This is a genomic window from Aliiroseovarius lamellibrachiae, assembly GCF_018599245.1.
Taxonomy (GTDB): domain Bacteria; phylum Pseudomonadota; class Alphaproteobacteria; order Rhodobacterales; family Rhodobacteraceae; genus Aliiroseovarius; species Aliiroseovarius lamellibrachiae.
In genome coordinates this window covers 1-57671 of the sequence record NZ_JAHEVJ010000003.1, presented here as the reverse complement: position 1 = coordinate 57671, position 57671 = coordinate 1, and the positions used below count along the sequence as shown (strand labels likewise).

Below are 57671 nucleotides of genomic sequence, written 5' to 3'. Positions count from 1 at the left end.
CAGATTAGTCACCTTCGGCAAGCCCCAGATGATCAACATGGTCAGCCCCACAAGACCCAACATCATGTAAAGCTTCATGCCTGACAGCCACATTTCGGTGTTGTCCGGGTCTTTAAACTGGGTGAGCTGAGCCAGAAAAATCACAATCGCGAGTCCGTTGACAAACCCGAGCATCACCGGGTGCGGCACAAGGCGTATGAACTTGCCCCAATGCATGACGCCCGCAAACACCTGCAACAGCCCCATCAGAACCACCGTGGCAAATAGATATTCAACCCCGTGCTGCGCCACCAAAGCGACCATCACCACGGCCAACGCCCCCGTGGCCCCGGAAATCATCCCCGGACGACCACCAATCAGCGCGGTGATCAAGCCCACCATAAAGGCCGCATAAAGCCCCACAAGCGGATGCACACCGGCCACAAAGGCAAAGGCCACCGCCTCTGGCACCAGCGCCAAGGCCACGGTCAGGCCTGACAAGATTTCGATTTTCAGCCGCGCAGGCGTCAGCGCTTCATTCGGCGACAGCCGATAGTCAGGGCGTTCAATACGGGCGGCATAGCGTGCCAAAAGGGCTCGGGGCATAAATTCACCTTGCAGGAGGGGTTGTTCGCAAGCCCGGTTCCTAACGAGTCTCACATGAAAATGAAACACTTTTGAAGGAGGCACCGCGAATAAACCCCACGCGCAACGTGATTGCAGTGCCCCCGGGGCAGGCAAACCTTGGTCTTACGCCACATTTGCACCCAACCCGGCCCGCAACCGGCGATGATCGCCTCGTAATTCCACTTGCCAGCCACCGTCCCTACCCCCAAAGTCCGAACAAAACCGGACAGGAGAGTAGCATGGGTACCCGCACAATTCTCGGCGTAATCGGCGGATCAGGCGTCTATGACATCGACGGCTTGCAAGATGCGCATTGGCAAGCGGTGGACACCCCTTGGGGCAGCCCATCAGACGAGATCCTGACCGGGGTATTAAATGGTGTGAAAATGGCGTTTTTGCCACGTCATGGACGCGGTCATGTGCATTCCCCCTCGTCGGTTCCGTACCGCGCCAATATTGATGCGATGAAACGACTTGGCGTCACCGATGTGATTTCCGTTTCCGCCTGCGGCTCGTTTCGCGAAGACATGCCGCCCGGAGATTTTGTCGTTGTAGATCAGTTCATTGACCGGACCGTTGCGCGCGAGAAATCCTTTTTCGGCAGCGGGTGTGTCGCCCATGTGGCGCTGGCGCATCCCACCTGTCCACGTTTGGGCGACGCCTGTTACGAGGCGGCCAAAGACGCCGGGATCACCGTGCACAAGGGCGGAACCTATCTTGCGATGGAAGGCCCGCAGTTTTCCACATTGGCCGAAAGCCGGATGTACCGCGACAGCTGGGGCGCGGACGTGATTGGAATGACCAATATGCCCGAAGCCAAGCTCGCCCGCGAAGCAGAGCTTTGTTATGCCTCGGTCGCCATGGTCACCGATTTTGATTGCTGGCATCCCGACCATGACAACGTCGATGTGGCACAGGTGATTACGACGCTGACTGGCAACGCTGGCAAGGCGCGCGATTTGCTGGCGCGTCTGCCAGATGCGTTGGGCGCCAGCCGCGCGCCCTGCCCGCATGGCTGTGACCGCGCGCTGGACTTTGCCATTATGACCGCCCCCGACAAACGCGACGCCGCGCTGTTGGCCAAGCTAGACGCCGTGGCAGGGCGCGTTCTGTAATGCGACTTCAAGGCGTTGATATTGCGCGATTTGTTGCCTTTGTCGGCATGGTGCTGGTCAATTTCCGCATCGCGGCCGAGGTGTCAACCGGTGGCGGGTGGGGTGGTGCCGACATTGGGGCGGGCAACACGGATTGGCCCGCGCTGATCACTGGGCTGACCGAGGGGCGCGCCGCGGCCCTTTTTGTCATTCTCGCTGGTGTTGGCTTTGCGTTGGGCAATCCGGCGTGGCATCTGACCCTGCGCCGCGCGTTGTTTTTATTTGCGGTTGGCATGGCGGATATGCTGATATTCGACGCGGATATCCTGCATTTCTACGCCTTTTACTTTCTTGTTGGCGCGCTGTTTATCGGGGCCACCAACCGCACCCTTTTGCTTGGGGTCGCTGGGTTCGTCGTGATCGGCGCGCTTGCCCAAGCGGTGCTGGTTTATGATCAGGGCTGGAATTGGGACACTTTGGTCTATGCAGATTTCTGGACCGTCCCCGGCTTTCTGCGCCACACGTTTTACAACGGCTGGCACCCGGTCTTTCCCTGGGCCGCTTTTTTGGTGTTTGGCATCTGGCTTGGACGGCAAAGCCTTGGTCGTGTGCCCGTGCAAATCACGATGTTGATCGCAGGGGGCACCGTCGCCTTTGTCACCCAATGGTCCAGCACATTTTTGGTTGAGCTGCCTGAACTGGGCGAGCTTTTAGGCACCGCGCCCATTCCGCCGGGGGTGCTTTATATGATTTCCTCTGCCGCCACGGCCACTGCCGTTTTGGGGGGCATCCTGCTGATCACCCCGCTCTTGAACCTGCTGCGCCTTGATCAGGTTTTGGTCGCACCAGGGCGCATGACCCTGACCCTTTATGCCGCACATATTCTGATCGGCATGGGCCTGTTGGAAAGCATGGACCTTCTAAGCGGACAATTGAGCAGTTTCGAAATATTTGCGTATTCTGTGGGGTTTGTTGTCTGTGCCGCATTGTTTGCCTTGTTCTGGTTGCGTAAGTTCCGCCGAGGGCCGCTTGAGGCATTGATGCGCATCGTCACCGAAGGAAAGACATGAAAACCGTCAAAGATTATATCCGAACCATCGTCGATTTCCCGCACGAAGGGATCCTGTTTCGCGATGTCACCACGCTGTTTGCGGACCCACGCGGAATGCGCATGGCGATTGACCAAATGCTGCACCCCTATGCGGGACAACCCATTGATAAGGTTGTCGGACTTGAAGCACGCGGGTTCATCATTGGTGGCGCGATTGCCCACCAATTGGGCACCGGGTTTGTCCCCATTCGCAAGAAAGGCAAGCTGCCCGGTGCAACCTTGTCAGAGGCCTATACTTTGGAATATGGCGAGGCCGTTGTCGAGATGCACGCAGATGCCATTCACCCCGGCGAGCGCGTCTTGCTGGTGGATGATTTACTGGCCACGGGCGGCACTGCGGGGGCTGGGATCAAGCTCTTGGAACGGGTGGGTGCCGAGATTATTGGCTGTGCGTTTATTGTAGATTTGCCGGAACTTGGTGGGCGAAAGGCGCTCGAGGAACTGGGCATGGATGTGCATGTTCTGTGCGAGTTTGACGGGCTGTAAGTTCCCTTTCGAAAATCCATGTACGTGAACCGCTTGTTAACCAATGGTCGCTAAACAGATCCTGTCTGTTGGGAGCAACAGACGCTGCTTGTGCACATGTAACTCATAGTGCGACGCCCCGCTGCACCCACGGCGGGGCGTCATTTTTTGCCCCCCCCAACGCGTGACAATCACCTCATCCGTACGGACACATAACGGGTTTGGAAAAGCTTATATGTGGCCCGTGGCCCCCGCACATAAGGTGATCGTGAACCTAACGCTTGCGCAGCTACGGCGCACTGTGGCTCAGGCGAAGATCACCGCGCGCGAAATATCACCCCCGGATTCATGATCCCCTTTGGGTCAAGCGCAGATTTGATCGACCGCATCGCGGCCAAACGCACCGGATCGCCGTAGCGTTCAAGCTCGTCAGCCTTTAGCCGCCCCACGCCATGTTCCGCAGAAAATGATCCCCCAAATTGATGTACCAAATCATAGATCACTTTACGGATCGCCGCGACTTGCCCGTCAAATTCGCGCTTCACATGCCCCTTCGGTGGAAAGACATTGTAATGCAGATTGCCATCCCCCAAATGACCAAAACCGTTCACCCGAAACAGTCCCATTGACGCCAACGCCGCATCGGCCTGACATAGAAACGACGGAATCACCGACAAAGGCAATGAGATGTCATGAGAGGAAATTGCCCCTATGTGACGATTGGCCAGCGGTATGTCTTCACGCAGTTTCCACAAGGCATCGCGCTGCGCGCCACTTTGGGCAATCACCCCATCCACCACCAATTCAGCCTCAAGGGCCGCCGCAAATAGGTCCGTTAACGCGTCTTGCGCGCTCAAACCTGCGCCCAGCCCAAGCTCAATCAAGACTGACCAGGCTGGGCGAGCGTCGAACGGGTGTGGGCCGCCCAACCCCGCCTCTGCCAGAAATGCAAACCCGGTGCCAGAGATCAACTCAAAGGCCGAAACCCCCTCGCCGACCTGTTCTTGCGCCAATGATAATAAATCCAAGGCCGCCTGGGGATCCTGCACCACCAAAAGCGCGGTTCCCACAGATTTAGGCCGCGCAAACAAACGCAAGGATGCGGCCGTGATCACGCCCAATGTCCCCTCGGCCCCGCACAACAGGTTGACCAAATCATACCCCGTGTTGTCTTTGCGCAGTCGCTTTAACCCATGCCAAATCCGCCCATCCGGCAACACCGCCTCTAACCCCAGGCACAACCCGCGCGCATTGCCGTAGCGAAGCACATTCACACCGCCCGCGTTGGTCGACAGACATCCCCCAATGCGACAAGAACCGTCAGAGGCCAAAGACAGGGGGAACAGACGGTTCACGCCTTCAGCCGCAGCTTGCAAGTCGGCTACAATGACCCCGGCCTCGGCCACCACTACATTCTCATCCGGATAGATGGCGCGGACAGCGTTCATCCGTTCCAACGACAAGATAACCGGCCGCGCGCACGCCTCAGACGGCATCACCTGCCCGCCCACCAACCCGGTCCCGCCACCATATGGCACCACCGGCACACAAGCCGCGTGACAGGCCGCAACAATACTCGACACTTGGTCCACATTTCTTGGCGCCAACAGCAATCCATCGGTCGCCTGAAACAGCCCGCGTGGCTCTTCCAAATAGCGCGGCCCCAGATCCCGAAACACATCCTCCGGCAATTCAGACCGCAACCGCGTCTCAAAATTCCCGTCCACGTTTCGCATCACGCCCTCTTTTTTCTTGTCAAAAATATCCCCGCCGGAGGCAAACGAGCGGCGCAAGGCCCACCCAAAATCCGCTGTCAGCCAACCATCGTCCGCCCACGCCGATCTGATCTAAGATTGGCATAGAGCACATGGTTGCGCCAGCGCCCGTTGATTTGTAAATAAGACTGCGCAACGCCTTCGTATTTATAACCAACCTTTTCAAGCACCCCACGCGAAGGGGCGTTTTCAGGAAGGCACCCAGCTTCCAACCGGCTCAAATCCAGATCGTTAAACGCATAATGCACCAGCGCCTCAAGCCCCTCGCGCATATACCCCATCCGCGCGAACCGTTCCCCCACCCAATAGCCCGTGGTGCCCGCTTGCGCGGGACCGCGGCGGATATTATCCAGTGTTATGGCCCCGACCAGCGCCTGATCTTCGCGCCGGATGATAAAAAGCGGCAGCGCCGTGCCGCCAGCCACGGACCGATTGGCCCAGTACACCCGGTTGGTAAAGCTTTTACGCGTCAGATGATCCGCCGCCCAAGTGGGCTCCCACGGGCTGAGGAAATCCTGGCTGGCCAGACGCAATGCGGCCCAGGCGCGAAAATCGCCATGCTGCGGCGGGCGCAGCGTTAAACGCTCTGTTTCGATCCGCAGCTTTTTGCGCGACCGGGACGAGAACGGGCCAATCATCATGCCGCCTTTCGCATCTCAGACAGGCTGGCCAAGCTTGGGGCGGCTTCGGCGGGGCCGTAAACAGCCATCGCCATCGCGGCCTCGCCTGCTATTTTTGCGCCAGTCGCCCGCATTTCTGACAGGGTGACCGCGTCGATTTTCTCAACCGTTTCGGCCAGATCCGGCACCCGGTCCCAAATCCCCACAAGGCGCGCCATGCGTTCCACGCGGGCCGACGGGCTTTCAAGCCCCATCAAAAGGCCCGCTTTCATTTGCGTGCGCGCGCGTTCCATTTCACGCTCCGACATATCTTCGGCACTGCGCATCAGTTCGCGCACGGTCAGACCGGCCAGCTCAGATATATCCTCACCCGAGGTCCCCGCATAGATCGTCATCATCCCGGTGTCGTCGTAGGACCCAAGCTGCGAGAAGATCGAATAACACAGGCCGCGTTTTTCGCGCACCTCCTGGAACAGGCGCGAGGACATGCCGCCGCCCAGACCCGAGCTGAACAGCTGTGCCGCGTAAAACGCATCATCGCGATACCCCGGCGCCTCAAGCCCCAGCGTAAAATGTACCTGCTCCAATCCGGGGCGCAGCTCAATCCGTTCGCCATTGGCCCAAGTTGCGGGCACTTCTGGCTGCGCGCTTCCGCGGGTCAGACCGCCAAATGTGGCCTCAGCCATGCGCATAATCTCATCATGATCGACCGCACCAGCAGCCGACAGGATCAGGCGTTCGGGGCCGTAATGCTGTGCGACAAACCCGGCCAGATCTTCGCGACTAAAGGCGCGCACACGTTCCGTTGGGCCAAGAATAGTCCGACCCAAAGGTTGATCGGGGAAGGCCACCTCTTGCAGCCAATCAAACACCACATCGTCAGGTGTATCGAGCGCTTGGCCGATCTCTTGCAAGATCACGCCGCGTTCGGTCTCAATCTCATTCAGATCAAAGATGGGGTTCAGCACGATGTCGGAAATCACATCAAAGGCCAGCGCCACATCCTGTTTCAAAACGCGCGCGTAATAGGCGGTGACTTCGCGCGAGGTATAGGCGTTCAGATAGCCGCCCACATCCTCGATCGCCTCGGCAATCTCAAGCGCGGAACGCTTCTCGGTACCCTTAAAGGCCATATGTTCCAGAAAATGCGCGATGCCGTTCTGCGGCGCGGTTTCATGGCGCCCACCGGCCATGACCCATATACCCAAGCTGGCGCTTTCCAGCCCCGGCATCTGTTCTGTCGCCACGCGAAAGCCGTTGGGCAGACGCCCGATTTGCACTGTCATCTAAGTTATTGTCCAATCTTTTCGCGGATCACGGTTTTAAGCGCTTCAAGCTCGCCGCCGACACGGGTCACACGTTCATCACGTTCAAATAGGTCCGCCATGCGCGGGGGCAAGGGGGCATCTTGACCACAGGCCTCTTTTACGGCGGCGGGGAATTTGGCGGGATGCGCTGTGGCCAGTGTGATCATCGGCACCGCGCCCAAGTGATCGCGCGCCACTTTCACGCCGACGGCAGAATGTGGGCAGAGAACTTCGCCGAAATGGACAAAGCTTGTTTTGATCTCTGCCTTGGTTTCCTCTTCAGACGCGCGGCCGCTGTCGAACTGTTCGCGCAGGTATTCCATCGCGCCTTGGCTGATGGAAAATCCGCCATTTGCCAGATCATCCATCTGTGCAGAAACCGCTTTGCCATCGCGACCATAAGCGTCAAACAGCGCGCGTTCAAAGTTCGAGCTGACCTGAATGTCCATCGACGGTGAAATCGACGGGGTCACGCCCGCTTTGGTATAAGCGCCGGTTTCCATGGTGCGGTGCAGGATGTCGTTTTGGTTGGTGGCAATCACCAGTTTTTCAATCGGCAGGCCCATTTGCTTGGCAATGTAGCCCGCAAAGATATCACCAAAATTGCCGGTTGGCACGGTGAAGCTGACCTTGCGGTGTGGGGCACCAAGGGCCACGGCCGAGGTGAAGTAATACACGACCTGCGCCAGCACCCGTCCCCAGTTGATCGAATTCACACCGGCGAGCTTCACCTCATCGCGGAACTCAAAATCATTGAACATGTCCTTGAGGCGCGCTTGGCAATCGTCGAAATCACCGTCCACGGCCAGCGCATGTACATTGCTCTCGGTCGGTGTGGTCATCTGGCGACGCTGCACCTCTGACACACGGCCATGCGGGTACAGGATGCAGACATTCACATTGTCCAGCCCTCGGAACGCTTCAATCGCGGCAGAGCCTGTGTCGCCAGAGGTTGCACCCACGATGGTCACCCTCTCACCACGTTTGGCAAGTGCTACTTGAAATAACTGACCAATCAGTTGCATTGCGAAATCTTTGAACGCCAAGGTCGGCCCGTGGAACAATTCAAGCAGGAAATGACCGGGTTCAAGTTGCACCAAGGGCGCGCGCGCATCGTGGCCGAAACCTGCGTAAGCCTTTGCAATAATCTCGCGGAATTCCGCGTCCGAAAAGCTGCCTTCGACAAAGGGGCGCATCACACGAAAAGCGGCCTCTTCATACGACACACCCGCCAAATCCGCGATGTCTTCCGGGGTCATGGTCGGGATGGTTTCGGGCACATAAAGGCCACCGTCACGGGCAAGCCCGGTCAGCATAGCGTCTTCAAAGCTCAGAACCGGGGCCTGTCCACGGGTCGAAATATAGCGCATTTGGGTCATCCTTTATGCGAGCGGATTTAAGCGTTCCGGCGCTTCATACGCCAAAGTGCAAAGCCTGTCATCACCGACCATGTTATGGCGAGCAAAAACCACGTTCCGACATATTCCAAATGGCGGTTTGGGATGCTTTCGGTGGTCACGGGCATCGGGTGCAGGGCCGGGTCTGTTTGGGTGCGCAGGATCACAAACACCGGGTCCGTGCCCAGATGCATGGCCATCTTTTCCACGTCGCGGGCAAACCAGATGTTTTCCGCCAAATCATCCTCGGGCGTATAGGCATTGCGATCCTCGGGCCAATGCAGGTTGCCGGTAAGGGACAGGGGCGTGGCGGGCGCATGCTCCAGAGCTTGGCTCAGCGCGATAAAGCCACGGTCCACAAGGATCCGGCGCCCATCAGTCAACGTCACAGGGGAAATGATCCGGTAACCCGCACCGAAATCACGGTGCGAGGCGAGCACGCGAATATAAGCCGCGTCGATCTGACCTGTGAATTGAACGGGCAAAAACTTGTCTGTCTCAAGAGACGGCAGCATTGGAAGCGCGACAGGGTCTGCAGCAATCTTCGTTTCGATCACTGCAATCACCCCGGTCTTCTCTTTTAGACGCTGAAGCTGCCATGTGCCAAGACCGATGAAGATCGCCAAGACAATCACGCTCAGCGTTGCCGCAAAGATCAGTTTCCAGTTCATGCAGGTTACCTTTGGAAAATGGGGTGGAAATAAGCCGGTGAAATGGGAAAGGGCGCAGGGTTCCCCCCACGCCCCATTGATAGGACCAGTTTAGGTCAGGCTCAACCGCCCCAAACGTAGACAGCGGCAAAGAGGAACAGCCAAACGACGTCCACAAAGTGCCAGTACCAAGCGGCCGCTTCAAAGCCCACATGGCTTTCAGGGGTAAAGTGGCCGCGAATGGCACGCAGACAGCAAATCCCCAAGAAGATGGTGCCGACGATCACATGAAACCCGTGAAAACCTGTCGCCATAAAGAAGTTCGCGCCGTAGATATTGCCCGCAAAACCAAACTGCGCATGGCTGTACTCATAGGCTTGGAACACGGTGAAAATCGCGCCCAATACCACCGCGATGGCCAGACCGTTGATCAGGTCTTTGCGGTTGTTTTCATGTGCGATTGCATGGTGAGCCCAGGTGACGGCCGCCCCCGAGAGAAGCAGGATCAGCGTGTTGATCAGCGGCAGGTGCCACGGGTCAAAGGTCTCAATCCCAGCGGGGGGCCAAACGCCGTCGATCTTGGGCGAGCCTTCGGTCATTGGGTAAAGCGCATGTTTAAAGAACGACCAGAACCACGCCGCAAAGAACATCACTTCGGACATGATAAAGAGGATCACGCCATAGCGCAGACCGATTTTCACAACAGGCGTGTGATCGCCCGTTTGACCTTCGTGCACCACATCCGACCACCAGGCGAACATAACGTAAAGGACGCCCACAAGGCCAACAGCGAAGATCCAAGGCATGCCTTCGGCCATCCATTTAACGGCGCCATACAGCATGATGAAGCCGAAAACCGCCCCCAAAAAGGGGTTAATCGACGGGGGTAGAATGTGATAATCGTGGTTCTTAGCGTGTGCCATTTTACGTTAGGTCCCTGTATTCCAGCCTGATTTCAGGCTCTTAGTTAGCAGTTGTCGGGGAAGTCGCCAGTCTAGCAACCTCGTCCGGCAGGTCTGTTTCGTGAAAAGTATATGACAGCGTGATGGCTTTGACGAATTTCGCCTCACGGTCTTCGATCAGTTCCGGGTCAACATAGAAGGTCACCGGCATGGTGACGCGTTCGCCCGGTTGAAGCACCTGCTCTTCAAAACAGAAGCAGTCAATTTTGGTGAAATAGCCGCCCGCCGCATAGGGCGCGACGTTATAGCTTGCGGTGCCCGCGATCACACGGTCGGTCGGGTTGTACGCCTCGTAAAAGGCCAGCGCCGTTTCACCGATCTTGATGCGCATTTTATGCTGCATGGGTTTAAATTCCCACGGCATGCCGCTTTCCAGAGAGGCGTCAAAACGCACCAGCACCGTTTGGTCCAGCACCACATCGGACCCTTGGGCCGCAACACTTGTCGTACCGCCAAAGCCCGTGACCCGGCAGAACCAGTTGTAAAACGGCACAGACGCCCATGCGAGGGATCCCATGACGATCACCACGCTTACCGCCTGTAGCGCAGTTTTTTGAGGGGCACTTAAGCTCATTCAGCGGCCTCCGCAGCGGGGTGATAAATCGCGCTGACCTTGACCACGGTGATCCCATAGACAAGGGCGACAAAGCCAATCAGCACAAGGCCAAGGCCCAGATTGCGGCCAAAGCGGCGTTTGTGCAGTTCGTGATCCGGTTTGAAAGCCATTAGCCCCAACCTCCTAATCCGTAAGGTTTCAGGCCAGCTTCTATCAAAAGCGCGCCGTAGTGAAGAAACAGATAGGCGAGCGAAAGTTTGAACAGCCCGCGTTCCGCTTTGTGTTTATCCGCTTCCGATGCGTCATCATTGCGGCGGAAGACATCCCACGCGCCCTTGATGAACATCGCATTCAGCACCACAGCAACCACCATATAGGTCGGCCCACCGATGGACGTCATGCCCAGCGCGATGGCCACAAACGCCAGAACCAAGGAATAGCCAAGGATATGCGCGCGGGTGGCTTTGCGCCCGTGGGTCACGGTCAGCATTGGCACGCCAGCGTTGGCATAATCGCCCTTGGTGAACAGCGCCAAGGCCCAAAAATGCGGGGGCGTCCACGCAAAAGTCAGGGCAAACATCAAAACACTTTCAATCGACACGCCGCCGGTCGCCACCGCCCAGCCGATCATCGGGGGAAAGGCGCCCGCGGCCCCCCCAATCACGATATTCTGCGGCGTCCAGCGTTTCAGCCACATGGTGTAAATCACCACGTAGAAAAAGATCGTAAAGGCCAGCAGCGCACCCGCCATGATGTTGGCGGCCAGCGCCAGCATCAAACAGGAGAAAAACGACAGAATCACGCCCAGCGCAAGGGCTTCGCCTTCACTCACCTTGCCAGATGGGATCGGCCGCGATTGGGTGCGCTTCATCAAGCGGTCAATGTCTGCGTCCCACCACATGTTCAACGCGCCGGACGCACCGCCCCCCACAGCGATAAACAGGATTGAGGCAAAGGCGATCAGCGGATGCACACCAACAGGCGCCACCGCAAGCCCCACAAGGGCGGTGAACACAACAAGTGACATAACGCGCGGCTTAAGCAGGGCAAAATAATCGCCGAACTCCGCCTCGCGGGTGTCACAGGAAGTATCAAAACTGGCGTCGCTCATATGTCCTCACTCAGGCTGCCGGGGCCAATATGCGGGCCGGGGCTGGCGGATGGGGTACGAAAAAGGGGGCGTCGGAAAACCGTCGCCCCACCAGAGGGTTTAGTTGGCAGAAGCCACTTGAACAGCGGGGATCGTCGCGGGGTTGCCCGCAAATTCTTCGATCGCGCCTTTCAGCCAAGCGTCATATTGCTCTTGGGTTACCGCTTTCACGGTGATCGGCATATAGGCGTGGTCTTTTCCGCACAGTTCTGAACACTGGCCGAAATAGATGCCTTCTTTGCCTTCATCGACTTCGAACCACAGTTCGGCCAGACGACCGGGGACGGCGTCTTGCTTTACCGCAAAGGCAGGCACCGCCCAGCTGTGAATCACATCAGCACCAGTCACTTGCACAACAATCTTTTTGCCGGTTGGCACCACAACAGCGGTGTCGGTCGCCAACAGATAATCGCTTTCGTCATAACCGTTTTCGACAAGTGCGGATTTTTCGAGCAGGAAGCTGTCAAACCCAAACTCATGCTCGGGATATTCATAACCCCAGTACCACTGATATCCGGTCGCCTTGATCACAACGTCCCCTTCGGGGATCACCTGTTGCTTAAACAGAACCGGAAGCGAAAATGCCCCGATGAAGCAAAGGATCACAACGGGCACCAACGTCCACGCAACTTCGATCGGGGTGTGGTGGGAAAAGTTTGACGGCGTTGGGTTGGCGCGCTGGTTAAAGCGAATGATGCACCAAACAAGCAGTGCGGTCACAAACAGTGCAATCGCGGTGATGATGATCAGGATCATATGATCCAAGCCCTGTGTCGCCTCGGCGATTGAGGTGGCTGCGGGCTGAAACCCCATACTGCCATTAACGGGTTTTCCGATCACTTCCAAATTGCCCAGATTATCTTGTGCCATGGCACCACCTGCGGCCAAAATGGCAGTTGCAGTGGCAATTACGCTGCTGAAACGCTTCATATCGTTTTTCATCCCTGTCCGCGGAGGCTTCATCGGCAGTCACCCCGACATTCCCCCGGATCTTCTTCATCTCAACGGCAATTCCCGGCGGCGTTCCTCTTTTTATGGCCTGAAATCAAACCCAAGAGGTATCCCGTAGGATTCCGTTGTTTCTCTTTGGCTTGAAACCATATTACAACGAAAGGAACAAGGAAAACCTTCTCAGGTTAAGCAATGATCCATGTCAAATCGACGATTTCGAGGACCAAATGACCGACGCCACACAGTTTCGCCCCTTCGACAGCCATATCGACCTTGAAACCGCAACACGGATCCTGGCCGACGCCACCCGTGGCGCAGAGGATGGCGAGCTATTTCTCGAACGCCGCCGCTCAGAATCACTCGTGTTTGATGATGGGCGCATTCGAAATGCCAGCTATGATGCCTCAGAAGGCTTTGGTTTGCGGGCCGTCAAACAGGACACCGCGGGCTATGCGCATTCCACGGAAATTTCCGAAGCCGCTTTGCAACGTGCGGCAGCTACGGCAAAATTGGCGGTGGGCGATGGCGGTGGCACATGGGCGGATGCGCCCATACCAACCAATCGCAAGCTTTATTCCGATGCGGATCCGATGAACGATGCGGCGTTTTCGGTGAAAATTGACACATTGCGCGAAATTGATGCCTTCACCCGCGATCTGGATCCGCGCGTGGTGCAGGTTTCGGCCTCGATGGGGGCGTCGCTGCAAGAGGTGCATATCCTGCGTCCGGACGGCGGTTTGGTGTCTGACACCCGCCCGATGACGCGACTAAATGTCTCAGTCATCGTGGAAACCGACGGGCGGCGCGAAAGTGGCTCGTCTGGCGGGGGCGGTCGCATTGGGCTGACCGGTTTGATTGAGGCTGAGAACTGGCAAATGCATGCGCGCGAAGCCCTGCGTATCGCCCTTGTGAACCTTGAGGCGATCCCTGCCCCTGCGGGCTTGATGGATGTGGTTTTGGGCAATGGTTGGCCCGGCATTTTGCTGCATGAAGCGGTTGGGCATGGGCTTGAGGGGGATTTCAACCGCAAAGGCACCTCTGCGTTCTCTGGTCTGGTTGGTCAACAAGTGGCCGCCAAAGGCGTGACCGTGGTGGATGATGGCACCCTGCCTGACCGCCGTGGATCGCTGTCGGTGGATGACGAAGGCACCCCCACCGGACGCGCCGTGTTGATCGAAGACGGGGTGCTGGTGGGATACATGCAAGACCGGCAAAACGCGCGACTGATGGGGGTCGCCCCCACCGGAAACGGACGCCGCGAAAGCTATGCCCACGCCCCGATGCCGCGCATGACCAACACGATCATGGAAGGTGGCGACGCCACGCCCGAGGACGTTTTGGGCGAACTGCGCGACGGCATTCACGCGGTCGGCTTTGGTGGTGGCCAAGTGGATATCACCAATGGGAAATTCGTGTTCAGCTGCACCGAAGCCTACCTCGTGAAAGGCGGCAAAGTGGTTGCGCCGGTAAAAGGCGCCACGTTGATCGGCGACGGTCCACAAGCGATGAAACAGATCCGCGCCATTGGCAATGACATGCGCATGGATCCCGGTGTGGGCACCTGTGGCAAAGCCGGGCAATCTGTGCCGGTGGGCGTTGGCCAGCCCACGCTTTTGATCGGTGGTTTGACCGTGGGGGGATCAGCCGCATGACCGACACCACCCGCCCCACATTCCCTCCGCTTGTGATCTATGCCCTTTCTGCACTGATCACTTGTGTGTTGCTTTTTGTCATTGGCCTGGTGTTTTGGGCGGTCATTTATGGTGTGCAAACCCTGGGCGGAGGCGACGCAGATCTTGCGCAAATGGGCGGCGTGATGAGCGCCGTCGTCTTGCTTGCCGCCGCCCTCACCGTTGGCCAAGTCGCGATTGTCCCGTTGATGCCCCTTGCGATTGCCATTTTCGTGGCCACCGGGCGCAAAGTCGGGCAAAGCCGAATGTTGGCGGTTTTGCTGGGGTTTGGCTGTGCCGAGGTGTTTGGATTGTGGCTCACCCTGACGCGCGACACAGAAACAGTACACACGGTTTCAGGGCATCTCTTTTTGTTTGCCATCCCCGGCGCGCTTGCAGGGCTGGTGTTTTGGCGCACATTGGGACGCACGCGAAAGAAAATGGGGCCACAAGACTAACATCCGGATCCCGGCCAGATCTTAGGTATTTTCAAAAGAGTTCAAACTTTCTCAGATCCGTTAGGACGGCGTTAACCATTTCCCACGCATGGTGAACCGGCAAGAGACGGATACAAACATGGCCGAGGATTTTTTCCCTTCCAACCACCCCACCCCCTCACCCCAATGTGCGGAAGATGAGCATGCTTGGCTCCGCCTCTTGCGGTCACGCCGTGTTGGCCCAACCACCTTTTTCAAACTGATCCGCGAACATGGCACCGCGCAAGCGGCACTGGACGCCTTGCCGGATGTTGCGCAGACAGCCGGGATCAAAGACTATCACCCCTGCCCTCCGACCGTTGTTGACGAAGAACTGCGCCGCGCCCAAAAAATTGGCGCGCAGTTGATTTGTTGGGGAAGCCGCAATTATCCTGCGTCGCTGACTGAAATTCCCGACGCCCCCCCTTTGATGTGGGCAGTGGGGGATATTTCGCTTCTCTCGCGCCCAATGGTCGCCCTCGTCGGCGCGCGCAACGCGTCCTCGCTTGGGTTGCGTATGGCCGGGCGACTGGCAAAAGATTTGACCCGCGACGGCTATGTTGTGGTCTCTGGCCTTGCCCGTGGGATCGACACCGCAGCCCATGAGGCCGCCTTGGCGCATGGCCAGACCATCGCCATCATGCCCGGCGGCGTCGATCAGATTTACCCCTCTGAAAATACCCACCTGAGCAAAGAAATTGCTGAAAACGGGCTGCGTCTGTCGGAACAACCGATCGGACTGTCCCCGCAGGCCCGTCATTTCCCTCTCCGCAATCGAATCATATCAGGCTTGTCACAAGCCGTTGTCGTCGTTGAGGCCGCCGCCAAATCCGGCACCATGATCACAGCGCGTAACGCCCTTGATCAGGGGCGGGACGTCTTGGCGGTCCCCGGCCACCCGTTTGATGCCCGCTCGTCTGGATGCAACATGCTGATCCGTGATGGGGCCACGCTTGTACGCCACGCGGATGACGTATTCGAGGCGATCAACGGCGCATTTTCACACCCCTCCCCTGTCGAATCCTACCAAAGTAGCGCTGTGGAACCGAGTTCGGCGTCAAGGCCGGTTTCGGCGCCACAACCGGCGCGCAGCCTGAATGAAACATCCAAGCTGCACGATCAAATTTTGGCGCGTCTGGGCCCACGCCCCCTGGCAGAAGATCAACTGATCCAGGAGCTGGGCCATCCGGCGCATGAGCTTTCGGCAGAGATTGTGACGCTGGAGCTTGATGGACATATCATACGTGGGGCTGGCGGGTTGCTTTCACGCAACAGGTGAGGGAATTGGTAATATAAAATAACCAATTTTTGGGTAATTCTTGCTCAATCGTTACAAAACAGTTGCGCTGCGATGCAGCATTCCCTACCAATCACCCACGAAATCCAGACACCACTCATCGACTCCGGGGAGAGATGCCGATGCGCGAGTTCCAGAAAATTCTAATTGCCAACCGAGGTGAGATTGCCATCCGCGTGATGCGTGCCGCCAATGAAATGGGCAAAAAGACCGTCGCTATTTATGCCGAAGAGGACAAGTTGGGTCTTCATCGTTTTAAGGCGGATGAGGCCTATAAGATCGGCGAAGGCATGGGGCCGGTTGCGGCCTATCTGTCGATTGATGAAATCATCCGCGTGGCCCTTGAATGCGGGGCGGATGCGATCCATCCGGGTTATGGTCTGCTGTCGGAAAACCCCGATTTTGTAGATGCGTGCGAAGCCAATGGCATCACCTTTATCGGTCCCAAAGCCGCCACGATGCGCGCCCTTGGGGACAAAGCCTCTGCGCGGCAGGTGGCGATTGAGGCCGGTGTTCCGGTCATTCCAGCCACCGAGGTTCTGGGCGACGACATGGATGCGATCCGTGCCGAAGCCAGCGCAGTTGGCTATCCTTTGATGCTCAAGGCCTCATGGGGCGGCGGCGGACGTGGCATGCGCCCGATCCTGTCCGAAGACGAGCTGGAGGAGAAAATCCTCGAAGGTCGTCGCGAAGCGGAAGCGGCCTTTGGCAATGGCGAGGGGTATCTGGAAAAGATGATCACCCGCGCGCGCCACGTTGAGGTGCAAATCCTTGGCGACAAGCACGGCGAGATCTATCACCTGTTTGAGCGCGACTGTTCCGTGCAGCGCCGCAACCAAAAAGTGGTTGAACGCGCCCCCGCCCCTTATCTGTCAGAGGCGCAGCGCGCCGAAGTCTGTGATTTGGGCCGCAAGATCTGTGCCCATGTTGGATATGAATGCGCCGGCACCGTTGAATTCCTGATGGATATGAACACCGGCACCTTCCATTTCATCGAAGTAAACCCGCGGGTTCAGGTTGAACACACAGTGACCGAAGAGGTCACCGGCATCGATATCGTGCAAGCTCAGATCAAGATCGCCGAGGGCAAACCCTTGGCTGAGGCCACGGGCAAAGCCGACCAGTCTGAAATTCGACTGAACGGTCATGCGCTGCAGACCCGGATCACCACGGAAGATCCGCAAAACAACTTTATCCCGGATTATGGCCGCATCACGGCCTATCGCTCGGCCACGGGTATGGGCATTCGTCTGGATGGTGGCACGGCTTATGCGGGCGGCGTGATCACGCGGTATTACGACAGTCTGTTGGTGAAAATCACCGCCCACGCCCAGACGCCAACAGCGGCGATTGCGCGGATGGACCGGGCGCTGCGCGAATTCCGTATTCGCGGCGTGTCGACCAATATTGCCTTTGTGGAAAACCTGTTAAAGCACCCGATCTTCCTGTCGAATGAATACACCACCAAGTTCATCGACGAAACACCCGGCCTGTTTAACTTTAAAAAGCGCCGGGATCGCGGCACCAAGGTGCTGACATATATTGCGGATATCACCGTGAACGGCCATCCCGAGACCGAAGGTCGCGCGGCCCCACCGATGGATCTGAAAGCGCCCAAAGCCCCGGCACATGGGACGGATGTTCCTGCGGGCACGCGCAATTTGCTTGAGGACAAAGGCGCCAAGGCCGTGGCCGATTGGATGCTGGCGCAAAAGCAACTTTTGCTGACCGACACGACGATGCGTGATGGGCACCAATCGCTGCTCGCCACCCGGATGCGGTCGATTGATATGATCAAAGCGGCCCCCGCCTATGCGTCGAACCTATCGCAACTCTTCTCGGTTGAATGCTGGGGCGGTGCGACGTTTGACGTGGCGTACCGCTTCTTGCAGGAATGCCCGTGGCAGCGTCTGCGTGATCTGCGCGTCGCGATGCCAAACGTGCTGACCCAAATGCTTCTGCGTGCCTCAAACGGGGTTGGGTACACCAATTACCCGGACAATGTGGTGCAAGAGTTTGTGCGCCAAGCGGCGGAAACGGGCGTGGATGTGTTCCGCGTGTTTGACTCACTCAATTGGGTTGAAAACATGCGCGTGGCGATGGATGCGGTGAACGCGTCGGGTAAAATTGTTGAGGGGACCGTCTGTTACACCGGCGATATCCTAAACCCGGACCGCGCCAAATATGACCTGAAATATTATGTAAATATGGCCAAGGAACTTGAGGCCGCTGGCGCGCATATTCTGGGCCTGAAAGACATGGCGGGACTGTTGAAACCCGCCTCGGCCTCGGTGCTGATCAAAGCGCTGAAAGACGAGATTTCGATCCCGGTGCATTTCCACACCCATGACACATCCGGCATTGCGGGTGCGACCATTCTGGCGGCATCGAGCGCGGGTGTGGATGCGGTGGATGCGGCGATGGATGCGTTTTCGGGCGGCACATCGCAGCCCTGTTTGGGATCGATTGTCGAGGCGCTGCGCCACACCGATCGTGACACCGGCCTGTCGATCGAGGCGATCCGCGAGATCAACGATTATTGGGAACAAGTGCGTGGGCAATATGTCGCGTTTGAAAGCGGCCTCGCGTCGCCTGCGTCCGAAGTTTACTTGCACGAAATGCCCGGCGGTCAGTTCACCAACCTCAAGGCGCAAGCCCGGTCGTTGGGGCTCGAGGATCGTTGGTCCGAGGTGGCCCAGACTTATGCTGACGTGAACCAAATGTTCGGTGATATTGTCAAAGTGACCCCATCATCGAAAGTGGTCGGGGATATGGCGTTGATGATGGTCAGCCAGGGCCTGACGCGTGATGAGGTTGAAGCCCCCGATACCGATGTTGCCTTCCCTGATTCAGTGGTCGACATGATGCGCGGCAATCTGGGGCAACCGCCCGGCGGGTTCCCAGATGGGATTGTTGCCAAGGTTTTGAAAGGCGAAGCCCCCGACACGGCCCGCCCTGGCGAAGGCTTGGCGCCCGTGGATCTGGACGCTGCCCGATCAGAGCTGTCATCGGAACTCAACGGGTTTAAAGTCGATAACGAAGATCTGAACGGCTATCTCATGTATCCCAAGGTGTTCCTTGATTACATGGGTCGCCACCGTGCCTATGGTCCGGTGCGGACCCTGCCCACCAAAACCTTCTTTTACGGCATGGAGCCGGGCGAAGAAATTGCGGCGGAAATCGATCCGGGCAAAACCCTCGAAATTCGACTGCAAGCGGTCGGTGGAACGGATGAAAAAGGCGAGGTGAAGGTGTTCTTTGAACTGAACGGCCAGCCGCGCGTGATTCGCGTGCCGAACCGCTTGGTCAAAGCCACCACAGAAGCCCGGCCAAAAGCCGAAGAGGGCAACGCAAATCATGTGGGCGCCCCGATGCCCGGTGTGGTGGCCAGCCTTGCGGTTTCTGTGGGCCAAGAGGTGTTCGAGGGTGATCTTCTGTTGACCATCGAAGCGATGAAGATGGAAACCGGCATCCACGCCGAACGCGACGCTGTGATCAAGGCCGTTCATGTGGGGGCAGGCAGCCAGATCGACGCTAAGGATTTGTTGATCGAGCTGGAATAATCCTGCCGCAACATCCCCCTTTTCAAACACCCGGTCAGCCGCCATGCTGGCCGGGTGTTTTCGTTAAAGGATGAATTATGACCCTCACCGCGACCCCTATCTATGCCGGCCTTTTGGCGCTTTTGTTTTTGTATCTCAGCAGCAAGGTGATCCGCACCCGCCAGACCGAAAAAATCTCGGTCGGGGATGCGGACAACAAACTGATGATCAAGGCGATGCGCACCCAAGCAAACTGTATGGAATATGTGCCAATTGGGGTGGTGCTGCTTTTGCTGACCGAACTTCAGGGCGCGCCGATTTGGGCGGTGCATCTGTTGGGTCTCATGCTGCTGGTGGGCCGTGTGATGCATGCCGTTGGCTTTGGCCGCACACCGCAGATCATCCCCCTGCGCAAGACCGGGATGCTGCTGACGTTGGGCATGATCGCTTTGGCGGCGCTGGCGAATATCGCCCACGCCGTGATCTAAAGCGTTTCGAGGCGAAGCCAGTCCACAGCTTGATATTGAAACGCATCAGGCCATTTTCCCTAGCATTCTGCATTTTCTTGAAAAAAGACCGGCAATAGTGCATTTTCCTCTTGCAGGGGGCGGCGGGATTTCTTAATCACGCCTCACCAAGGAAGCGGGCGTAGCTCAGGGGTAGAGCATAACCTTGCCAAGGTTAGGGTCGGGCGTTCGAATCGCCTCGCCCGCTCCAACGGTCCCTCGTCAGGGTGTGACAAGATCGCAAGATCGGCCCCGTCACAAACGACAAACCCCAGTGGTCGCAAGATCACAAACACGGTGCGGGCGTAGCTCAGGGGTAGAGCATAACCTTGCCAAGGTTAGGGTCGGGCGTTCGAATCGCCTCGCCCGCTCCAATCAAAAAAGCCTCCGGTTTCCGGGGGCTTTTTTGTTTTTGGGCCTGAGCATTTTTGCAGCGTTCTCCAATCCACTTGCCCATAAAAAAACGGACGGGAAACCCCATCCGTTTTTCGCAAGCAGAGTGTTTGATCGTCAGCCAATCAGCCCAACGCGATCAAACGCTCGTTCGATTGTTAAGCCGATTGGCGAAATTCGCCAGTTTCCCGTGATGCCAGTTCCATGATCATGGTCTGGATCTGGTTGCGCACAGCATCGTCACTGATGGAGGACAACGCCTTTGCAGCGCGGGCCGTGCGTTCATCAAGATGCGCCGCCACAGCCTGCTTTGTATCGCTAAATCCTTCAAAGAAATACGAGGGTTCAACGCTTAACAACTGCGCCACTTCATACATGCGACTTGCCGAAATCCGATTGTGACCGGTTTCGTATTTTTGCAGTTGCTGAAAGGACAGGCCTAATTTTTCGGCCACATTGGCCTGTGTCATACCACGCAGCAGTCGAATTTCTCTTACTTTTCGCCCCACATGGGCGTCCACTGGATGCACCATAATCTCACCGTTTTGTTTGTTTCCCGTATAGCGAGAGTGCCACAAGCCCATGAATAAGCAATTGATGAGCGATGAACGAAAATGTGTAAAATTTTACCTTCAATGGGTGATTTATTTACCATTCAAGCGTTACATGACTTGTAAAACAAGGGGTTCCTTCCGTAAACTACGGTGACACGCGTTAACCTTTATCCACCAAAATACAACCACACGGTCAAAAGCCCACTCATATGTCTACCGACAAAGCCCCCGCCCTATTATTTGAAATGATGCGCTCCTTTGCAACGCTGGCGCGCACGCTCAACCTGTCGGCGGCGGTCCGCGAGCTGGGCAGCACACGCCAAACCGTGCGGCGCCACATTGCACTGCTTGAAGAATTCAAAGGTGCCCCCCTGTTTGATCTGGAGGACAGGCAATACAGCCTGACCCAAATGGGGCGCGACAGCTTGGGTGAAGCCAACACGCTTTTGGCGCGGGGGGAAGCCTGGCTTCACAATGAGACCAGCGAACGGGCTGGCTTGTTTCGATTGGCGGTTCAGGACGGCCCCGTGCCATACTTGTTGCAACAACACCCGCTGTCTGAGATTTGGCGCAGCTCATCCCCACTGATCCGTTGGGGGTTTCACATTTGGGCCGGCGCTGAGGGCCGTATCGAAAGCGATGCCTTTGCCCCCCTGCGCCCCTATCTGATGGTGTTTCGCCCAAATGAGGATGGCTGGGTCTGTACCGAGGTGGGCGAACAGTCGTCTTTTGCCACTTGGTTCGGTTGGAAATGGGAACGCTCGTCCGTTGGCCGGGGAATTGCGGATCTGCCGGGGGGCGAAGGATTCGCCCGGCTTTTGACCGAACCCTTTCGCATGGTGCAAGCGGATCAAGGCGTGCGTCTGGACCACATTTTCACCAAGGTCCGCCGCACACCAGAGGCAGAGCTTGAGGCGATCAGCTATCACCGGTTGGCGCTTGGTTGCCGTTTTCCTGACGGAAGCTTTGCGCTCGCGACATTGGTGGATCGCACCCAAAAGGTTCTGATTGACGACCTGCCAGAAGAGCTGCGCACCTCGATGCCTGAGGCAATGGTAATGGACATTACACCGCCGAAGTAGTGTGCCGCCCCCAGCTGCACCTTCGCGACTTCACACTTTTCGGGCGAATATTTCTATCACTGGTTGTCATTTACCAAGAATCAGGGACGCATACACACCCTTGGGTTAATCTTCCTCCTATCACTGGTTGCACGGGAGATTCTTATGACCATCCATGATACCTTTGCTGGCGCTCAATATGTGTCGGCCATTCTTGATCTGGCAGAACAACACAATCTTGTGTTGGAAATTGGCTCGGATTTTCAACACTATGGCGCGATATTGGCCGAACATCGACCGGAACAGACCATCGGCAAGCCGTTTGACCCCGCGCTCCACAGTCTGAATGAAAGCAACGCCTTTTGGATCCTTGGCTGGACACAAGAGGGCGAACTGATTCACACCCAAGCGATGCGGATGTTTGATCTGGGCGGGTTGACCTTGTCAGATTACCTTGCCCATAACTTTCGCGACTTTCCGCCAACAGGGTTGGATTTGGACATGGAACGCTCGACCTACCGGGCGGGACCTGGCGCTGGTCGCATCAAGGGGCAGGTTTTTTATCACGGTGAGCTTTGGGTGAAACGCGACCCGCGGTTTCGGGGCACCGGCCTTCCGGGGGCTTTGGCGCGTTTTGCGATGGCCACCTGTGTCTTACGCTGGTCGCCGGATCACATCTTTGGCTTTATGCCCGAAGGTTTGGCCTATCGTGGGCTGATGGAGCGTGAAGGCTATATGCATTCCGACCCCGGCGCGCTGACCTGGCACATCAAAGAAAAAGACACGCCTTTGCGCGGGTTCATGACCTATATGAGCCATGAGGATCTTAGCTTTATCCTCAAGCTGCCCACATCTGAAACCCTGCCCGCGCTTGCCGCGTGATCAGAAGGCTTTGAAGGTCAGTGTTGTCAAAGACCGTTCAATGCCATCAATGCCAGCCACCAGCTGTTCATTGATAAATTTTCCTACGTCCTCACCGTTGGGGATATAGAGTTTCAGCATCAGGTCAAAATCGCCTGAGGTTGAGTAGAGTTCCGAGTGAATTTCGCGCTGCACGATGGCTTCGGCCACTTGATACGTTGTGCCCGGACGGCAGCGCAATTGAACAAAGACACAGGTGGACATAGGCGGGTTCCTTTTTCGGGTCTGTCTTATCCGGCAAACTGCCACACTCTGTGTCCGAATACCACTGGACGCCTACCAGAATGACACAGGCAGACAGGAACTTGAAAATGCCTGCTTTTCTGGCGCACGCCAGCACCCTATAAAGCAGACCAGACAGCAAAAGGACACGCCGATGCGCAGCGCAAAGGTCACCCGCTCAACCGCGGAAACCAAGATCACCGTTGAGATCAATCTTGACGGCACAGGCCAGTACGACAACCAGACAGGCGTTGGGTTTTTCGACCACATGCTTGATCAATTGTCGCGCCATTCGCTGATTGATATGACAGTGCGCGCCAAAGGGGATTATCACATTGATGATCACCACACGGTCGAAGACACCGGCATTGCGATTGGGCAGGCGCTGACACAGGCGCTTGGCGACAAGAAAGGCATCCGCCGTTACGGGGAATGTCACTTGCCGATGGATGACGCACAGGTGCGCGCAGCCCTTGATCTTTCTGCCCGTCCGTTTCTGATCTGGAATGTGGATTTCACCGCGCCCAAGATCGGCAATTTCGACACTGAACTGGTGCGCGAGTTTTTTCAGGCCTTGTCGACCCACGGCGGCATTACGTTGCACATCGACCAGATCCACGGGTTTAACGCCCACCATGTGGCCGAAGCCGCGTTTAAAGCGGTTGCACGGGCGCTGCGCATGGCGGTTGAGACGGATGGGCGGATGGCAGACGCCCTGCCCTCGACCAAAGGTGCGCTTTAAACCGATCAAAGCCATCCCCAAAGACCCAAGACAAGCCGCGCCCAAAAAGCGCGGTTTTTCCATTTCACCTGAAGATCAAGCTTAGGCGCCCCACCGTGGACACGCGCAGCAAAAGAGCGACTGACCCCCAAGCCCTTTATCTTGGGGATATGACCGGATTGACCGGGAACAGGTCAAAGGGGTCAGCCAAGTCTCCGGCGGTGCCTAAGACCGGCAAAACCCGGCCCTAAACGGATGACGCCAAAAGCGATCAGGACGCCGGAAGACAAAATACTGGATCACAGAAAAAATGATCGAACACTCGTTACCATCCTGACGCCAACCCTGCGTCAACTCTGTGTTAGAGATCATAGGCCCCATGACACTGTCAAGTTGTTTGTTGACAGTGTCAAATTGACGGCTAAGCTAAGCTCAATGAGCGAACAGGATAAGATGAAAAGACCCCATCATCATGGGGACTTACGCAATGCGTTGGTCGATGCGGGCATTGCATTGCTAAGCGAGGGGGGCGCGCAGGCGCTGACCCTGCGCAAATGTGCTGCGCGGGCGGGCGTTTCACATGCGGCCCCGGCCCATCATTTTAATGGGCTTGCCGGGCTAAAACATGCCATCGCTTTGAAAGGGTATCAAAAGCTCTACATGATGATGGCGAATTGCGATGGCTGTGCCAACCCCGCCCCATTGACCCGCCTGAAGTCCATGTGCCTCTGTTACATCGAATTCGCTGTCGCCAACCCTGCCCTGTTTGACGAAATGTTTTCCATCAATGCAAACGATATGATTGAAGGAAAAGTCACCAAAGACCTGCAGGAAATCTATAGCGGGTTCCGCTCTTTTTGCCTGCCTTTTGTCCGTGACGACTTGCCGTTGGACATTATCGAGCTCCAGGTTCGCTCGTTTCTACGCGGCTATACCCTGATCGCCTTTTCAGGTCAGTTCGGCCCCAAAGACAAAGGTGGGTTTCCACTTGGCCCCGTGAACGAAGCGTTGGAAATTCTGGATCACCTCGCCCCTGCCGCAGCGCAAACACCGACCATGACTTGACGCCCGCAAGGATTTGCGCGAGGTCAGACGGACAACGACCTACGACCCGGAGAGACCCCCATGCTGACCGTGATCATCGACTATGACAGCGGAAACCTGCACTCGGCCGAAAAAGCATTTCAACGCATGGCCGTGGAAACCGGGGCGGGCGATGTGATTGTCACCTCATCCCCCGAAGATGTGATGCGCGCTGACCGCATTGTTCTGCCCGGCGATGGCGCTTTTCCCGCGTGTAAACAACAGCTTGATGATCATCGCGGAATTTTTGAAGCGGTAAATGAAGCGGTCATGCAAAAAGGGCGCCCCTTCATGGGGATCTGCGTCGGCATGCAAATGTTGGCCACCGTCAGCCGCGAATATCAAGACACCGCTGGTTTTGATTGGATCCCCGGTGAGGTCGTGAAAATCACCCCGGACGATCCGACCTTCAAGGTGCCTCACATGGGGTGGAATGACCTGATCATCGACAATCCCCACCCGGTTTTTGATGGCATTGAAACCGGCGCGCATGTCTATTTTGTACATTCTTACCATATGCTTGTGGATGTTTCGGCGCAGCGTTTGGCCCATTGTGATTATGCCGGTGACATCACCGCCATTGTCGGGCGCGACAATATCATCGGCACACAGTTCCACCCGGAAAAAAGCCAAGCGACGGGGCTGCGGATGATTGGGAACTTCCTGAACTGGGCGCCGTAAGTCGGCCTTTTCTGCCGAACAAAAAGGCACTTCATAAAAAAACGCCGGAGCCTCCCCGCCCCGGCGCTTTAACGTGAGTGGCACCATTTGTGGTGGCTGCCAAGGAATGCTTTTGCGTTACTTCACACGCGTCCACGTCTGCTTTTTGCAAAACAGGGCAACGCACCCGGACACTTTCAAACTGTTGCCGGACATGGTCATTTTAGAGCTAAACTCTTTGCCTGTAGAGGGCTGCCAGATGGTGCCATTTTTGTAGTAGCCATCGCCCTGCGCCTGCATATCCCAGACCAGACGTTTGCCGATATTGGGCGTGGTGATTTCACCACTTGCATCAAAAGCTTTTGAAATCACACCGCAAATCTTCTCACCGCCACATTTTGAAAAGGTTACATGTGCATAATGCCCGTCGTCCACTTGCGTCTTCCAAACACCTAGAACCGGATCCGCCAGCGCGGGGGCGGCCATCGTAAATGTCACCGCAACTGCGGCCAAAACTCGTTTCATTTTTCTCTCCCTGAGCATTCTTTTTTCCCATCCTGCCCGCATGTTCCCCAGTCTGGCAATATTGACGTGGCGAAAGGGCGCAATTGACGCAGCTTTGCCGAGCCTTGCCCAACAGGGGGTGGCATGCCAAAAGGGCCGCAGAACACGGACCGATTTTTACAGGAGAGCCCCATGATCCTCTATCCCGCCATCGACCTGAAAGACGGCCAATGTGTACGCCTATTGCGCGGCGAGATGGAGGCAGCGACGGTGTTTAACGACAACCCAGCCGCCCAAGCCAAGGCGTTTGCCGATGCGGGGTGTAATTGGATCCATCTGGTGGATCTGAACGGTGCCTTTGCGGGTGAACCGGTGAACGCCGCCGCGGTTGAGGGTATTTTGGCCGCAATCGACGTGCCGGCCCAATTGGGTGGCGGCATCCGCGACATGGCAACGATCTCAACCTGGATTGAAAAGGGCCTGAGCCGCGTTATCCTTGGCACGGTGGCCGTTGAAAACCCCGATCTGGTGCGCCAAGCGGCTCGTGAATTCCCTGGCAAAGTTGCGGTCGGCATTGACGCGCGCAACGGTCGTGTGGCCACCAAGGGCTGGGCGGAAGAGACCGATGTGATGGTCACCGACCTCGCGAAATCCTTTGAGGACGCCGGCGTCGCCGCGATCATCTATACCGACATCAACCGCGACGGCGCGATGCAAGGCCCAAACATTGATGCCACCGCCGATCTTGCGCGCGCCGTGTCGATCCCGGTCATTGCCTCTGGTGGCGTAAGCTCCATGGCGGATCTGATTGCCCTACGCGATTGTGGCGTGACCTTGGATGGGGCCATTTCTGGCCGTGCGCTTTATGACGGTGCAATTGATTTGGCCGAGGCACTGACAGCGCTTAACGCATAAGAAAACGTCATTTGGACCGTTGGTTACCAAAGGGGCCCGCGTTGCCTTTGAGGCCCTCATCGCCTAAACCCATGCCAACACGCGCACCCAAGGATTTATCATGCTGAAAACACGCATCATCCCCTGTCTCGACGTGGCCGAAGGGCGCACGGTTAAAGGTGTGAACTTTGTGGACCTGATCGACGCGGGCGACCCCGTGGAACAGGCGCGCGCCTATGATGCCGCTGGCGCGGATGAGTTGTGCTTTCTGGACATCAAAGCCACCCATGAAAATCGCGGCACGATGTTTGATCTGGCCACCCGCACCGCGGAACAGTGTTTTATGCCGCTCACAATCGGGGGCGGTGTCCGCTCGCCCAATGACGTGCGCGACCTGTTGTTGGCCGGCGCTGACAAAGTGTCGTTCAACTCCGCCGCAGTGGCGGATCCAGATGTGATCGCGCGCTCGGCTGACCGGTTTGGGTCGCAATGTATCGTCGTCGCCATTGACGCCAAAACCGTGGAATATGACGCCGATGGCAATGGCATCAAATGGGGCATTTTTACCCACGGCGGGCGCAAAGCAGCACTGGATAAAAACGGCGAACCGATTGATGCGGTCGAATTTGCCCGTACGATTGAGGCCAAAGGCGCGGGCGAAATCCTGCTCACATCCATGGATCGCGACGGCACCCGCGCGGGCTTTAACCTGCCGCTCACCCGCGCCATTTCCGACGCTGTGCATGTGCCCGTGATTGCCTCTGGCGGCGTGGGCACCCTTGATCACCTTGTGGATGGTGTGACCAAAGGCGGAGCATCTGCCGTATTGGCCGCAAGCATTTTCCACTTTGGCGACTACACAATCCGCGAAGCCAAAGAGCACATGATAGCGGCCGGAATTCCAATGCGAGTGGATGGATAAATGAACGTACTTAAAGACCTAGAGGCGGTCATCGCCACACGTAAAGGCGCAGATCCTGACAGTTCATGGACGGCGAAACTGCTGTCTAAGGGGCCAGAAAAATGCGCTGAAAAATTCGGTGAAGAAGCCATTGAGGCGATCATTGCAGCGGCCAAAAACGACCGCGAAAACCTGACCTATGAAGCCGCCGATGTGCTGTATCACCTATTGGTCATGCTTGCCGCCCGCGATGTGGCGCTTGACGACGTGCTCAACGAACTGGCGCGCCGTCAGGGGCTGTCCGGTATTGAGGAAAAGGCCAGCCGCAGCTAGCCCCCACTTTTTCTTGCCCCAAGTATCTCGGGGTGAGGCCGCAGGCCGAGGGGCAGCGCCCCTTACACGCTCACCTCTTGAAGCTCTGCCAAATTGCGCTCCCCAAACAAGCGCGGAAACTCGATTTTTGGGCAGCGATCTTCGACCACAGCAATGCCTTTGGCTTCCGCCTTTGCGCGCGCGCCAGCGTTGAAAATCTCAAGCTGCATCCATACTGTTTTCAGCCCCGGCAAAGCCTCCAGCGCCTCATCCACAATCGGACCAACCGCGTCGGAATTGCGGAAAAGGTCAATCATGTCGGTCTCTGCTGGCAGCTCAGAAACAGAAGCCACCACCAGTTCACCGAACATCTCTTGCCCCGCAAGGCCGGGATTCACGCCGATGACGCGATATCCTTTGGCCGCCAGAAAATTGGCCACACGATGGCTGGCGCGTTCAGGCTTGTTCGACAATCCCACAAGACCGATGACTTTGGTCGACGTCAGGATTTGGGCGATGCGGGAGTCGTTGTTTTGATCTGTCATATCCCACAGATAACACCAGATTGGTACGGTTCAACATGCGACAAAAAAAGCGCCCGGAACCAAAGGCTCGGGCGCAGGTGTTGGAACGAGGGACAGTGTAAACGACAGCGGGGTTCCATCCCGCTCTCTGATAAAGACATATGCCCTAAGTGGCAGAATAAAAGAGGATCACACGTCACCGTGAAACCCTGTGAGCTTACGCCTCAAGGATGCCCGGCCAATTGCTGTTGCCCTTGGCGATGTTGCCGGGGATATCTTTGGACCACAACTCGCGGGCGCGCAGCGAAAAGTTCAGATAAAGCTTGCCTTCATAGATGGTCCAGGCTTCGGGTACCGTTGGGGCGATATAGCCTTTGCTGGCGGCATAGGCACAGTATCCGCCGAACTGAGGGGCGTATTTATCTGGGTCTGCCACAAACATATCGCGGTTCTCGGCCGAGGCGAACAGCACCTTTGACCCTTTGTAATCAAAGGAAAATTCAGGCACTCCGGGGGTGGGTGCCCCGTTCGTGAAATAGCCAACAGGATCGTGTCCGTCCCAGGCGATACCCTCTTCGGTATAGATGGGGGCAGATGCGGCCAAAGCGGGACTGACAAGTACCGCCCCCGCAATTGGTGTGGCGATGAGGCCGGCAAGTACATGGCGGCGCGAAAGCGTAAGGTCAGTCATGTGGGTCTCCTTTGTTTTCCACAATCTGACGGTCTTTCGCGCCAATTTCACCCCACCTCAACGGGAAGTGATGGCCCTGTGATCTACTGTGTGATTAGCGTGTGTTTCGCGTGGCATAAAGCGCCACCGCCGCAGCATTGGACACGTTAAGCGAGCCAAATTCGCGGGCAAACGGGATTTTCACCAGCCGATCACAAGTCGCTTTGGTTTTGTCGCGCAACCCCGGCCCTTCGGCGCCCAGCACCAAGGCCACCGGACGGTTGGGCGCATCTGCCAAGGCGGTCTCAATCGTCACCTCGGCTTCACCGTCCAAACCAAACACCACATAGCCCATGGCTTTCAGCTCTTCCATCGCCTCGGCCAGATTGCGAATGCGCACGTAAGGTTGGCGTTCCAGCGCACCGGAGGCTGTTTTGGCCAAAGCCCCGGTTTCTGGCGCCGACCCGCGGGCCGTGCCGACAACCGCATTGGCACCGAACACCTCAGCCGAGCGCAAAATGGCACCGACGTTATGGGGATCCGTCACACGATCGAGCAGCACCATAATAGGCTGCCCCTCGCCCGCATCCACCGCGCGATCCGCAAGCTTGCCCCATTTCAGCGGCTTTACTTCCAGAACGGCGCCCTGGTGCACAGATTGCGGATCAATCGGGGCCGAAAACGTGCGCGGATCAACCATTTCTGGTTCCATCCCGCTGACCCCAATCGCTTCGGCCAGCTTGTCGGCCGCGTTTTTGGTGACCATCAGGCGCAGTTTTTCACGCTCGGGGTTCATCAACGCATCCCGCACCGCGTGAAGGCCAAACAGCCAGACAGTTTCCGCCTCCGAAATCCGCTTCGCTTTCTCTTTTTGAACCACCCATTTAGGTTTCTTCATGCCCTGATCCGCCTGTAAAACAACAAGACCCGGACAATGCTCTGTCCTGCGTTGCGAGACAAGTGCATTTCCGCGTCTTTTTCATCTTGACCCCACCGGATGGGCGGTTTAATCAGCCCCCAATCCAGCGCTTATGCGCAGGAGAAGTGGGCGACAGGCCGCAAGGTGTGGCAGGGGACTGTAACTCCCTCGCGGAGACGCACGCCTGGTTCGATTCCAGGGTCGCCCACCACTTCTCTCCTTTTCAAATCACACTGCAAGACACAGATCTTCCCTGTGCATCTTGGCCTATGTTTTTCGGGAAAAGCGCACTTTGCCGTTTGGATGCGCAAACGCAGTCATCTGGATTGAACGGCCCCATCCAACCAATTGGAAATCGCGGTCATATCAGCGGGCAACTCTTCGGCCACGTCCCCACAAAACGCCAAAAACGCCTCGCGGTTAAGCTTGTTCACGCCGACCAACACCGGAATGTTCTTTTCCAAAGCCATCGCAATCGCGTCGCGAAATCCGCGCCCTTCGGCCTCGTGTTTGCCGAACTTGTTGACCAACAAAAGATCCGCCCCTTTGGCAAGCGCCGCTTCTGTGTCTGACACGGCCCCCTCAAGTGCGTCCGTGTCCAAGCGACACCCCCGCGCGCCAGCACCGCGATCTTCGGAAATCCGGATCAGCGGCCCGTCTGGCAACACTTTGACATCCATGTCACATTTGCGATCTTCACCACGATCCGTATCTATTTGAACCGTGCCCGCGACCCGCACATCGCGACGGATCAGACGCTCGGCCACATCCGCCAAAAGCACATTGGTTTCCCCGCGACCCGGGGCGATGGTAAAGGCGAGTTTCATGTCATCCTCCTGTCGGCGCCAGCCATTTCTGCGCCCCAATAGCAAACGGGCCAGAGTTGCCCCCGGCCCGTCCAGAATATGGTTTTGACTTACTGAGCGCCAGCCAAGAACCCTTCGATCTCTGTTTTCGCCTCGGCCACAACGCGACCGTTGGGCAAAGTCAGATCGCCAGAAGAGGCCAGTTGATCTACCATCTGCTCATACCGCGCCTGCCAGCCTTCGGGCAATTCATGCGCGATGCCTTGGTGGCAATCGATACAGGTTTTGCCTTCATCCAGCGCCACTTGGTGGTTGTCGGCGGCCCGGTTTTCTTGCTGGGTGAAATCCATGAATTCAAAGTTGTGACAGTTGCGGCATTCGCGGCTGTCGGTGGATTTCATCCGGCGCCATTCATTGGCGGCCAGGTCAATCCGATGATCTTCGAATTTATCACGGGTCCAGATCGATTTTGAAATGAAGTGACCATAGAGCTCTTTTGACGCCTGGATCTTACGAATGATCTTTGGGCCCCAATCTTTGGGCACATGACAATCCGGACAGGTCGCGCGCACGCCAGAACTGTTGGATTGGTGAACCGAGCCCTGATACTCCGCATACACGTTGTCTTCCATCTCGTGGCACGAAATGCAGAACTCTTCGCGGTTGGTCATTTCAAGCGCCCAGTGAAAGCCCCCCCAAAACACGACGCCAGCGACAAAGCCAGAAACGATCAACGCGCCCAACGATATTGCCCCCGTGGGCGTCCAGAACCAACGCCAAGTGCGGCGGATGAAACCGGGATTTGTATCAGACATGTCCGTTTTCCTTTCCCTTACGGTTTCCCGCCTCAGTTCGAGGCCTCAAAAGTGTTATCAACCAACGCAGGCGCATCCGCTTGCGGGACGTGGCATTGGGTGCAGAACCAGCGGGTGCCGGCCACCACATCCAATTGATTGCCTTCGCGGTCTTGATAATGGGTCATCGACAGGGTTGGCGCATTGCGATCCCCTGCATTGGTCCAGTCATGACAAGACAGGCAGCGGTTTGCCTTTAGGTCGATCTGATATTGGGCAATCGAATGGGGCACCAGCGGTGGTTGTTGGCGATAATTGCGCGTAAAGCGGTTTTCATCTTGGTGGAAGACATCTTCGACCGGCACAGTTTCATCGACTGCGGCACCACGAAGCGAATTCACGCCGCCAGCACTTTGTGCCAGCGCAGCTGTTGCCAAAAGCGTCGGGACGACGATGGCGCTGATCAACAGGTTCTTTCTCATTGGGCTACTCCCGTATTTTTTCAGGCCGCGCGACTGGCCTCGGGTTGACGTTTGGGTTTCCGGCGGACCGCGCGGGCTGGCGCGGGGGTATCATCAAACCGGGTGGTGAACTTAAAGACATCCGGCGCGCATACATCGATGCAACGACCGCAATTGGTACAGTCCGAAGACAGTATAAGGGGGGTGTCACCTTCTGCGCCTCGAAGCGCTGGGGTGATCACATGCATTTCGGGGCAGACTGCAAAGCAGTCCATGCAATCGTCGCAATCTGCGCGTTTTACCGCGCTGACACGCAGCACAGATCCGGTGCCAAGAAGGCCATAAAAGGCCCCCACAGGACACAGATGCCCACACCAGCCGCGCCGTGAGACGACAAGATCAAAGAGGAACACAGCGAGGACAAAAGCCCAGGCAAAGCCCATGCCGAAAATCAAACCGCGGTGCAGCATCGAGATGGGGTTCACGAACTCCCACGCGATGGTTCCAGTGAGCGCAGAGACTGCAAAAACCATGCCCAGCACCCAATAACGTGTGCCGCGCTTGGGCTGCCAACCTTTGGCAAATCCAAGCCTGTCGTGCAGCCAATGCGCCGCGTCCGTGACCGGGTTAATCGGGCAAACCCAGCTGCAATAGACCCGCCCACCGATCAGCGCATAGGCCACGCCGACAATCAGCGCACCGATGATGGCGGTTGTCTCCGGCCAGTGCTGGGCAAACATGCTTTGCAGCAACACAAGTGGATCCGTCAGGGGCAGGACATCGAAAGTCAGAGACCCGGCAAGATTGCCTTTCACCCACCAGATGCCAAACCATGGCCCCAGCAGGAACAGAACCAGAAAGCCCGCCTGTGTGATCCGGCGCAGGATCAAAAACTTATGCGCCAACCACCAGCCTTTGTCTTCGATCGCCTCTTGGCCAACAGGAAGTGCGGTTTTCTCGCTCATTGCCCTGCCCCCCCGGTTCCCGGAAGCCCATAGCTGGGGGCAAAGCCGCCCTCCATGCTGGGATCAGGCATCCCTTCGATGCCCGACGGCAAATAGCCCCCCGGCGCCACAAGATTGTCGGTGCCAGGTCCGGGCAGACGATCCGGCAGGTCAATCAGCTCATCCACAAGGGGATTTCGATCTTCCCAACCGAGTTTGTAATGCTCTGCCGCCTCGGCCTGCGCCACGCGCATGGGCAGCACTTTGATGGCGCTTTCATTGGGCAGCACACAGGATTTTTCGCATTTGCCACAGCCGGTGCAATGATCGGAATGCACAACAGGCATGAAGATGGCGTGGTGGCCAGAGCGTTCGTTATGGCGGCGTTCCAAGGTGATCGCTTTATCAATCACCGGGCAGACGCGATAACAGACATCACAGCGCAGACCGAGCGCATTCAGGCAATGTTCCTCATCAATCAACACGGCAAGGCCCATGTCGGCGTCATCAATATTTGTCAGACCCTTATCAAGCGCACCTGTTGGACAGGCTTTGACGCAGGGAATGTCGTCACACATCTCGCACGGAATGTTGCGAGCGGTGAAAAATGGCGTGCCGGTGGCGGGACCATCATAGCCCAATTCGGCCAGCACAAGCGTGTCATAGGGGCAATCCCGAACACAGAGACCACAACGGATGCAAGCGGCCAGAAAATCCTCTTCCGGCAAGGCCCCGGGGGGGCGGATCGCCTGAACCGGCAGCGCACGCGCATCTGTTGCAAGTTTGGTGATGGCCATGCCCGCCACCGCACAGGCCCCTGCCGCCCGCGCCGCATCCTGAAGGAAGCGGCGCCGGTTTGTAGGCAAGGGGTTGCGGTTTGAATTGGCGGACATGGTCTTGTTTCCGTTTGTTAATTACGATTAAGCGCGTTCGACTTTACAGGCGCATTTCTTAAAGTCGGTCTCTTTCGAGATCGGACAAGTTGCGTCCAAGGTCAGCTTGTTGGTCAGCTGGCCTTCGTCGAACCACGGCATGAACACCACACCGCGCGGCGGTTTATTCCGGCCACGGGTTTCGACCCGCGACTGAACCTCACCACGACGGGTCGAGACGGTGATCTCTTGTCCGCGCTTCAAGCCGCGATCCTTGGCATCCTCTGGGTGCATGAACACCACAGCGGATGGGAACGACCGGTGCAATTCGGGCACACGTCGGGTCATTGAGCCAGAGTGCCAATGTTCCAGCACACGACCGGTCACGAACCACAAGTTATACTCGTCATCCGGGCTTTCAGCGGCAGGTTCATAAGGTGCAAAGATGATGTTCGCTTTGCCATCAGGCTTGCCGTAGAATTTAACGCCCTCGCCTTTTTTCACATAAGGATCATACCCTTCGCGGAAGCGGTAAAGCGTTTCTTTGCCGTCCACCACGGGCCAGCGCAAACCGCGGGCCTTGTGATAGCTGTCAAAGGGCGCCAGATCGTGGGCGTGACCGCGACCAAAGCTGGCATATTCTTCGAACAGGCCTTTTTGGACATAGAAACCAAAGTCTTTGGATTCGTCGTTGTTGAACCCTTCGGCGGTTTCAGACAGCGGGTATTTGTTGACCTTGCCATTCTCGTAAAGAACTTCGAAAAGCGTTTTGCCTTTCAGTTCCGGCATGGTGTCCAAAAGCTCAGCTGGCCAGACCTCGTCCGTTGTAAAGCGTTTGGCGAATTCCATCACCTGCCACACATCCGATTTCGCCTCGCCCGGCGCGTCCACTTGTTGACGCCAGAACTGGGTGCGGCGTTCCGCGTTGCCGTAGGCGCCTTCTTTCTCAACCCACATCGCGGTGGGCAAGATCAAGTCAGCGGCCAACGCGGTCACGGTTGGATACGGATCAGACACGGTGATGAAGTTTTCAGGGTTGCGATACCCCGGCAAACCTTCTTCGTTCATGTTTGGCGCGGCTTGCATGTTGTTGGTACATTGCACCCAGTGACAGTTCAGATCCCCGTCCTTGAGTTTGCGGTGCATCAACACAGCGTGGAAACCGGGCTTGGGCGGAATGGTGCCCTTTGGAATGCCCCATGACGTTTCACAGATGTCGCGGTGCGCTTCTTTTGCGACAACCATGTCGGCGGGCAGACGGTGGGCAAAGGTGCCAACCTCACGCGCGGTCCCACAGGCGGATGGTTGACCGGTCAAGGAGAACGGCGAGTTGCCCGGCTCGGAGATTTTACCAACCAGAAGATGCACATTATACATCAGCGAGTTCACCCAAGCACCGCGTGTGTGCTGGTTGAAACCCATGGTCCAAAGCGACATCACCTTGCGGTTTGGATCCGCGTATTGCTTGGCCAAACGCTCAAGTGATGCAACGGGAACACCTGACAATTCAGATACATACTCGGCCGTGTAAGGTGCAACGGCTTCTTTGTATTCTTCGAACGTCATGTCCGAAAGCTTGCCGTGTGTGCCGTTATGCGCTGGGTTTTCGGCGGCTTGTTCCAAAGCGTGCTCTGGACGCAAACCATAGCCAATATCGGTGTTGGTGCGTTTGAAGTGGGTGTTCTTTTCAACGAAATCCCAATTCACCGCATCATTTTCGATGATGTAATTGGCGATATAGTTCAGGATCGCCAGATCGGTTTGCGGCGCAAAGATCATGCCATTATCCGCCAGCTCAAACGAGCGGTGTTCAAAGGTCGACAGAACATGCACTTCTGACCCCGGTTTGGTCAGGCGCGTGTCGGTCAGACGCGACCACAGGATCGGGTGCATCTCGGCCATGTTTGACCCCCAAAGCACGAAGGTATCGGCGTGCTCAAGGTCATCATAACAGCCCATTGGCTCATCAATACCAAAGGTGCGGATAAAGCCTGCCACAGCGGACGCCATGCAGTGACGCGCGTTGGGGTCGATGTTGTTTGACCGAAAGCCCGCTTTCATCAGCTTGGCGGCAGCGTAGCCTTCCCAAAGGGTCCATTGGCCCGAGCCGAACATGGACACAGCGGTTGGGCCTTTTTTGGCGATGGTTTCTTTCCATTTCTGGGCCATCACATCAAAGGCTTCGTCCCAGGACACGGGTTCAAAGTCACCGTTTTTGTCATAAACGCCGTTGGATTTGCGCAAAAGCGGTGTGGTCAGACGGTCAGACCCATACATGATCTTGGACAGGAAATAGCCCTTGATACAGTTCAGCCCGCGGTTCACCGGTGCTTCTGGATCGCCTTGGGTGGCAACAACTTTGCCATCTTTGACGCCGACCAGAACGGAACAGCCTGTTCCGCAAAAGCGGCAGGCGGCTTTATCCCAACGGATATCCGGTTTGCGAACCTGGGCGTTTGCGGCCTGAGGTAAAGTGATGCCAGCAGCAGACGCGGTTGCGGCTGCGGCGCTGGCTTTAAGGAAGGATCGGCGGGACGTGGTCATGGAGGGTCTCCCGTTTCAGTGTTGGGTCGGCGAAGGGGCGTTGACGTCCTCGTCGAGCTCTTCGAAGTGGTGATAAGTAAGGGTCACGGTCAACACACCAGGGATTTGGTGCATTTCCATGATCTGCTCAGATGCGCGCATGTCAGACGTGTCTTCGACGGTCACAACGATGCGGCCGTCTTCATGGGCGTGAACTTCGCCGCCCTCGTACGCATCAATGGCGGCAATAACCTCTGCGGTTTTGTCGGGCATTGTGTGAACAAGGCAGCCACAGATGTTCAGCATGGGCGGGCCTCCGTTTCGGATTGGATTTGAAAAAAGTCGATGGCATCGACGGGGCAAGGTGCTGCGCAACCGCCGCACCCTGTGCAAGTGTCTTTATCGAATAGTGGCATTGCATTGCCGCCAGGTTGCAGGCGGAAACGAATGGCTTGCAGGTCGCAGTGGTCTTGGCAGGCGCGGCATTGGACGCCATTCATCGACAGACAAGTCGATGCGGCTTTTGCGCGCCACGGCCACGCCCGGTCTGGCGCAAGGGCCCCTGAGTCGCACGCGTCGGTGCAGGCCGCGCAGAAGGTACAAGCCGATTGCGAAAAGGACACAACAGGATAGCCCTCTTTATCGCGCAGAATGATCCCCTCTGGGCAGGCCCTCGCACACTCCCCGCATTGGGTGCAATCATCATGAAACGCCATTTCATCAGCGGCACCTAACGGGCGCTGACGCGGGATCTCATGGATCTTGCCTCTTAACAGGGCACGGCGTGATGGGGTTGCGTTCACTGGGCTTGGCTCGCTGATCTGTGGCTTGCTGCCCTAGGCATAGCCCGGAGAATTCTGCGGCCTATTGACCTAGATCAAGATTTTTTTGTGATCACAGCTCCGGCGAGAGTTTTTTAAATAAATCTATATTTTTGAATGCGTTAAGGGAAAATCGCTAACCAGCTGGAAAAGAAGGAGAATTGCGTCAAAACATCGCACCTGCAATAGAAGGCAACGCCAAAATCCCAGCGCCAAATTTATTTTCAAAAAAAACTAAATCGCCGTGTGCGATGTTTTGAGGGCCGTCAAACCGCTTTCTCAGACACCCGATTTGGATACCAACCGCCTGAGGTGTTGCAAAAGATCTTGAAATGACGAAGGTTTGCCGCGGACACCGCGTGACCTGTTGGCCACGCTTTGAGGCAAGGGAAAGACCATGGATACAGTGACGCAGCCGGACGCAAACACCACGTCGACAAAACCCGACGATCAGGTTTCCTTTTCTGTGTCCCCCGGTCTGGAACGCCGGCTGCTGACTTTGGGGGCAAGCCTCTGTGTCACCTCGTATCAATCGGGGGCGTTGTATCTGATTGGGTCCAAACACAGCGGCGGGATCAACATTCACCAGACAGGCATCCAAAAACCAATGGGGTTGGCGGTCCGGGGTGACGGCGGGTTTGATTTAACGTCACTGGACCAGATCCTTCGCTTTGCCAATGGGCTGCAACCAGAAGAACGTGCCAATGAGATTTTCGACGGCTGCTTTGTGCCGCGCACCGTGCATGTCACCGGCCAACTCGACGCCCATGATGTAGGAACGCTTGAAGATAACACGCCCATTTTTGTCAACACACGGTTCAACTGTCTTGCCGTGCCTGACATGGTGCATTCCTTTAAACCCGTTTGGCGTCCTTCGTTTATCTCTCGGATTGTTGACGAAGACAGGTGCCATCTGAACGGGCTTGCCATGCGCGACAACAAGCCTGCTTTTGTCACGGCTGTTTCGGCCTCAGACACCATTGATGGTTGGCGTGATCGGCGCGGGGATGGCGGTATTGTCATTGATGTTGAGAGCAACAAGATCGTTTGCTCTGGTCTGTCCATGCCCCATTCGCCACGCTGGCATGACGGCAAACTTTGGCTGTTAAATTCTGGGCGTGGTGAACTTGGGTATGTTGATTTTGAGGACAAAGCCGCACCTGAGGGCGAAGGCGTCTTTGTGCCGGTCGTCTTCTGCCCCGGTTTTGTGCGCGGGCTAAGCTTTCGCGGGGGCTATGCGTTTGTTGGCTTGTCAAAACCTCGGTATCAGCGGTTTGAGGGGCTTGAGCTTGACCAGCGCCTCAAAGATGCCGACAGCGAGCCGTGGTGCGGGGTGCAAATCATCGATCTATCGACCCGAAGCTGTGTTGATTGGTTCAGAATTGATGGCGCTGTTGGTGAGATTTATGACGTGGCCACTGTGCCAAACCTGCGCTGCCCAATGGCGCTTGCCCCCGGAACCACAGAGCTGCGTGATTTGCTGACACTGTCACCCGAAACAAAGACCCTCTGTTCTGAAAAAACATCAGACTAACGATATCAACATTCGTTACATCAGCCACACAAGGCGTCACGATGGTTGATCATCTTGGTCAGCATAAGGGGGGAATCCCGCAAATGGTGTGCAACCCCACACAACGCAACCACAGGGTGTAATTGCACCTCAAATACACCAAAGACCACTCTAATTATAGTTAATGGTCTATTAATTTGTTGACGTATAAGCCCCCCCTCCCTAACGCTTAACGCTATATTTGCTTGCGACTTGCAACAGATTATTGTGACGCGCCCCTATTCGCGCCCTTTTGCGTATCCGTCTTTTTACGACATTCATTTTGAACCACTCGTTCACAAGAAGGGTATTGCATGACCGACCGTTTGGAAATTCGCCAAGACACCACAACCGCCCAGCGGCTCGCGCTTTTGAAACGTGGCGGTCGAATGACCAAATTCAAAGGTCAGGTCGCAAGTTTTGCCCCCTCTTGTCTCGCAATTGATCTTGGCCCCGCCACGCAAGCCGCGTCGACAATAGCACTGGCAGCTGGCATGTTGATGGCACCATTGACCGTGTCAGGAACGGCAATGGCGGGGGGGTGTTACTCTACCGCGCCTGACACTTACGTCTGTTCTGGTCCCGCGGTGCCCGGACTTGATTCAACATCAGCTCCCTTTGGGTTTTCAAGCCTAACTGTTTCCACGCAGTTGGGGTTTGGCCATGACACCCGGTTTACAAGCGGCGATGCGATAAGTCTGGCAACTCTCGACCCAGGCCCGATTTCCTTTAGCGATCTCAATGGCTCTGTCATTCAAGGGCACGAACGCGGGCTTGACATCGACAGCGGCCCGGGTGCAGGGCCTGTAACCGTTGTGTCGAACGGCTCGATTGTTGGTTACAACAATGACGGTATTAATATCGTTAGCCAGACTGGATCGTTCATTTCGCCGCCGGTGCAGGGACGCTTAATCGGTGTTGACGTCGATGTGCATGATGTGTCCGGTGGCACCGGACCAGTGCCATCGCCAAATGCTGATGGGATTGAGATCACCAACACAGGGCCTTACGGCGTTTCGGTTTCTTCCACTGGAACCGTGTCGGGCCACCGTGACGGCATCAAAGTCACCGCAGGTGGCGGTGTTGTTATTTCTGGTGTGAATGTGAATGCACAGACAGGTACAGCCATTGATGCCGCGGCTGGAACTTACGATCTGCAAGGCGTTTCCGTCACCACCACAGGTCTTGTGCAAAGCACCAGCGGGGCGGGTATCAAAGCCACCACGGACTATGGGACAGTCACCCTAAATGTGAATGCCGTGACGGCCAATACGCAAGCGATTTACGCTTCAGCTGGTGCCGCTGGCGGAGATATGTCGGTCACAGCAACAGGTCAGGTAACCGGTGGCTCCGGTGGTGTGCACGTCAAGAACATGACGGGTGGCGGCGCGATGACCCTTTCCTTTGCGGGGGTTTCAACCGGCTCAGGCACCGCCGTTAATATCGATCAAAACGCGTCAAGAAACCTGCAATTTCAAGCCACTGGCGCGATCACGTCCAATACCTGGGCTGGCATTGATGTGGACGCGACCAATGCGGGCGGGGGCAATGTTACTTTGACCTTCGCCGGTGTGCAATCGGCGAAGGATGCGGTGAATGTGTCTAAGGCTGGGTCGGGGAATGTCCAGGTGATCACATCTGGGGCGGTGAGCTCTGGTGTGGGGGCTGGTGTTACGGTTTCTCATTCCGGGTCTGGATTTGGTGACACATATGTATCCCTTGCGGGTGTGCAGGCAGCAACCGAAGGTGTTTCTATCAACCATACCACGACAGGTCAGGTAACGCTTAAGTCGACTGGAAACATTACCAGCAACACCACAAAAGGTGTTGTGGTTGCGGCGGGGTCCGCCACCACCGGTGTCGCGCTGACCTTAACCGGGGTTACGGCGCAGAATGCGGCAATCGACGTGAACAACGCCGGGTCGGGCAACACCCAGGTCACGGCAACGGGCACGGTGGCGTCCTCTCTTGGTCAGGGGGTTGAGGTTGTCAGCGGCGCATCGACCACCGGCACAACGCTGACATTCGGCGCAGTGACCGGCCATTCTGACGGCATTTATGCAAGCCACCTTGGCAGCGGCGCATTGAGTGTGACCGCGAGCGGAAGTGTTCTGGGCTCCAGCGGGTACGGTGTGATGACGCAAAACACATCTTTGGGTTCGGATGTCACGGTCAACAGCACCAACGTACAGGGCTATCTTGATGGGATTAAGATCGTCAACAATGGCACTGGGAACACCTATACCAAATCAACGGGCACCGTAACTGGCGGCTCGGGTTACGCGGGTATCTCGACACTTAGCGGCGTGAACACGGGGACAACCACGGTCATTGCCAACCACGTCTATGGCAGCCATGGGATCAATTCGCGCCACTACGGAAGCGGTGATCTGTCCATCACCACATCGGGGACGGTTTCCGGCAGCGCCGGATCGGGGATTACCTCGTTTAACGCTGGCGATGCGGCCAACATCGTCACCTCGACCGGCACTGTGAACGGAAGTCAGTACGGCATTAATGCGGTGAACGACTCTCATGCAAGCGGCACTGATCTGAAGATCTATTCAAACAATGTATCCGGTGGCAACGGCGGCATTTTCGCAGCCAACTATGGCAGCGGTCAGACCGTGGTCTCGTCGACCGGAACTGTGCAAGACACCGGGGCATCGGCAGAAAACGGGATCAATGTCTTCTCTGAGACGGGCAGCACATCCACAACCATCAACGTCAACAATGTGTCAGGAAGGCAAGCCATCAATGCGACCCACCGCGGGACAGAAGGGGTTTCGATCACGGCAACCGGCTCTGTCTCGGGCACCACTGACAGCGCAATCTGGAGCAACAATGCCAACGGTGGGGCGACCACAATCACGACCTCTGGCGCGGTAAACGCTCAGTTTTACGGCATCTACGCCAAAAATGACTCGGCTGGGGAAGATATGACCATTTCCACAGCGGCCGTTTCCGGTGGCCGGGACGGCATCAAAGCACAAAACGATGGAACAGGATCCACCAGCGTAACGGCGACTGGCGCAATCCTTGGTGGCGGTATGAACAGCGGGATCCGCTTCAACGGTGCAGGAACCACAGGCAGCATCAATGTAGCCAATGTGACCGGCGGGTCCGGCATCCGCGCAAGCCATCGCGGGTCAGGCGACTTTAACCTGACCGCCTCTGGCGCGATTACCGGTCAAACTGGCACCGGTATCGACCTGTCAAAAGGCGGGTCAGGTGCTGCGTCAATCGACGTACAAACCGTGACGGCTCATTCAGATGGCATTTACGCCTATGGTGGCTCGGGAACCACGGGCATGACAGTTTCCGCGCTGGATGTGTCCAGTTCATACTCCTCGGGTGTCGTGGTCAACAACTACGGCACAGGCACGTCCGCTGTGACTGTAACGGATGTCACCGCCGCCAAAGACGGCATTCGCGCGAAGTCGTACGAAAACGGCAGCAGCATTAGCGTCACCAGTACTGGCGAGATCGAAGCCGGGGCGGGTTCAGATTACAGTGGGATCACCAGCTATGGGGATCGATATTCACAAAACGTGACAATTGCAGCCAATGATGTCTCTGGTGGGACAGGTGTCTTTGTCAATCACCGCGGCTATGGCGATGTCTCAATCACCACAACGGGTGATGTTGAAGGTGCTGCGAAACAGGGTATTAAAGCCACAACCACGTCGGGTTTGAAGTTGCCCAAAGCAATCAGTCCCGTCGCTAGTATGGCGATCCTTGCCCCAAGCGCAGGCGCAATGACCATTGAGGCCAACAACGTAACGGCCTATGGCACCGCAATTGAGGCAACACATGCCGGAACCGGTGATCTTTCCATCACCGCAACAGGCGATGTGATTGGGACAACCGGGTCGGGTGTTGTCGCATCAACCTCCCTTAGCCCTTATCTTCTCGCCCCACTCGCAGCTTACGCGGGCACCCCGCCCCCGCCCCCAAGCACCGCGCTGACGATCAACGCAAACAACATTACCGCAGCCGGAAACGGCGTCTATGCAAGCCATGCCGGGGCTGGGGATCTTACGATTACCACCACCGGGCAAGTGACCGGTCAGCATTATGGGGTTTACGCCTATAACTATGGTGGCTCTGATGTGCATGTTACTGTGAACACCGTGGATGCAGCGCTCGATGATGGGGTCTCGACCATAAATCGCCATGGCGGGGAGACACATATCACAGCGACCGGGACGGTTAATTCGCAGGGGGGCGATGGCATTAGCGCCCGTGGCTCGGACGGCATCACAATTGAGGCCGTGGATGTTCAAGGCAGCGAGTCGGGTGTTTTTGCATTTAGCTCAGATTCAGGCGACATTGATATCACCACGACGGGCACCGTCACCGCGACCGCATATGCGGGTATTATTGGCGCAAACTTTACACCAGGTGGCAAAATAAACATTGACGCAAATAATGTAACTGGCGGGGCCGTTGGGATTGCGGCTTATAACAACGGCAATGGGTCCGTTAGTATTACCACATCTGGTACCGTGACTGCGACGTCTGGCGTCGGTATCTCCGTCGAAAGTATTGAAGCCGTTGCAGCAGCAACAAAAACGCGTGCCTCCTTGGCACTTGCCAAAGCGTCCCCTCCCACAACAGTTAAAATCACTTCAGGGACCGTAACAGGGGCCACATCTGGCATCGTTGTGAACACCACAGGGGATGCCGAAATTGACGTGACCGGAAAAGTCACTGGCCAGGGTGGTACGGCAATTGATCTGCAGAATGTAAATGGCGCAAGCCAAGTGACTTTGTCCGACGGTTGGGGGCTTGATGGAAAAGTTCTGGCGTCTACCTCCGGTACCTCAGACAAATTCATCCTCGCAGGCTCCAATGCATCCACTTTGGATCTTGGCCTGTTCGGAAACGCAGGAAGTGCAAACGGCATTGTTGGTTTTGACAGCCTGTCCGTCACCGACGGAAGCAACTGGAACCTGACGGGCAGCATCGCAGCTGGTGGGCTGCGCAATGCTGATGTGACCGATGGGGTCGCCAACTTCAACGGATCTTCGATGGTCCTGGCGTCTGGTGGCCTGTTCACCATTGGCACCAACGGCACGTTGTCAGCACGCGGGACCTCTCGCATTGGGGGCGGGCTTTCAAACGCGGGCGCCATTGATATGGTGGACGGCGCAGCAGATGACCGTTTGGAAGTGACTGGTGATTACACAGGTGCAGGTGGCAATCTTGCCATTGATGTCGATTTTGCAACCGATACCGCCGATACGTTGGTGGTTGGCGGCAATGTCGAAGGCGACACCACCGAGATCGAAATCAACGCCATTTCGCCGACAAGAGCCGCCGCAAATGATATTCTTGTGGTTGATGTCACCGGCACAACAGATGCAAACGATTTTGCGCTCGCCGCCGGTGACCAGATCGCGATCGGAGTGTTGACCTATGGACTTGATCTGCAGGGCACACAGTGGTTCCTGACCAGTGACGGCGTGACAGCGACAGGGCTCGCCTATCAGGCCGCCCCCTCCGCCCTCTTGGCCGGTTTCTCAAGCAGCTCAACCCTGCGCCAGCGCATCGGATCCCGGTCGTGGGAGGTCACAGATGCCAACCCAACATGGCTGCGCATCCACCGCACCCAAAGCTCGGCAGATTCCAAAGGGGGCGCCTCCCCCTACTCGGCAGATACCACAAATTGGGGTCTTCAAGCCGGGGCTGACTTTGCCAAATTGGCCACCGATCATGGTCGCTGGGTTTTTGGCGCCTTTGCAGAACATAATACCGTCAACAGCACTGTCACCAACGATGCGGATGTCGGGACCATCTCAGGCAATGGCTTTGGCCTTGGCCTGACCGCCACCTACTATGGCAACAACGGGTTCTATGCCGACGCTGTGGGAAGAATTGGCAAGGTGAACGCCGATATCTCTTCTTCGACAAATGGCGCGCTTCTGACCAACCAAGATGTGAAAACCGCTGCGTTCAGCCTAGAGGCCGGATATCAACTTGCACTTGCAGGTGGGGGCGTGCTCACCCCGCAAGCCCAACTCAGCTGGGGGCGCGTGAATATGGGCACCGGCACGGATCACCTGAGCCGCGCGGTTGATTTTGGGTCAGACACCCATCTGGAGGGTCGCTTTGGGATGACCTTCGAGTTCTCGGACCTTCTGTCAACCAGCGCCGACAACTACGACCTTTATGTCTCAGGCAACATTCTTCGCGATTTCTCCGATCCGACATCTGTAAGTGTTGATGGCGTTCAGCTTTTGGGCGGCAATGACGACACCCAAGTCGAGGTTGGCCTGGGCGGCAGCTATGCGTGGTCCGAAAACGCCTCAATCTTCGGTGAAGGCACCTACCGCAAGGCCGTCGGTGGCGGCAGCGCCGAGGGCTTTAACCTGACACTGGGTGCCGCAATCAACTGGTAATTCGAACCAACTCTCTTGGGCCCCCTGATCCGTTCAGGGGGCCCTTTTTGTGTGCCCTCTTCCAACGTCGACCGGTGCCATTCTGAGTATTCACGCACCAGTATTATCGCCCCAGCCCAAAAGCATCGCCCCCAAACGCTGTCGAAGGTGTTGGCTAAGAATAAAGCTTCCTGAATGTGTATTGCTGGAAAGCGAGAGGGGTCGACCGCCAAATATGCTCAACACCCACAACCAGTGAGTGCATATTATACAGAGGTCTAAATGGTGCCCGGGGGCTCCGCCATTACCCTGATATATGGCGCGCGTTTGTGAGTGAAATTCCCGCTGCTCATTGAAAACGCTTGATTTTTTACCCCTCCTGGATTCAGTGTGGATGCATCGGATGTGGGGTAAAATGTGGGGCAAGATAATTTATGACTCAAAGCAATCAGGAACCCAGTAAGGGCGGAAAGGCAAAGGGAAGGCATTTTGAGAGGCGACTGACTCGCGCAGCTGTCAAGAAGGCCGGCCCTGGGCGTCATACCGATGGCGGAGGGCTTTACCGGTAGTTGATAAAACAGGTGCAAAACGATGGTTGATGCGCATCGTGGTGAGAGGGGACCGGCGCGACTTTGGTCTCGGTTCAGTATCCCTTGTGGATTTAGACGAAGCCAGAGCGAAAGCGGATGAGATCCGAAAATTGGCGCGAGGTGGTGGCGACCCCAAAGAGCAGAAAGAGGCAGCTGCAAAAATCTATATCACTTTTGACGAGTTGGCGGAGAAGACTCACCAAGAGTGGATTGTCAAAGAGGATAGCAATGGCAAGCACATTGATCAGTGGATAAACACACTCAGAACCTATGCCTATCCAGTAATAGGTAAGAAGCCTGTTCATTTGATTTCCCGCTCCGACATCTTCAAGGTGCTCAACCCTATTTGGAAGACAAAACACGAAACCGCCCGTCGCGTGCGCCAGCGAATGAGTGTCGTTTTTGATTTCGCTCTGGAAGCTGAAATCCGGACGGACGGGAATCCCGTCGCAGATGTTCTTAAAAACCGAAACAACGATGCACCGAAGGTTAAACATTTCAAGGCTGTTGATTGGATTGAAGCCTCAGCGATTTATTGCGACTTCAGGAGTAGAGAAGAAATTGGGGCACTTGCGCTTTGCTTTACAATTTCAACGGCTGTGCGATCAGGGGCGGTCCGGCAGGCACGATGGCATGAGATCGATGAGTGCAAACTCTGCTGGGACATTCCTGAAGGCCATATGAAGGCACGGGAGCCATTTTCGGTTCCGCTAAATGCTCAAGCAAGGGTGATCCTCGACAAGGTGGAGAAATATAGGATTGGATCGGACAGCCTCATATTTCCCTCGCCGAATGGGCAGGACAAAATGTTGTCCGAGAACACGATGAGGAAGCTTCTCCAGACGCGTCGCCCTGGATTGACGGTTCATGGGTTTCGCACTTCGTTCCGGCAGTTCGCCGAGGACGAAACCAACTTTTCCCGAGAAGTAAAGGAATACTCCTTGGCGCATACCGTCGGAAGTAAAACGGAGCGAGCATACAATCGCGGGGATTACTTCGATGAACGGATAAAGCTCATGGACGAATGGGGACTGGCCCTTGCAGAAGGCAGCGTATTTCCTGATTAGGACAGCTCCCAAAGGCCGATTTCAAATCTCATTTTTGGACGGACGGACGCCCTCCCTGGAGGGGAGGCGTCCGTCCGTCCAAAAAAAATGCTCATGATTTATTTTGTGTCCGGACCAAACAGACCCAATTACTTTTTGGCCGCTGAGAAATCCAATTCGAAGGCCAAAAAGAAACTATCAACATTGAGGTCTATATAGTGAATACGACGCAAGATACCAACACCATCAACAACAGTGCAATTCCGACATTTCGAGGGCACAAATCCACTTCGGCGAATACATACACGATCAAACTGAACCGCCCATACATCGTGAAGGGCTTGCTCCTGGCAGGCCAGGTGGGCATGTTCGCTGGCCCTTCAAATATGGGCAAATCATCAATCTCTGCTTGCCTTGCTGCCCATGTAGCTATGGGCCGAGAGGTGGGGGGAATGCGGGTGCACCGTTCAGCTGTGCTCTATGTGGCTGCTGAAGACGCCGAAGGCATTCAGGAGCGTGCCTATCCATTCATGAAAGATGCTCCAACTGGCACCGCTCCTTTTGAAGTGTTTGATATGGCGTTGGACATGCAGAATGAGTGCGAAATCGAAGAGTTCGGAGAATACGCGATCAGCTTCCGGGATCATTGGGGATGCGACCGCCTGCTTATTATCATCGACACGCTCAATTTGAGCATGCCAGACGGCGATGAAAACTCTGCACGCGATACTGGCCAGGTCGTCCGAAACGCTCAACAACTTGCGAAGTCAACGGGAGCGCATGTGCTGATCATTCACCATGTGGGAACCAACGACAGTGGCCGTCCGCGCGGCTCGTCCGCGTTGACGGCAAACATCGATACGCTGCTCACAATGCAACCTGCTGAGGGGAATAGCGCAGAAAATGCAGTATTCGTTGTTCAAAGCAAGCAACGGCGCATTCAAAAAGGAGCGCCCATTGCCTTCCGCATCGACCCGTTCGAAGTTGGCCACGACGACGACGGGGATTTGATTTCCTTTCCAATGGCAGTTCCCTTCGAGCCTGGCTCTTCGCTGACCCCCGCTCAACCTGGAAAGAGGGCGGGCCGAAGACAAACGGCCACAAATGAAAAGGCCGAAGACATTTTGAGGGTGTTGCGTGATTTGAGCGGCAAAAACCGTGCTCAATGGCATAATGCAACCACAATCCGAGATCTGACAGGCACCCCCTTCAGTGATGCCAGGAGGAAAAGTTCGGACGCTCTTCGCAAGGCGGTAAAACGCGCATTGGATGCTCTTTTTGCGGCTGGGGATATCGAGATGAATTCCGGCGGGGAATATCGTTTTGCATCACCACTTTTTGAAGCGTCGGCTGGAACCGACGAGCGGATTCTTCATTGATCTCAGGTCAATTGTCCTGCCCCTTGGGAAGATCGCGGCACCCCCTTTCCAGGGGGTGTTCTTTGCTCTTCTTCCAGCAAACGGCATTCAAAGAAATCAATGATATCTCGTGCCAAGTTCTGGACCGCATCATCAGGCAATTGGCGGGCATCAAACCCGGCCATCCGATACTTTCGACAAAAGGCTGAGAGAAGGCGCACAATCTGCGATTTTCGCTGGCGTTGCTCGGCGAAGAGGTCGAGGTTTTCAGTGTTCATTGATCTGTTCCTAATTCCTGATCAGGAAGGAGATAGGGAGGGCGCACAACGGATAAAAAGCTTCGCATTTTATCCACACCACCCTGATCATTGGAATGGCACTTTTTTCGTTTCGACACTCGGTCAAGACTTTTTCGGAGAAGCGCGCTGATGAGGCGCGCATTGCAAAGCTCGGGCAGACCGCTGCACATCTTCGATATATCTGCCGCCCCCAGGCTGCCCGTGTAGTGATGCGTGAGCGGTTGGTCGGCGGAGACAACTCAACCGCCTCCAAGGCCGCAGAGGATGAGGCGCAGAGGCGTAAGGGGCGTGTCTGTGAGAGGTTCGTAATTGCCCTGCCAGTCGAGGTCACCGAAGAGCAAAGAGAAAACCTCGCGCGTGCTTATGCAGAGAAGTTGAGTGGCGGCATTGCAGGGTATGTCGTTGGCATCCATGACCAGCATGGGAACGATCGAAAAAACCCTCATGCGCATTTTGTTTTCTTCGATGTTCAGCAGAAAACCGAAGGGCGCGGCAGACCGAAGAGCACGCTTGGCTTGGCTCGGAAATATGCAATTGAGAGATCGGCCAAACTATGGGCCGACTTGCACAACGAAATGATGCGAAGCTGGGGTTATGGGCCAGACACGGAAATCTCCCACCTGTCCTATGCAGATCGCGGCCTCGATCAGGTCGCCACAATCCATGAAGGTGCAGGAGCGCGGGCGACACCCAAAAAGAAAATGAATGCAAAACTCGAGTGGCGGCGCATTGACGACGGGCACACGCGTGCCGAGGCAAACCAGATTATTCGAGAAATCAACAAGCTGAAAGGGCACGAGAATGAACGAGCAGATCAACTGGGAGGAAATCATGAAGGCGACCGAACGCAGCGCCAGTGCGGCCTCTCGAAACAGCGAGAACGCAGTCGGAGGGATGGTCAAGTTGTTGGATCGGATCGACCGCCATTCGTCCAGGTTGGAGGCAATAAGGTCGGAACTTCAAAACCTGAACACGCTTCAACCGCAATGCGTGCAAGCGAGCAAAGAGGCGTTCCCCGGCGCCCAGGGCAGCATCCGCCTTTCCTGGTGGATGCTCGCCTTGGGCTTATTCGCTTCCTTCGTCGGCGGGGCAGCGTTCGTCGGGTATTTCGTGAATTAGTAATGCTTCGAGACGCGCTCACAGCGCACAAGAAAGACCAACTCTCGCATGAAGAAAGTGGGATGAGTCAGGCCGACCAGCGCGTGAACCTCGACCAATATTCAAGCCGTTAAGTAAATAGCAGTTCAGTTCTTAAGCGCATCATTAGTGCTATTTCACTTGGGCGTGGTGCAATCTTTTCAAGGGTGAATTTTACCCCTGGAGAGAGCTTTGCGCCTCAATTCCTGAGACTTCTTTTTCTTTTCACCATTGCTGAGCCCATTGAAATCAGCATGAGAATGGTGGGGATTGTGCGCCAGTGGACTCTCATAGCAGGATACAGGATTTGGCTCTTCTTCAAACTCACTTGGCGTCAGTCCAAATGTGCCTGCCGTCCGAAGTCCCAGCGCCTCAAAATCCTCGAAGGAGGATTTGGCATCTGTGCTCGCGGAGCGGTCCAAAGAGAGCAATCCCCCATCCTTTTTTGTTGGAATAAAGGCAAGGCGGCTTGGTCCGTCGTCTTCCATCCAGCTCGGATTGACTTGGCGAAACTGCAATTCGGTAAGGTCTTTAATCTTCGTCATGATCAATATTCGCTGTCATCTCATCAAACGCTTTAAAGAATTCAGGAGTAAGGCCTTCGAAGCTTTCAGGGCCGTAGTCCTGGGCATCGGTCGAGCTGGCATCAATTTCGAGCTCACCATCAGGTGATATTTCGACAGCATAGCTCCATTCTTCATGGTCAAACTCAATTGAAAGCCCTCCGTCTTCTGTCGGGAAGATCTTGAACCATCGTGCAAAGTTGGCGCGCATAAATACCAACTGCATAGCTCGTGTTCCCGCCAGGTGAACCAATCGCTCACCATGATCAGGCCCAAGCCAACCTTTCTCGATTTTGGAAAGCTCTTGCAGGCGGCGAACGCAGCGTAAAACTTCCTCATCATGTGGTCGAATTAGATCGACGGAATGAACTGCTTCAACGCCCTTGAAATCGTCATGTGCGTCCAGCGCAATGGAGGCTGAAAACTCAACAAATGAAAATAAATTGCCGTCAAACTGCTCTGCAGGCATCGACACGCCATCGAGCTGCAGCCGCATTTCACCATGCTGTTCCGTCTTGATTTGGATCGTATTGTGAGTGGCATCAACCCCAGTGAGTTCGCCAATACCTTCGAACTCTATGGTGTATGTTTCTCGAATGTGCGTCAGGAGGTTCTTTCGCCGGTAAGCATCTAAGAAAACGACATTTCCATCTGCGCCAGCTGTTCCTTGAAGCTCAATTTTCTCGGCGTCCTGAATGTTGGCACCAAGTTTGGACAGGGCACGGATAGCATCATCGGGTAATGCTTGAGGGTAGATATCGTTCGCGGCGTCATCAACAATTGCAGCCACGCGCTTGTAAGCTCTGCTTACAATCTCTTCCATCCCGTCGCCGATGTTGGGCAGGTTTTGTTGGGCGACTTCGCTTTCAAGCTTGAAGACAGGAACCGCGCTCCCGTCTTCAATGTCAGTGAGGGAAAACGAAATGCTCTTATCGAACCCTTGAGGCACACGCTTTCGGTCTGGATTTTTTTGGCGAAATTCTTGCTTTGCAAGGGCAGCGATCAAGTCTCGCAGGGCTGGCAAGTCTGCAAGAACATCAAGAGGAAGTCGGGCGCCCTGAAAGCGCTCGCCAATATACCTCAATGAAAAATTATCTTTGCCCTCAACCATAATGCTACCTTCCACGAATAACGCCTACGGTCAACAACTTAGGAAAGATTTACCTGGGGCAAGAAACTTAGTCTGCAAGCGACATTCAAATGTGGGTTGTGTTGTGGGGTGATGATATTGGTGGCCGCTTAGGTCATTGAAATAAAATGATTTATCAGTCTGGCTTGCCTCCCTTCGTCGGAATCGAACCACCGACACGAGGATTTTCAATTTTCCTAGGCGTCCAGTCAAACTCTGGCACTCAGGTTCAGGCCGACGCAAAAATTCTTCAGCTTCAATACTGTGTGGTCTCCACTCAATCGCAGGGCTAGCCAGTCCGTTTCAGTCAAGCTCACCACTATCGGCACCCATCAGGCACCCAGCGGCCAAACTTTCCGGCTATAACGCTCCAGAAAACTCATACATAGCCTGCCCATTTCGGGTTTTATGCGAGTGGAATGGTCGATATCCTAGACCATAGCTGGCCTGTCCTATCGATTTGAAAGTTTCCGCATATTGAGCCGTTTACAACAAAAACCGCTGGCAGGGTTTTTCATCAACCCCTTTGGAAAACATGCCAAGTACATGGAGTACGATGGGAGCAAGATTGTCGTGCAGGCTAAGCCTTTAGTCTCCGGCACGCTGAGAGAACTAGCGTCCGCTCCAACCGTTGAGAATAGGTTTTGGGGTGCGTCTCTGACGCTCCGATTGGATGACCAACCAGTACGCTTGCTCAAGGGCGCTCGCCCCAAAGACGCGGTCAATTTTTCGAACGCCATTCGCGCGGACTGGGAAGCGACCATTCAGGCCGATCTTGAACAAAGTCGTACACTCATTGATGCATTGCTGCTGGAAATTAGTGAGCTTTCTAACCCAGCGACCTACCCGGCAGCGTGCATGGTGTCTCCAATACTGGAGCGCGCTCGTGTTCTCGATCAGCGTCTTCTTTCCAAGCTACCACAAGAGGCCCTAGAGGATGCCCATCGGGATCAAATCGGCAAAATACAGGAATTTGTACGAAACGCGCGGCACATACGTCAGCAAGCAATTTCAGCCTTTGAGGAACGTCAGCTGGTCGAGTGGACAGATTTCTTCGAAACTTTTGAAAGCAACCCACTGACACCAGAGCAACGGCAATCAATCGTTTCTGATGAAGACGCAACTTTGGTCTTGGCAGGCGCAGGTTCAGGGAAAACCAGCGTCATTACTGCGAAAGCAGGCTACTTGCTGAAGTCTGGTTCTCGGAAACCAGAAGAGGTGTTGCTGCTGGCGTTTGCCAGAGACGCTGCCAAAGAGATGAGTGAACGGATCGAGGCCAAATGTGGGGAGCCTTTGGAAGCCCGTACATTCCATTCGCTGGCCTATGACATCATAGGGGCCGTTGAAGGAAGCAAGCCAGCATTGGCTGCCCATGCCACTGACGACAAGGCCTACCTTGCCTTGATCCGAGACATCCTGAGGGCTTTGGTCCGAACGGCATCAGAAGTGTCAAAGTCTATCGTTGGCTGGTTTTCCCACACCCGCCTTGAAGAAAAAAGCGAGTGGGATTTCAAGAAGAAGCACAGCTACTACACTTACATTGAAAAGCTCGATCTTCGCACCCTTCAAGGGGAGCAAGTCAAAAGCTTTGAAGAGTTGATGATTGCCAATTGGCTGTATGAGAACGGCATCGAATACGAGTACGAACCCGACTACGAGCATAAGGTTTCTGAAGGTGGTTTCCGCGATTATTGCCCAGATTTTCGTCTAACAAAAAGCGGTATCTACATTGAGCACTTTGGTATTCGACGTACAAAATCGGCAGACGGAACCTATCGCCTTTCAACAGCGCCATTTGTAGATCGCGAAGAATATCTTGCTGGCATGGACTGGAAGCGTGGTGTCCACGCTGAACATGAAACGACTCTGATCGAGACGTTCAGTTATGAGCGTGAAGACGGTCGGTTGCTGGAAGCACTTGCTGAAAAAGTTGCGCCCTTTGAGACCGTCAATCCAAGGTCACCAGAAACACTCTTCGACAGGGTGGTGGAGCTAAACCAAGCCGACAGCTTTGTGCAACTGCTAGGAACCTTCTTGAAGCACTACAAAGGGGGTGGATACCACCTCGACGAATGCGCCGCGAAAGGACGCATCTTGAAGCTTGGCAAACGTGCCAAGGCGTTTCTGTCCATTTTTGAGCCTGTCTATTTGGAGTACCAAAAACAGTTGAACGGACGGATCGACTTTGAAGATATGATCCTTCGGGCAACCAAATATGCCGGGACAGGAGAGTATGCCAGCCCGTTCAAACACATCTTGGTAGACGAGTTTCAGGACATATCCCGTAGCCGAGGACGCTTGGTCAAAGCTCTAATGGCCCAACACAGTGATGCACGCATTTTCGCAGTTGGCGATGACTGGCAGTCGATCTACCGATTTGCCGGGTCCGACATCAACCTCATGCGAAATTTTGGCGACGAGTTTGGAGGGGCGTTTGACGGGCAGTCTGGCGTTCACCGAACTGTGGATTTAGGACGGACTTTCCGCTCAGTCGATCAGATCGCGCAGGCTGCGAAAAGGTTTGTGCTGCAAAACCCGGCCCAGTTAAACAAGACAGTGATACCCGCTGGCACGTCAGATATGCCTGCGTTGAAAGTTGTCTCGACAATCAAAGCCGACGAGAAAAACAAGCTGGAACAAGTGCTTAACTCGTTGCAAGGGACGACTCAACGAGAGCGGCCAGTCTCGGTTTTGTTGCTTGGCCGTTATCGACACTTAGCCCCATCCAATCTCGCGCAACTGCGTCGCAAATTCTCTGATTTAGACATTTCGTTTCGCACGATCCATGCATCGAAGGGGCTTGAGGCTGATCACGTGGTGATCCTGAATATGTTTCGTGGCCGTACGGGTTTTCCGTCAGAAATCGTTGATGACCCACTCCTAAGCCTTGTTTCGCCGGAGGCAGAGCCATTTGAAAATGCCGAAGAACGCAGGGTAATGTACGTTGCACTCACACGTGCACGAAAATCCGTGACACTCATGGGTTCAGCATCAAAACAATCGGCTTTCGTTTCCGAGTTGTTGGATGATCCTGAGTACGGGACCATAGGCGCTGACGACCAAGTAGAATTCAACCATACCTGCGGCGAATGTGGTGGACATCTGGTTCCTGTGCCGACCAAAGATGGCCGGATATGGTACAGGTGCGAACATGCCACCCTCTGCGGACATTCATTGAATGCATGTGCTTCCTGCGGCATTGGTCTGCCAGTTTGGAACAAACGAACCGGTCTAAGCAATTGCTCTTGCAGTGCCGAATACCAGAGCTGCCCCAGTTGTGAAGATGGGTGGCTAGTCGAGCGAAAGGGGCGATATGGTCCGTTTCTGGGATGTGTCAGCTTCCCGCGCTGTAAGGGAAAGGCGAAGATCGCAAAGTCAGGGGGTAAAGTTCATTAAAATGCGGCCCGCTAGATCAGCAGTTATGGAAGCGCTTTTTTGAAGCACAGACTCTTTTCGAAGCAAAATCAGTGCAGCATTCAGTATGCGTGGTACGAGAAACTGGGCCCGTCAACAAGTGTCTACTAAATTCGGAAATGTTATGAACGTTAGAAGTAAAGAATTTTCGCTGAAGTACCTGTCAGTTCTTGAAAAAGTGCTACAGGTTAATTGGGCTTCCAATGGAGACCCAATCGTTTCCATTGAAGCAATCGATGAAACAACGGTCGAAGCTTTGGCGAAGGAATTGATGGCCCTGCTTCACAGTTCAACAGCTCAGGAAGCCATAGAGTATGAAAGGCGATGTTCAAGAAACGAAATTGTAAGTGTAGGCTTTGGGTTAACTGGAAACTTTTCTGACTTCGTCAAGTTGGGGCTTCTTTGCGGAGATCGAGTTGTCTTATGGGACATTCTTGCCAGCAAGACCCTCAGATCTGGCATTACGACCCAGAGTGCATCAGATCGGATTGCCGAACTCGCAGGTAATCTTCTAACTTTAAAACCACTTGTGGAAGATGGGGCCGTTGTAGTGCTGCCCCATCCTACGATGTGGAGTGAATTGGCGAGAGACCTTCTCACCGAACTCAAAAAAAACAGTTTGTCAACTTCGGACGTTGGTTTTCTTACAGCTCTGGTGGCAATTATTGAAGGCATGCAACTGCATCCCTACACCTTGGCTGCCACCCCTGATCCCTCACCTGAATTACGAAATACCGATGGAGCCAAAGAGTTTTACTCCAAGCCCAACCAAGACTTTCAAAAGTCCGTTTCAGCACTTCTTGAGTTTGAGGGGATGAAATACCTGCGGGAAGTCAAGCCGACGGATTTTTATGATAGCTTGCAAGATAAAGGCGACTTCAAAAGAGCGCTACGAGGTCAGTTGGCTATGCCGGTTGAGGGGCTATCTGAGCAACAAAAGGCAAGCGAACGTGAGGCGAACATCGCGAACCTGATTTCACTACTTGAGCGACGAAATGCCAAAGTACTTAGTTATGCTTCTGGTGTCGGGGAGGCGAGTATTGGTGCCATATCGGGCACCGTTGCAGCGTTCTCCGTAGAAACAGCAATTTTGCAAGCAGCCGCCTTGGGCGTTAATTCTCTCGTTCAGTTTTGGTCCGCTGGCCATAAGGTTCTTCAATCGCCGCCGAAGAACGTTTTGGTACAAACCTTTGCGAGATTAGAAGGCATGCACAGACCCGCAGCCCAAGATGTTTCAATTGATCATTTTACGAAAGTTTCAAATGCTAGTCAGGAGGCGAGAGATGCATATTTCGAATTTATGTCGTTCCACTGGACAGAAGAACGGCACTATTTCTTAAAGGGTTTACCTGCTGATATGGCGCGCGAAGTCCTTAGTCTCGTAAGCTCATCTGACCTGCAAATAATCGTGAACTGGCGGCGACATCAAGAAGACTACATCGGGGACTATTTAGAATATCTTTCGAGCGTAGATAAAGATGCTTATTGGGATCATTTGTCGGCAACATTTGGTGGCGAAGATGGGCTTTTGATGTACGACAATCTTCATCACGTTGAGATGATGACGTCACGCAGTATGCCGATGCACGTTTGGGACTCAATGCTGAGTGCAATACTCAGTGTTCACTGGAAAGAAATCGAACGAAAGAAGGCCGGTTTTCCACTTGAGTACTTCCCTGAAATAATACGGTTTCAAACCATCGATGCTAGCGATCACCGTAAGCGGTGCGCTGATCCCACCTATTTGACGTAGTTCCATGGTAGCAGGCCATTGATCTGACTTTGTTTATGCCCGTTGACAATGGCAGTGAGCGTCGCGGTTATATAGGCGTGGGGATCAACTGCGTGTCTGACGTCAGCGCTTATGGGTCCAAATAGGGCAATTTGATAAGAGAGTGTTTCTGGCTCATCGTGACCACCGAGGAGTGGACGATGAGAAAGACAACCAAGAGCCCCGGCGAGAAGATCGTCAAAGACATAAAGCGGGCGACCCGCAAGCAGTATTCAGCCGAAGAGAAGATCCGGATTGTTCTGGATGGCTTACGGGGTGAAGACAGCATTGCTGAACTGTGCCGCCGAGAGGGGATTTCCCAGGGCGTTTACTACAAATGGTCAAAGGACTTCATGGAAGCCGGAAAGAAGCGGCTGGCGGGGGACACCGCCCGCGCGGCCACGACCGACGAAGTCAAAGACCTACGCCGCGAAGCCCGTGACCTGAAGGAGGTCGTGGCAGAGCAAACGCTGGAGTTGCGCCTTCTCAAAAAAAGCATGACAGGGGATGGGGGCGACCAGGAATGAGGTATGCCGCATCTGAGAAGCTGGAGATCATCCGGCTAGTGGAGGGATCGCATCTGTCAGCACGTCAGACGTTGGCCAAGTTGAGCATTCCGCGCACCACATTCTACCGTTGGTATGACCGATATCTGCAACGTGGTGAGACAGGGTTGCAGGATCGCTCACCCAGGCCAAAACATGTCTGGAACCGCATCCCTGACGAGGTGCGGG

Annotated in this window: 52 protein-coding genes, 3 tRNA genes and 3 pseudogenes (1 of these 58 running past the window's edge); 29 read left to right on the top strand and 29 right to left on the bottom strand. The window is 55.5% G+C overall.

The features are described 5' to 3' along the window. Nucleotides 1–585, bottom strand: the 5' end (the start) of a protein-coding gene (locus KKW20_RS06105) for a SulP family inorganic anion transporter (protein ID WP_214566991.1). 1047 nt of this gene lie to the left of the window's left edge; 585 of the gene's 1632 nt are visible here — the first part of the coding sequence; it begins with the start codon at nt 583–585; its stop codon lies off the left edge, out of view. 260 nt (nt 586–845) lie between these two features. Here KKW20_RS06105 and KKW20_RS06100 point away from each other — a divergent pair, with 260 nt between their 5' ends. The 4 genes from KKW20_RS06100 to KKW20_RS06085 all read left to right on the top strand — a co-directional run bounded on the left by KKW20_RS06100 (nt 846) and on the right by KKW20_RS06085 (nt 3628). After that, complete coding sequence (locus tag KKW20_RS06100; RefSeq protein ID WP_214566990.1) at nt 846–1721, top strand: S-methyl-5'-thioadenosine phosphorylase; 876 nt, start codon at nt 846–848, stop codon at nt 1719–1721. After that, a complete protein-coding gene (locus KKW20_RS06095) occupies nt 1721–2770 on the top strand; it encodes a DUF418 domain-containing protein (RefSeq protein ID WP_214566989.1) in 1050 nt (349 codons plus the stop codon). Before KKW20_RS06100 ends, KKW20_RS06095 begins: the two co-directional genes overlap by 1 nt. After that, entirely contained in the window at nt 2767–3297 is a 531-nt protein-coding gene (locus KKW20_RS06090) for an adenine phosphoribosyltransferase (protein WP_214566988.1), read from the top strand. The genes KKW20_RS06095 and KKW20_RS06090 overlap by 4 nt, the downstream gene beginning before the upstream one ends. 163 nt (nt 3298–3460) lie before the next feature. Next, nucleotides 3461–3628, top strand: coding sequence for a DUF2867 domain-containing protein (locus KKW20_RS06085; RefSeq protein WP_343207554.1), 168 nt, complete (start codon nt 3461–3463; stop codon nt 3626–3628). On the opposite strand, the gene KKW20_RS06080 is transcribed toward KKW20_RS06085, so the two are convergent. The 10 genes from KKW20_RS06080 to coxB all read right to left on the bottom strand — a co-directional run bounded on the left by KKW20_RS06080 (nt 3594) and on the right by coxB (nt 12623). Next, on the bottom strand, nt 3594–5012 hold the full coding sequence (locus tag KKW20_RS06080) for an FAD-binding oxidoreductase (protein ID WP_214566987.1): 1419 nt from the start codon (nt 5010–5012) through the stop codon (nt 3594–3596). The genes KKW20_RS06085 and KKW20_RS06080 overlap by 35 nt on opposite strands. A gap of 77 nt (nt 5013–5089) precedes the next feature. Further along, complete coding sequence (locus KKW20_RS06075; protein ID WP_214566986.1) at nt 5090–5692, bottom strand: GNAT family N-acetyltransferase; 603 nt, start codon at nt 5690–5692, stop codon at nt 5090–5092. Then, the gene (locus KKW20_RS06070) at nt 5689–6957 is read right to left on the bottom strand and encodes a M16 family metallopeptidase (protein ID WP_214566985.1); all 1269 of its coding nucleotides are present in this window, start codon (nt 6955–6957) and stop codon (nt 5689–5691) included. Before KKW20_RS06070 ends, KKW20_RS06075 begins: the two co-directional genes overlap by 4 nt. Before the next feature lie 5 nt (nt 6958–6962). After that, on the bottom strand, nt 6963–8348 hold the full coding sequence (gene thrC, locus KKW20_RS06065) for a threonine synthase (protein WP_214566984.1): 1386 nt from the start codon (nt 8346–8348) through the stop codon (nt 6963–6965). A gap of 26 nt (nt 8349–8374) precedes the next feature. Then, the gene (locus KKW20_RS06060; protein ID WP_214566983.1) at nt 8375–9046 is read right to left on the bottom strand and encodes an SURF1 family protein; all 672 of its coding nucleotides are present in this window, start codon (nt 9044–9046) and stop codon (nt 8375–8377) included. Nucleotides 9047–9147: 101 nt separating this feature from the next. After that, nucleotides 9148–9948 (bottom strand): cytochrome c oxidase subunit 3, encoded by an 801-nt coding sequence (locus tag KKW20_RS06055; RefSeq protein ID WP_214566982.1) that lies wholly within the window; start codon nt 9946–9948, stop codon nt 9148–9150. 40 nt (nt 9949–9988) lie between these two features. Then, a complete protein-coding gene (locus KKW20_RS06050; RefSeq protein WP_214566981.1) occupies nt 9989–10561 on the bottom strand; it encodes a cytochrome c oxidase assembly protein in 573 nt (190 codons plus the stop codon). Beyond that, nucleotides 10558–10713 (bottom strand): hypothetical protein, encoded by a 156-nt coding sequence (locus tag KKW20_RS06045; RefSeq protein WP_214566980.1) that lies wholly within the window; start codon nt 10711–10713, stop codon nt 10558–10560. Before KKW20_RS06045 ends, KKW20_RS06050 begins: the two co-directional genes overlap by 4 nt. After that, a complete protein-coding gene (gene cyoE / locus KKW20_RS06040; protein WP_214566979.1) occupies nt 10713–11654 on the bottom strand; it encodes a heme o synthase in 942 nt (313 codons plus the stop codon). The genes KKW20_RS06045 and cyoE overlap by 1 nt, the downstream gene beginning before the upstream one ends. Nucleotides 11655–11753: 99 nt before the next feature. Further along, nucleotides 11754–12623 carry a cytochrome c oxidase subunit II gene (gene coxB / locus KKW20_RS06035; protein WP_246534483.1) on the bottom strand — a complete coding sequence of 290 codons (870 nt, stop codon included), beginning with the start codon at nt 12621–12623 and terminating at the stop codon, nt 11754–11756. 248 nt (nt 12624–12871) lie between these two features. Here coxB and tldD point away from each other — a divergent pair, with 248 nt between their 5' ends. From tldD to KKW20_RS06000, 7 genes are all read left to right on the top strand, one after another. Continuing rightward, complete coding sequence (tldD, locus tag KKW20_RS06030) at nt 12872–14296, top strand: metalloprotease TldD (protein WP_214566977.1); 1425 nt, start codon at nt 12872–12874, stop codon at nt 14294–14296. Next, nucleotides 14293–14772, top strand: a complete 480-nt coding sequence (locus tag KKW20_RS06025) for a hypothetical protein (RefSeq protein ID WP_214566976.1) — start codon at nt 14293–14295, stop codon at nt 14770–14772. The genes tldD and KKW20_RS06025 overlap by 4 nt, the downstream gene beginning before the upstream one ends. 118 nt (nt 14773–14890) lie before the next feature. Continuing rightward, nucleotides 14891–16069 (top strand): DNA-processing protein DprA, encoded by a 1179-nt coding sequence (dprA, locus tag KKW20_RS06020; protein ID WP_214566975.1) that lies wholly within the window; start codon nt 14891–14893, stop codon nt 16067–16069. A 140-nt stretch (nt 16070–16209) separates the two neighbouring features. Continuing rightward, nucleotides 16210–19650, top strand: a complete 3441-nt coding sequence (locus KKW20_RS06015; RefSeq protein WP_214566974.1) for a pyruvate carboxylase — start codon at nt 16210–16212, stop codon at nt 19648–19650. Between the two features lie 77 nt (nt 19651–19727). Then, nucleotides 19728–20117 (top strand): MAPEG family protein, encoded by a 390-nt coding sequence (locus KKW20_RS06010; RefSeq protein WP_214566973.1) that lies wholly within the window; start codon nt 19728–19730, stop codon nt 20115–20117. Nucleotides 20118–20271: 154 nt separating this feature from the next. Next, nucleotides 20272–20346: transfer RNA gene (locus tag KKW20_RS06005), tRNA-Gly, on the top strand. Nucleotides 20347–20434: 88 nt separating this feature from the next. Then, nucleotides 20435–20509 (top strand) — tRNA-Gly (locus KKW20_RS06000). A 177-nt stretch (nt 20510–20686) separates the two neighbouring features. On the opposite strand, the gene KKW20_RS05995 is transcribed toward KKW20_RS06000, so the two are convergent. After that, nucleotides 20687–21061: a helix-turn-helix domain-containing protein gene (locus KKW20_RS05995; protein WP_214566972.1), complete on the bottom strand. Its 375-nt coding sequence runs from the start codon at nt 21059–21061 to the stop codon at nt 20687–20689. Between the two features lie 266 nt (nt 21062–21327). Between KKW20_RS05995 and KKW20_RS05990 the strand changes: the two genes are divergently transcribed. Together KKW20_RS05990 and KKW20_RS05985 are read left to right on the top strand one after the other, a co-directional pair. Further along, nucleotides 21328–22164 carry a LysR family transcriptional regulator gene (locus tag KKW20_RS05990; protein ID WP_214566971.1) on the top strand — a complete coding sequence of 279 codons (837 nt, stop codon included), beginning with the start codon at nt 21328–21330 and terminating at the stop codon, nt 22162–22164. 144 nt (nt 22165–22308) lie between these two features. Then, the gene (locus KKW20_RS05985; RefSeq protein WP_214566970.1) at nt 22309–23025 is read left to right on the top strand and encodes a hypothetical protein; all 717 of its coding nucleotides are present in this window, start codon (nt 22309–22311) and stop codon (nt 23023–23025) included. On the opposite strand, the gene KKW20_RS05980 is transcribed toward KKW20_RS05985, so the two are convergent. Then, complete coding sequence (locus KKW20_RS05980; RefSeq protein WP_214566969.1) at nt 23026–23268, bottom strand: Lrp/AsnC family transcriptional regulator; 243 nt, start codon at nt 23266–23268, stop codon at nt 23026–23028. Between the two features lie 172 nt (nt 23269–23440). On the opposite strand from KKW20_RS05980, the gene hisB reads away from it, so the two are divergent. The 3 genes from hisB (at nt 23441) to hisH (ending at nt 25771) form a co-directional block, all read left to right on the top strand. Then, the gene (gene hisB, locus KKW20_RS05975) at nt 23441–24028 is read left to right on the top strand and encodes an imidazoleglycerol-phosphate dehydratase HisB (protein WP_214566968.1); all 588 of its coding nucleotides are present in this window, start codon (nt 23441–23443) and stop codon (nt 24026–24028) included. Between the two features lie 414 nt (nt 24029–24442). Further along, nucleotides 24443–25072, top strand: a complete 630-nt coding sequence (locus KKW20_RS05970) for a TetR/AcrR family transcriptional regulator (protein ID WP_214566967.1) — start codon at nt 24443–24445, stop codon at nt 25070–25072. A 60-nt stretch (nt 25073–25132) separates the two neighbouring features. Continuing rightward, nucleotides 25133–25771 carry an imidazole glycerol phosphate synthase subunit HisH gene (hisH, locus tag KKW20_RS05965; protein ID WP_214566966.1) on the top strand — a complete coding sequence of 213 codons (639 nt, stop codon included), beginning with the start codon at nt 25133–25135 and terminating at the stop codon, nt 25769–25771. Between the two features lie 117 nt (nt 25772–25888). Here the strand turns inward: hisH and KKW20_RS05960 are convergent, their stop codons facing one another. Then, nucleotides 25889–26275 carry a DUF2147 domain-containing protein gene (locus tag KKW20_RS05960; RefSeq protein ID WP_214566965.1) on the bottom strand — a complete coding sequence of 129 codons (387 nt, stop codon included), beginning with the start codon at nt 26273–26275 and terminating at the stop codon, nt 25889–25891. Between the two features lie 171 nt (nt 26276–26446). Between KKW20_RS05960 and hisA the strand changes: the two genes are divergently transcribed. From hisA to KKW20_RS05945, 3 genes are all read left to right on the top strand, one after another. Then, the gene (gene hisA / locus KKW20_RS05955; RefSeq protein WP_214566964.1) at nt 26447–27169 is read left to right on the top strand and encodes a 1-(5-phosphoribosyl)-5-[(5-phosphoribosylamino)methylideneamino]imidazole-4-carboxamide isomerase; all 723 of its coding nucleotides are present in this window, start codon (nt 26447–26449) and stop codon (nt 27167–27169) included. A 100-nt stretch (nt 27170–27269) separates the two neighbouring features. Continuing rightward, complete coding sequence (hisF, locus tag KKW20_RS05950; protein WP_214566963.1) at nt 27270–28070, top strand: imidazole glycerol phosphate synthase subunit HisF; 801 nt, start codon at nt 27270–27272, stop codon at nt 28068–28070. Beyond that, nucleotides 28071–28382: a phosphoribosyl-ATP diphosphatase gene (locus KKW20_RS05945; RefSeq protein WP_214566962.1), complete on the top strand. Its 312-nt coding sequence runs from the start codon at nt 28071–28073 to the stop codon at nt 28380–28382. A 62-nt stretch (nt 28383–28444) separates the two neighbouring features. Here KKW20_RS05945 and KKW20_RS05940 read toward each other — a convergent pair whose 3' ends face one another. The 3 genes from KKW20_RS05940 to rlmB all read right to left on the bottom strand — a co-directional run bounded on the left by KKW20_RS05940 (nt 28445) and on the right by rlmB (nt 30453). Then, on the bottom strand, nt 28445–28906 hold the full coding sequence (locus KKW20_RS05940; protein ID WP_214566961.1) for a CoA-binding protein: 462 nt from the start codon (nt 28904–28906) through the stop codon (nt 28445–28447). Nucleotides 28907–29102: 196 nt separating this feature from the next. Continuing rightward, nucleotides 29103–29576 (bottom strand): YHS domain-containing (seleno)protein, encoded by a 474-nt coding sequence (locus KKW20_RS05935; RefSeq protein ID WP_214566960.1) that lies wholly within the window; start codon nt 29574–29576, stop codon nt 29103–29105. Nucleotides 29577–29670: 94 nt separating this feature from the next. After that, nucleotides 29671–30453 (bottom strand): 23S rRNA (guanosine(2251)-2'-O)-methyltransferase RlmB, encoded by a 783-nt coding sequence (gene rlmB, locus KKW20_RS05930; protein ID WP_214566959.1) that lies wholly within the window; start codon nt 30451–30453, stop codon nt 29671–29673. A 148-nt stretch (nt 30454–30601) separates the two neighbouring features. Here rlmB and KKW20_RS05925 point away from each other — a divergent pair. Further along, nucleotides 30602–30685 (top strand) — tRNA-Tyr (locus KKW20_RS05925). 106 nt (nt 30686–30791) lie between these two features. On the opposite strand, the gene KKW20_RS05920 is transcribed toward KKW20_RS05925, so the two are convergent. The 8 genes from KKW20_RS05920 to napF all read right to left on the bottom strand — a co-directional run bounded on the left by KKW20_RS05920 (nt 30792) and on the right by napF (nt 37677). Then, a complete protein-coding gene (locus tag KKW20_RS05920) occupies nt 30792–31301 on the bottom strand; it encodes a DUF2478 domain-containing protein (protein ID WP_214566958.1) in 510 nt (169 codons plus the stop codon). Between the two features lie 89 nt (nt 31302–31390). After that, entirely contained in the window at nt 31391–32095 is a 705-nt protein-coding gene (locus KKW20_RS05915; RefSeq protein ID WP_214566957.1) for a NapC/NirT family cytochrome c, read from the bottom strand. Between the two features lie 32 nt (nt 32096–32127). Beyond that, nucleotides 32128–32556, bottom strand: coding sequence for a nitrate reductase cytochrome c-type subunit (locus tag KKW20_RS05910; RefSeq protein WP_214566956.1), 429 nt, complete (start codon nt 32554–32556; stop codon nt 32128–32130). 20 nt (nt 32557–32576) lie between these two features. Then, complete coding sequence (gene napH / locus KKW20_RS05905; protein ID WP_214566955.1) at nt 32577–33500, bottom strand: quinol dehydrogenase ferredoxin subunit NapH; 924 nt, start codon at nt 33498–33500, stop codon at nt 32577–32579. Continuing rightward, nucleotides 33497–34372 (bottom strand): ferredoxin-type protein NapG, encoded by an 876-nt coding sequence (gene napG, locus KKW20_RS05900; RefSeq protein ID WP_214566954.1) that lies wholly within the window; start codon nt 34370–34372, stop codon nt 33497–33499. The genes napH and napG overlap by 4 nt, the downstream gene beginning before the upstream one ends. A gap of 27 nt (nt 34373–34399) precedes the next feature. Then, complete coding sequence (gene napA / locus KKW20_RS05895; RefSeq protein ID WP_214566953.1) at nt 34400–36895, bottom strand: nitrate reductase catalytic subunit NapA; 2496 nt, start codon at nt 36893–36895, stop codon at nt 34400–34402. A gap of 15 nt (nt 36896–36910) precedes the next feature. Further along, a complete protein-coding gene (locus KKW20_RS05890; RefSeq protein ID WP_246534482.1) occupies nt 36911–37147 on the bottom strand; it encodes a chaperone NapD in 237 nt (78 codons plus the stop codon). A 26-nt stretch (nt 37148–37173) separates the two neighbouring features. After that, nucleotides 37174–37677 carry a ferredoxin-type protein NapF gene (gene napF, locus KKW20_RS05885; RefSeq protein ID WP_214566951.1) on the bottom strand — a complete coding sequence of 168 codons (504 nt, stop codon included), beginning with the start codon at nt 37675–37677 and terminating at the stop codon, nt 37174–37176. A gap of 415 nt (nt 37678–38092) precedes the next feature. On the opposite strand from napF, the gene KKW20_RS05880 reads away from it, so the two are divergent. From KKW20_RS05880 to KKW20_RS05865, 5 genes and pseudogenes are all read left to right on the top strand, one after another. Then, nucleotides 38093–39229 carry a TIGR03032 family protein gene (locus KKW20_RS05880; RefSeq protein ID WP_246534481.1) on the top strand — a complete coding sequence of 379 codons (1137 nt, stop codon included), beginning with the start codon at nt 38093–38095 and terminating at the stop codon, nt 39227–39229. Nucleotides 39230–39561: 332 nt separating this feature from the next. Further along, the gene (locus KKW20_RS05875; RefSeq protein ID WP_214566950.1) at nt 39562–45651 is read left to right on the top strand and encodes an autotransporter outer membrane beta-barrel domain-containing protein; all 6090 of its coding nucleotides are present in this window, start codon (nt 39562–39564) and stop codon (nt 45649–45651) included. A 559-nt stretch (nt 45652–46210) separates the two neighbouring features. Then, nucleotides 46211–46360, top strand: a pseudogene (locus KKW20_RS16700) (Arm DNA-binding domain-containing protein); the annotation flags it as partial. 42 nt (nt 46361–46402) lie between these two features. After that, the gene (locus KKW20_RS05870) at nt 46403–47287 is read left to right on the top strand and encodes a tyrosine-type recombinase/integrase (RefSeq protein ID WP_425514258.1); all 885 of its coding nucleotides are present in this window, start codon (nt 46403–46405) and stop codon (nt 47285–47287) included. A gap of 197 nt (nt 47288–47484) precedes the next feature. Then, the gene (locus KKW20_RS05865) at nt 47485–48645 is read left to right on the top strand and encodes an AAA family ATPase (protein WP_214566948.1); all 1161 of its coding nucleotides are present in this window, start codon (nt 47485–47487) and stop codon (nt 48643–48645) included. A gap of 2 nt (nt 48646–48647) precedes the next feature. Here the strand turns inward: KKW20_RS05865 and KKW20_RS05860 are convergent, their stop codons facing one another. Then, nucleotides 48648–48902: a hypothetical protein gene (locus KKW20_RS05860; protein ID WP_214566947.1), complete on the bottom strand. Its 255-nt coding sequence runs from the start codon at nt 48900–48902 to the stop codon at nt 48648–48650. Between the two features lie 95 nt (nt 48903–48997). Here KKW20_RS05860 and KKW20_RS05855 point away from each other — a divergent pair, with 95 nt between their 5' ends. Beyond that, nucleotides 48998–50155, top strand: coding sequence for a MobA/MobL family protein (locus tag KKW20_RS05855; protein ID WP_214566946.1), 1158 nt, complete (start codon nt 48998–49000; stop codon nt 50153–50155). A gap of 66 nt (nt 50156–50221) precedes the next feature. On the opposite strand, the gene KKW20_RS05850 is transcribed toward KKW20_RS05855, so the two are convergent. After that, entirely contained in the window at nt 50222–50605 is a 384-nt protein-coding gene (locus tag KKW20_RS05850) for a hypothetical protein (RefSeq protein WP_214566945.1), read from the bottom strand. Next, a complete protein-coding gene (locus KKW20_RS05845; protein WP_214566944.1) occupies nt 50592–51749 on the bottom strand; it encodes a hypothetical protein in 1158 nt (385 codons plus the stop codon). The genes KKW20_RS05850 and KKW20_RS05845 overlap by 14 nt, the downstream gene beginning before the upstream one ends. Before the next feature lie 549 nt (nt 51750–52298). Between KKW20_RS05845 and KKW20_RS05840 the strand changes: the two genes are divergently transcribed. Both KKW20_RS05840 and KKW20_RS05835 read left to right on the top strand, forming a co-directional pair. Beyond that, complete coding sequence (locus KKW20_RS05840) at nt 52299–55148, top strand: UvrD-helicase domain-containing protein (RefSeq protein WP_214567313.1); 2850 nt, start codon at nt 52299–52301, stop codon at nt 55146–55148. Between the two features lie 142 nt (nt 55149–55290). Further along, the gene (locus tag KKW20_RS05835) at nt 55291–56919 is read left to right on the top strand and encodes a hypothetical protein (protein ID WP_214566943.1); all 1629 of its coding nucleotides are present in this window, start codon (nt 55291–55293) and stop codon (nt 56917–56919) included. Here KKW20_RS05835 and KKW20_RS05830 read toward each other — a convergent pair. Further along, nucleotides 56907–57008: pseudogene (locus KKW20_RS05830) on the bottom strand (transposase domain-containing protein); the annotation flags it as partial. The gene KKW20_RS05835 and the pseudogene KKW20_RS05830 sit on opposite strands and share 13 nt — an antisense overlap. A gap of 90 nt (nt 57009–57098) precedes the next feature. On the opposite strand from KKW20_RS05830, the pseudogene KKW20_RS05825 reads away from it, so the two are divergent. Then, nucleotides 57099–57671 (top strand): annotated as a pseudogene (locus KKW20_RS05825) (transposase); the annotation flags it as partial.

Coding starts and splice junctions, on each gene's coding strand:
- KKW20_RS06100 (WP_214566990.1), top strand. CDS start 846: ATGGGTACCCGCACAATTCTCGGCGTAATCGGCGGATCAGGCGTCTAT.
- KKW20_RS06095 (WP_214566989.1), top strand. CDS start 1,721: ATGCGACTTCAAGGCGTTGATATTGCGCGATTTGTTGCCTTTGTCGGC.
- KKW20_RS06090 (WP_214566988.1), top strand. CDS start 2,767: ATGAAAACCGTCAAAGATTATATCCGAACCATCGTCGATTTCCCGCAC.
- KKW20_RS06080 (WP_214566987.1), bottom strand. CDS start 5,012: ATGCGAAACGTGGACGGGAATTTTGAGACGCGGTTGCGGTCTGAATTG.
- KKW20_RS06075 (WP_214566986.1), bottom strand. CDS start 5,692: ATGATGATTGGCCCGTTCTCGTCCCGGTCGCGCAAAAAGCTGCGGATC.
- KKW20_RS06070 (WP_214566985.1), bottom strand. CDS start 6,957: ATGACAGTGCAAATCGGGCGTCTGCCCAACGGCTTTCGCGTGGCGACA.
- thrC (WP_214566984.1), bottom strand. CDS start 8,348: ATGCGCTATATTTCGACCCGTGGACAGGCCCCGGTTCTGAGCTTTGAA.
- KKW20_RS06060 (WP_214566983.1), bottom strand. CDS start 9,046: ATGAACTGGAAACTGATCTTTGCGGCAACGCTGAGCGTGATTGTCTTG.
- KKW20_RS06055 (WP_214566982.1), bottom strand. CDS start 9,948: ATGGCACACGCTAAGAACCACGATTATCACATTCTACCCCCGTCGATT.
- KKW20_RS06050 (WP_214566981.1), bottom strand. CDS start 10,561: ATGAGCTTAAGTGCCCCTCAAAAAACTGCGCTACAGGCGGTAAGCGTG.
- KKW20_RS06045 (WP_214566980.1), bottom strand. CDS start 10,713: ATGGCTTTCAAACCGGATCACGAACTGCACAAACGCCGCTTTGGCCGC.
- cyoE (WP_214566979.1), bottom strand. CDS start 11,654: ATGAGCGACGCCAGTTTTGATACTTCCTGTGACACCCGCGAGGCGGAG.
- coxB (WP_246534483.1), bottom strand. CDS start 12,623: ATGAAGCGTTTCAGCAGCGTAATTGCCACTGCAACTGCCATTTTGGCC.
- tldD (WP_214566977.1), top strand. CDS start 12,872: ATGACCGACGCCACACAGTTTCGCCCCTTCGACAGCCATATCGACCTT.
- KKW20_RS06025 (WP_214566976.1), top strand. CDS start 14,293: ATGACCGACACCACCCGCCCCACATTCCCTCCGCTTGTGATCTATGCC.
- dprA (WP_214566975.1), top strand. CDS start 14,891: ATGGCCGAGGATTTTTTCCCTTCCAACCACCCCACCCCCTCACCCCAA.
- KKW20_RS06015 (WP_214566974.1), top strand. CDS start 16,210: ATGCGCGAGTTCCAGAAAATTCTAATTGCCAACCGAGGTGAGATTGCC.
- KKW20_RS06010 (WP_214566973.1), top strand. CDS start 19,728: ATGACCCTCACCGCGACCCCTATCTATGCCGGCCTTTTGGCGCTTTTG.
- KKW20_RS05995 (WP_214566972.1), bottom strand. CDS start 21,061: ATGGTGCATCCAGTGGACGCCCATGTGGGGCGAAAAGTAAGAGAAATT.
- KKW20_RS05990 (WP_214566971.1), top strand. CDS start 21,328: ATGATGCGCTCCTTTGCAACGCTGGCGCGCACGCTCAACCTGTCGGCG.
- KKW20_RS05985 (WP_214566970.1), top strand. CDS start 22,309: ATGACCATCCATGATACCTTTGCTGGCGCTCAATATGTGTCGGCCATT.
- KKW20_RS05980 (WP_214566969.1), bottom strand. CDS start 23,268: ATGTCCACCTGTGTCTTTGTTCAATTGCGCTGCCGTCCGGGCACAACG.
- hisB (WP_214566968.1), top strand. CDS start 23,441: ATGCGCAGCGCAAAGGTCACCCGCTCAACCGCGGAAACCAAGATCACC.
- KKW20_RS05970 (WP_214566967.1), top strand. CDS start 24,443: ATGAGCGAACAGGATAAGATGAAAAGACCCCATCATCATGGGGACTTA.
- hisH (WP_214566966.1), top strand. CDS start 25,133: ATGCTGACCGTGATCATCGACTATGACAGCGGAAACCTGCACTCGGCC.
- KKW20_RS05960 (WP_214566965.1), bottom strand. CDS start 26,275: ATGAAACGAGTTTTGGCCGCAGTTGCGGTGACATTTACGATGGCCGCC.
- hisA (WP_214566964.1), top strand. CDS start 26,447: ATGATCCTCTATCCCGCCATCGACCTGAAAGACGGCCAATGTGTACGC.
- hisF (WP_214566963.1), top strand. CDS start 27,270: ATGCTGAAAACACGCATCATCCCCTGTCTCGACGTGGCCGAAGGGCGC.
- KKW20_RS05945 (WP_214566962.1), top strand. CDS start 28,071: ATGAACGTACTTAAAGACCTAGAGGCGGTCATCGCCACACGTAAAGGC.
- KKW20_RS05940 (WP_214566961.1), bottom strand. CDS start 28,906: ATGACAGATCAAAACAACGACTCCCGCATCGCCCAAATCCTGACGTCG.
- KKW20_RS05935 (WP_214566960.1), bottom strand. CDS start 29,576: ATGACTGACCTTACGCTTTCGCGCCGCCATGTACTTGCCGGCCTCATC.
- rlmB (WP_214566959.1), bottom strand. CDS start 30,453: ATGAAGAAACCTAAATGGGTGGTTCAAAAAGAGAAAGCGAAGCGGATT.
- KKW20_RS05920 (WP_214566958.1), bottom strand. CDS start 31,301: ATGAAACTCGCCTTTACCATCGCCCCGGGTCGCGGGGAAACCAATGTG.
- KKW20_RS05915 (WP_214566957.1), bottom strand. CDS start 32,095: ATGTCTGATACAAATCCCGGTTTCATCCGCCGCACTTGGCGTTGGTTC.
- KKW20_RS05910 (WP_214566956.1), bottom strand. CDS start 32,556: ATGAGAAAGAACCTGTTGATCAGCGCCATCGTCGTCCCGACGCTTTTG.
- napH (WP_214566955.1), bottom strand. CDS start 33,500: ATGAGCGAGAAAACCGCACTTCCTGTTGGCCAAGAGGCGATCGAAGAC.
- napG (WP_214566954.1), bottom strand. CDS start 34,372: ATGTCCGCCAATTCAAACCGCAACCCCTTGCCTACAAACCGGCGCCGC.
- napA (WP_214566953.1), bottom strand. CDS start 36,895: ATGACCACGTCCCGCCGATCCTTCCTTAAAGCCAGCGCCGCAGCCGCA.
- KKW20_RS05890 (WP_246534482.1), bottom strand. CDS start 37,147: ATGCCCGACAAAACCGCAGAGGTTATTGCCGCCATTGATGCGTACGAG.
- KKW20_RS05880 (WP_246534481.1), top strand. CDS start 38,093: ATGGATACAGTGACGCAGCCGGACGCAAACACCACGTCGACAAAACCC.
- KKW20_RS05875 (WP_214566950.1), top strand. CDS start 39,562: ATGACCGACCGTTTGGAAATTCGCCAAGACACCACAACCGCCCAGCGG.
- KKW20_RS05860 (WP_214566947.1), bottom strand. CDS start 48,902: ATGAACACTGAAAACCTCGACCTCTTCGCCGAGCAACGCCAGCGAAAA.
- KKW20_RS05855 (WP_214566946.1), top strand. CDS start 48,998: ATGGCACTTTTTTCGTTTCGACACTCGGTCAAGACTTTTTCGGAGAAG.
- KKW20_RS05850 (WP_214566945.1), bottom strand. CDS start 50,605: ATGACGAAGATTAAAGACCTTACCGAATTGCAGTTTCGCCAAGTCAAT.
- KKW20_RS05840 (WP_214567313.1), top strand. CDS start 52,299: ATGGAGTACGATGGGAGCAAGATTGTCGTGCAGGCTAAGCCTTTAGTC.
- KKW20_RS05835 (WP_214566943.1), top strand. CDS start 55,291: ATGAACGTTAGAAGTAAAGAATTTTCGCTGAAGTACCTGTCAGTTCTT.